Below are 57,671 nucleotides of genomic sequence, written 5' to 3'. Positions count from 1 at the left end.
GCTGCCCCGCGCCGTGGCCGACATCTACGTGGAGGCCATCCGCGGCACCCCGCTCATCGTGCAGGTGATGTTCCTGTATTTCGGCGTGCCGCTGGCCACCGGCATGCGCATCCCGCCGGTGACGGCGGGCATCATCGCCATCGCGGTCAATTCCGGGGCGTACATCGCCGAAATCGTGCGCGGGGCCATCGAATCCATCGACGTGGGCCAGACCGAGGCGGGCCGCTCCATCGGGCTCACCCGCATGCAGGCCCTGCTGTACGTGGTGTGGCCGCAGGCCTTCCGCCGCATGATCCCGCCGCTGGGCAACCAGTTCATCATCTCGCTGAAGGACACCTCGCTGCTGGTGGTCATCGGGGTGGGCGAACTGACCCGGCAGGGGCAGGAGATCATCGCCGTGAACTTCCGCGCCTTCGAGGTGTGGCTGACCGTGGCCGTGATGTATCTGGTGATGACCCTGAGCATCGCCCGCGCGCTGCGGGTGTACGAACGCAGACTGAACGCCCGCTCCGGGCGCTAGGGGTTGCTTCTAAATTGTCCTTTCGCCCGTTGGCTGCGTCAAGCTTCGCCTGCCATGTCAGTCGAATACGATAAGAGTACGCGTTGCGGTCCTCATCCGTAATGCTCGAAGACTCGCATAACGGCTGAGGCACTCCCTCATGGCAGGCTCGTTTTCCTTGCCAACGAACGAAAATCCTACTTTAGAAACAACCCCTAGAAGGGGGACGCCACCATGAAGACCTGCGACTCCCCCATGATCCACATCCGCAACCTGCACAAGAGGTTCGGCCAGAACGAGGTGCTGCGCGGCATCGACCTTACCGTCTGTCCCGGCGAGGTGGTGGTGATCATCGGGCCGTCCGGCTCGGGCAAGTCCACGGCGCTGCGCTGCATCAACCGGCTGGAGGAGATCACCTCCGGCAAGGTCATGGTGGACGGACACGACCTGTACGACCCCGCCACCGACATCAACTACGTGCGCACCGAAGCGGGCATGGTGTTCCAGCAGTTCAACCTGTTCCCGCACATGAGCGTGCTGGACAACGTGACCCTGGGCCCCATCCGCGTGCGCCGCACCCCCCGCGCAGAGGCCGACCGGCTGGGCCTGGCCCTGCTGGAAAAGGTGGGCCTGGCCGACAAGGCCACCGCCTACCCCGACCAGCTTTCCGGCGGGCAGAAGCAGCGCGTGGCCATTGCCCGCTCGCTGGCCATGCAGCCCAAGGTGCTGCTGTTCGACGAGCCCACCAGCGCCCTGGATCCCGAACTGGTGGGCGAAGTGCTGGAAGTCATGCGCGCCCTGGCCCTGGAAGGCATGACCATGGTCATCGTCACCCACGAAATGGGCTTTGCGCGCGAGGTGGCCGACCGGGTGATCTTCATCGACCAGGGCCGGATTCAGGAAGAAGGCCCGCCGGACGAATTCTTCAGCGCACCCAAGAACCCGCGCCTGCGCGAATTCCTGGGCCGCGTGCGCCACGCCTAGGCTGGCCCGCGCTGCCTGACGGGGAGTGCGGGACGGGGCGTGCAGGACGTGCAGCCTGTCGGCAGTGACGGGCGCGCGCCACCAAGGCAGCCGGATGCGCGACCCGCGCCACGCGCCGTGCCCGGCATGATGTCCTGAGAGGGGGGAACCGGAATTGTCCGGCTCCCCTCGCTTGTTGCGGCACGGGCCTTCCGTCAGGGTAATGCCGGGGTGGCATGCGGGTTGCGGCAGGGTAACGCCATGGCCGTACCCCCTCCGGACGGCCGTCCCACCCCGCTACGGCCCCGTTGCGGCCGCGCCGGGCCGAAACCTGCATGCTACGGATGCGGCATTTCCACCATCAACCCATGGAGATGTCATGTCCGCCTCCACTCGCGGGCGCACGTCCCGCCGCGCCCCTGCCCAGCGTTCTCCCCAGGCCATGTCCACCGAAGACTTCCTGCGCAACGTGGTGTTCGCCAAGCGGCCCCGCGACGAACAGCAAGCGACGACGCCCGGCAACACGCAGCCCACCGCGCGCCCCACGGCCAACCCCACCGGGTCCCCGGCCCCTGCGCCCTCCCTGCCCGCCCCCGGAGCAGGCAGCCCCGCCGCCGCGCCGTCCGGCGAACTGCCGCCCGCGCTGGATGTGCACTGCGCCTTCTCTCCCGACGGCAGGCTGCGCGCCAAACAGGAACACTGCGGCGGGCGCGTCACCACCTGCGACTACACCCACGACGCACGCGGCCACCTGACCGAGGTGCGCCGCGACGGCCAGGTGGCGGAACGCTACGCCTACAACGCGGCGGGCCAGCGCACGGAGGCTCGGGTGGCCCCGCTGCCCGGCATGTCGCGCGACGCGCTGCGGACCATGGAGACGGAGCGCGCCTTTGCCTACGACGCTGCGGGCCGCCTCGTGCGTGCCGGGCGGGCGCGCTACATGTACGCCCCGGACGGCAGCCTGCGGTGCACGGAAGAGGGACGCAACAGCACGTGGTTCTATTACGGAAATGGAGGAAACGCCGACGCCGGAGGCGCGCCCCATCACCCCCAAGGCCAGCTTGCCCCGGTGGCCCTCGATTCGGTGGTGCTGCCCGGCGGCGACATCATCCGCTACCGCTTCGGCCGCCACGGCATGCCTTTCATGGTGCTGCGCAACGACGCGCCCAGCGAGGAATACCAATGGCTCGACCCGTTGCGCCTGGCCCGCTTCCGCGACCACCGCACCGGCTCGGACTATACCTTTCATTACGGCGGCGACCGCGTGCCCGAGGCCGTCACCGTGTGCGGCCCCGCGCTGGACAACCTGGACGGCAACCTGCTGGACCTGTCCATCTTCCGCAAGGACGGGGAGGCCGCCCCGCCGCCGCGCTCCGTCACCTTCCGCATCGGGCGCGACCAGGTGGGCACGGTAAAGGTCCTGATGGACCCGGACGGCAAGGTGGTGAAGCGCATGGAATACGACAGCTTCGGCAACCCGCTGCTGGACACCTGCCCGTACTTCTTCCTGCCGCTGGGCTTCGCCGGGGGGCTGGTGGACCGGCACACCGGCCTCGTGCGCTTCGGCTTCCGCGACTACGACCCGCGCGCCGGACGCTTCACCGCGCCCGACCCCTTGGGCGACACCGGCGGCGACCACGACCCCTACGACTATTGCGTGGACGACCCGGTCAGCGCCTTCGACCCGCTGGGGCTTGAAGGGGCAGGAATTGCCCGCGATGTCGCCCCGTTTTGGGCTCCTTATGGCTCCAAAGAAAAGCAACGTGTGCAAGAAATCCTTGGAGACAAGGGACAGGAGCTTCGCAAGGGCATGAAGAGCATCCAGGCACTGGATGAAGCAACATCCCCCATCTCATGGGGATTCGCCGTGCCTGATCTGGTAGACGCGGTTCTGCAAGAAACAAAACGAATATGGAGAGAAATCGATCACCCACGCGACAAGAATACAGGGAAATTTATCGATAAATAACGGAAAAGCGGCGTCACCGAGCGCCGCTTTTTTTTCCACCTTTCAACAATGCTCCATAAACACACAGCGCTAAAAAATAGAAAATGAGCATTACCCCTTTTAATGCCTTGTTTATATCCAAAGGATCATTCCAAAACCATAGTATATTGAAAGGAATCATGTTCAGACCAGGAATCCTTCCGGGGACACCAGAATAGAATGAGATGACAAACAAGGTTGCCGCATAAGAAACAACAATTTTCAACCCCAATGTTCTGAATTTGGTATGCCTCAAGGCGAACGCGGCGAGCCCGAAGACAACTGCCCGTATCAGATGCGCCACAACTACATATACAGTTCTGATGCTATGAGAAGCATTAAACAAATCCCAAACCAAATAATCGACAATCACGAAAACCAACAACAGCACGACAATCGCATTTTTTCTGAACGTGCTCACGCGTCCCCCTGCAAATCTGAATTTCACAGCCATGCATTCCCATTTTGTATATTTGACAATGCGATAACACAAGCCAACAATCCATGCCCTGAGAAACAAAAAGCGCATACCCGCGAATAACCCGTCCCGACCTGCGCCGGTGCTGCCGGTGCTGCCGGTGCTGGAAGTTGCCCTTGGCGTGCGACACTGTCTGGCAACGTTCGACGCCAACAGGCAAGTTCCCATGCGCGCGCTCCGTTGCTTCCTGTTCACAGTCACGCTGGCGTTCTGGCTGGTTCCCGGCGCACTCCACGCCGAAAAGATGCCCCAAGCCAACCCGCCCTATCCCACCATGCCCATGCGGTACGAGGAATGGACGTGGGAGGGCACGGTGGATACCATTCCCGCAACGCTGACCATGCGCGGCTGGACCAACAACGAGGGCAGCTTCGTGGGCAGCGGCGTGTGCATCCCGCAGCAGGGGGTCCCACGTTTCGTCACGGGCGGCATCTTTGCCCTGTGGTGGCCGCTCGCCAAGGGGATGCGCCTGTGGGAGTGCCCGCCCGGCGCGGCGGCCTGCACCCCCTGGTACGGCGACACCTACAGTGAAGACCCCACGGAATTCCGCGCGCGCGAAGGCTACATCGGCGACACGCCCTCAAGGTTCGAACTGCGCCGCACCCGGCGCGCCACCCTCGACGCGCCGCCGCCTCCACCGGTGCGTCCCCTGTCCCTGCCGCCGCAAGCCCTGGCAGGCCCCCGGCGGGGGGACCTGCTGGAGCATCCTGGCCTTGCGCAGCAATTGGCAGGCATGCTGTCTCCCGAACACTACGAGATCGTTCAGGGCATGAGCCAGTGGCAAACAGCCCCCTGCTTCATGGGGTCGCAAGGCAACCTGCTGTGCGCGGGCACGTCGGACGGATGGCCGTGGTACCGCCTCGCCCTGGCCGTAAACCCGCAAGGACGGTTGGACGTGCTGATCCATACTCCGCAGGGCGAGCGGACACCGCGCGCATGGCACTACACCACTGATACCGCGAACGCGGCCACCCTGCCCGAACACCTCGGCCGCACGCTGTATCTCTAGGGCATTCCCCGCGACCGCCACATTCCGTGGATGCATGTATCCGCCGTGCCGCAGGAAACAGCGGGCACAACGGCGCAGTCCGTCGCCCGGTAGCGCCGCGACCACCGGGCCGGAACCTGCCGGAACGCGGACGGAGCCAATCTTCCGCCACATCCGCGCAGGAAATGCCGGGGAACCGGGGGGGAGAGCGGGGGCCGGGCTCGGCAGCCGCGGCAACAGGCCCGAGAGATATCGGACAGGACGCTCCCATGCCGCAGGCGGCGGCCCCGCACGGCACGGGCGCGCGTTTCCGCGCCTTGCCAGCCGCGCCGTGCGTGCGGTACATCCCCGCCCATGCCCGCCCGCGACACCTTCCCCCATTCCGCATGCGCCAGCGCCGCCCCCGGCCTGCCGAACACTCTGCCGGACACTCTGCCGGACGCAGCGCCAGACCGGTCCCCGTCCGACGCCGCACCCTCCCCCACGGCCCGCCGCAACCGCGCCGCCGCCACCGCCGACACCGGCCAGGGCCGCGACCTGCCCACCCCGGCCTTTGCCGAAGCCTTCGCGCAGGCCCTGCTGGACTGGTTCGCCGTGCACAAGCGGCCGCTGCCGTGGCGGTTCGGCTACGAGCCGTATTCGGTGTGGATTTCCGAGGTGATGCTGCAACAGACGCAGATGGAGCGCGGGGTGGGCTACTTCCTGCGCTGGATGACCCAGTTCCCCGACGCGGCCAGCGTGGCCGCCGCCAGCGAGGACGAACTGCTCAAGGCGTGGGAAGGACTGGGCTATTATTCGCGGGTGCGCAACCTGCACAAGGCGGCGAAAGCCCTGGTGGAGCGGCACGGCGGCGAACTGCCCGACGACCCGGAGGCCATCCGCGCGCTGCCGGGCATCGGCCCGTACACGGCCGGGGCCATCGCGGGCATCGCCTTCAACCGCGACGTGACCTGCATCGACGCCAACGTGGAACGGGTGCTCTCGCGGGTGTTCGACATCGACACCCCCGTGCGCGCCCAGCCCGCCGCCGGGCGCATCCGGGCGCTGGCCGCCGCGCTGCTGCCCCCCGGCCGCGCCCGCGACTTCAACCAGGCGCTCATGGAACTGGGCGCGCTGGTCTGCCGCAAGAAGCCGCAATGCGCTTCATGCCCGCTGGCCAGCCTGTGCGAAAGCCTGCGCTTGGGCATACCGCACGAGCGGCCCGTGCCGGGGCGCAAGCAGCCCGTCACCCCGCTGGAGGTGGCCACCGGCGTGCTGGTGCACGGCGGCCGCATCTACATCCAGAAGCGGCCGGACGAGGGCGTGTGGGCGGGATTCTGGGAATTTCCCGGCGGCTGCGTGGAAAAGGACGAGACGCCGGACGCGGCCATCGTGCGCGAATACGCCGAGGAAACCGCCTTCCGCATTGCGGTGCGCGACAAGCTGGCGGTGATCCGCCACGGATACACCACCTACCGGGTCACCCTGCACTGCTACCTGTGCACGCTGGACGGGGAGCCCGGCGGGAGCAACGGTTCCGGGCCTTCACCGGCGTCCGCGCCGCCCGCTCCGCCGGTTCTGGACGCGGCCACCGAGTACCGCTGGGTGGAGTTCGCCGAACTGCCGCGCTTCACCTTTCCGGCCGGGCATCGCAAGCTCATCGACCAGTTGACCACCGACCTGCGTTTCGCGCCGTACCGGTAGCGCATTTCCGCGCGGGGCCGCCTTTCGCCCCTTTGGGCGGCGGCGTCCTACGGGCGGCGGAACACCACGAAGCGTTCGGTCTCGTCCACCGCGCGCCATTCCCGCCGCACCCGCGCGGGCACGGAATAACGGGTGCGCTCGTACCCGTCCGGGGCCACGGTGTCCATCTGGTCGCGCTCCATGAACACCACCACGTCGCGGTCCACCAGAAACCCGTACACCTCGTCCACCCGGCCGTCGATCTCGCCGTCCTGCAACCATTCGGCGGGCAGGGCGGGCCTGTCGCCGGTCAGCAGGTACGCCAGCGGAAAGCCGGGCAGCGTCTTGTAGTTGGCCCCGTACCGCGCGCGCAGCTCGCGCAGGTCGCGCAGGGTGCCCAGCAGGGCGTCGTCCACCTTCACCCCGGACAGGCGCGGGAACACCGTCCCCGCGTCGTGCACCAGCGCGGCGCGGGGAAAGGGACGTTGCGGAAACACGTAGGGATACTGGTACCCAGCCCCGAACATGACCAGCCCGCAGGCCAAGGCCACCCAGGCCAGCGTGACCGCCCGGCCGCCCAGGCGCACGTGCGTCAGCATGGCCGCCAGCCACAGCGGCGCGGCGAAGAAGGCCGGGGTCTTGTAGCCCCAGCTGATGCCCGTGGACCACGCCAGCAGCAGCCCCGCGCCCAGCAGCACGGCGGCCCTCCCCGCCGGGGGGATGGCGGGGGAAGGCGCAGCCGCCGGGGCGGAAGCCGCCTCCGCGCCCACGGCGAAGCGCCCCAACAGGTCGCCGCAACACAGCACGCACGCCGCGCCCACGGTCACCAGGAACAGCGGCCAGTCCGCCCCGTAGCCGATCCACACACGGGTGGCGGCCACCGTGTACAGGTAGTCCGCCGCCAGCAGCAGCACGTACAACACCAGCGGCTGCACGCCGCCGCGCGGCCTGCCGTCCAGCACCGCCCACGCGCCCCACAGCAGCAGGGCCAGCGCGGGCAGGGGCAGACCCTGGGTCAGGTACACCACGACGCCCGCCTGCAACGCCTCGCCCAGCCCGGCCTGGCCAGTGGTCATGACCCGGAAGTCGTCCCATGCCCCCGCCGCGTGCAGCAGTCCCGCGAACACGGCGAAGGACGCGGCCGTCCCCAGCGCCGCCAGCCCGCCGTCGCGCCAGTGCAGGGCACGCAGTCCGCCCGGACGCGCGCGCAGAGGGGCGGAGGCGGCAGTCCCGGCGCGGGCAACGGAATCGGCCAACCCGGAGCCACCCCGCCGACACGCCACTCCTCGCCCGGCCACCAGCGCGGCCACGGCCACGCCCAGCGGCATCAGCGCGTACGACTGCTTGGTCAGCGCGCTGGCCGCCGCCAGCACTCCGGCCAGCAGCGGATGCCCGGCCGTCACGGCGTACAGCGCCCCGGCGCCGAACAGCACCCCCTCCACCGTGTGCCACGGCATGGGCGGAAAGGAATGCACCGACCACACGAAGCCCAGCGTGGCCAGCAGCGGCAGGGGCACGCCCAGGCGGCGCAGGTCCACGGCGCGGGCCAGGTACAGCGCGCCCAGCCACGAGGCGGCCAGCATTTCCGCGTAGAATCCCGCCTTGCCCGCCAGCACGGAGGCCCGTTCCGGCGTCAGCCACAGCCAGAAGGCGTGCCAGTACAGCGACAGCGGCGGCTTGACGTAGAAGAAGTCGCGGTAGGGCACCTCGCCCAGCAGGATGCGCCAGGCATGCCCGTAGAAGAAGCCGAAGTCGGTGGTGTCCATGCCGTAGGGCGCGTAGGCCGCCACGTAGAACACGGGCACGGCCACGGCGAGAAGGGCCGCCAGCCGGGCGGGGGTGACGAACGAGCGCCCGCGCAGCGGACCCCGCTGCGCACCGGACGTGCCCGTCCCGTCCGCCTCATCTGGTCCACCTAGCTCGACAGGCCCGGCCAGCCCGCCTGCCCCATCGGATACATCGCCGCACGCCCCGAGCGCGCCATCCCCGCCGCGCCGCCGGAAGCTGTACAGCTTGTGCCCCGCGAAATTGACCACGAACCCGGCCACGATGCCCGCCGCGTGGCAGCCGCCCTCCAGCGCGCGGCCCATGACCGGGGCGAGCGCCGCGCCCAGCCCTTGCGGCAGCACGGCGCGCCAGGCGGCCGGGTCGTGCAGGGCCGCGCCCATGCCGCCCGCGCTGGCGGCCATGGCCGTTCCCCCGCCTGGGGACACGGGCCAGCCCGACAGCAGCACCACCAGCGATTCCGCCACTCGCAGCGCGGCCACGGACACCACCCACACCACGGCCATGCCCACGTGGGCCACCAGCACAAAGCGCAGGCACATGGCCGCGTCGGGTCGCCGCACGCCGAAGGCCCGGCGGTACGACAGCAGGAACACGATGACCATGCCGGTGTAGGTGGCCAGCAGCACGCCCGCCTCGAAGCCCGCCAGTTCCGACCACGCGAAGCGCGACACGAAGTTGGCCAGCGTGCCGATGACGGATGCCTGAAGGTACAGGAAGGCCTGCCGGGCGGTGGCGGAGCCCGATGAACCGGATGGGCCCGATGGCGAGGAAAGGGGGGGCTGCTCCATGAGGATTTCGGACATCAGGCGTGGTGCGGATCGGAATCGTCGCGGGGGACGCCCGGGGAAGCCGGGGCGGCATGCGGGACGGGCCGCGCCGCGCCACAGGTGGGGCAGTGCCCGACGCCGACGGTTCCCGCGCCAGCGGCATCGCCCATTCCCGCGCCGGCGGCATCACCCATGTCCTCTCCCGCGCAGGGTGCGTCAAACCCCACCCGCCGCCGCACCACGTACTGCGGGCGGCGCTTGACCTCCTCGTACACCCGGCCCAGGTATTCGCCGATGATCCCCAGCGAGACCATGACCAGTCCGCCCAGGGTCAGCACGGTGACCATGAACGAGGCATACCCCGCCACGTCCTTGCCGAACAGCAGCGTGCGCCCGGCGATGACCGCCGCGTAGAAGAATCCGGCCAGGGCCACCACCATGCCCAGGTAGCTCCACACCCGCAGGGGCAGGGTGCTGAACCCGGTGATGCCGTCGATGGCGAAATTCCACAGCTTCCACGGCTTCCACTTGCCCGTGCCCGCCGCGCGCGGGGCGCGGTCGAAGCCCACGGGCACCTGCCGGAAGCCCACCCAGGTATACAGCCCCTTGGTGAAGCGCACCCGCTCGGGCAGCGCGTTCAGCGCGTCCACGGCCGGGCGCGAGAGCAGCCGGTAGTCGCCCGCGTCGGGCACGATGGGGTTGCCGCTCACCCGGTTGAACAGCCGGTAGAACAGCCGCGCGCTGACCCGCTTGCCCACGGTGTCGCTGGCGCGGGCGCGGCGCACGCCCACCACCACCTCGGCCCCGCGCTCCCAGGCACGCAGGAAGTCGGACAGCACTTCCGGCGGGTCTTGCAGGTCCACGTCCACGGGCACCACTGCGTCGCCGCGCGCGGCCTGCAACCCCGCCGCCAGGGCCAGTTCCTTGCCGAAGTTGCGCGAAAGGTCCACCAGCTTCACGCGGGGGTCGCGGGCGTGCTCGGCCAGCAGCACGTCCAGGGTGCGGTCGCCGCTGCCGTCGTTCACGAACACGAACTCGAAGTCGTAGGGCTCGCGGTCCACCACCGCCCGCACCGCGGCGAGAAAGATGGGGACGGCGTCCTCCTCGTTCAGCACGGGCACCACCAGCGAAACGGTTCGGCGGCACGCCGCCGCGCCCGGCGCGCTCACGGACGCGGCGGCAGCGGCGGGACTGTCGGCATGTGTCGTGGACGGCGTTTCGTCCGTAGAGTGAGGCATCATGCATGACACATAGCCCATCGCACGAATTCCGGCAATGCGACGAAAATGTAGCGCGGTCCGCCGGAGCACGACCGGGCCGGAGCCACGCCCCCCGGTGCGCGGGGGGCGTACCGTGGCCGCAGGTCCGTTGCGCCATGGAAAAATACGGCGGGGAGCGGCCCCCCGTCCGGGACAGTGCACACGGCATGGTCCATCCGGACACGGCCGCGCAACAACAATGGACGGAACTGCCTGATGCGGCAGGACGGACACGTTACGTCAGTTCCACGCGCACCCGCGTCCCCTCGGGCATGTCCGCGCGCAGGGTGTGCACCACCAGTTCCGGCGCGCCGGGCCGGGGCCCGCCCGCCATGCGCGCCGGGGCCAGGGTCAGCCGGGTGACCTGCCCGGTGAACACGGCCCGAACGACCACGGCGAAGCCGTCCGGGTCGGGGATGGCCGCCAGCCCTTCCGGGCGCAGGGCCAGCGGGGCGCAGTCGTCGCCGCCCCCGCACAGGCAGCCGCCCGGCAGGGGCAGGCCGAAGGCCGCGCACGCCGGGCCGTCCAGCACGTTGACCGGCCCCAGGAAGCGCGCCACCTCCAGCGAGACGGGCTGCCCGTACAGTTCCGCCGGGGCGCCGAACTGGGCCAGCCGTCCGTGCAGCATCACCCCGATGCGGTCGGACACGGCGAACGCCTCCTCCAGATCATGGGTGACGCTGAGGGTGGTCACCCCGTAGCGGCGCACCGTGTCGCGCACGTAGGCCGCCATCTCCAGGCGCAGGGCGCGGTCCAGGTTGGCGAAGGGCTCGTCCAGCAGCAGGGCCGGGTTGCACACCAGCGCCCGCGCCAGGGCCACCCGCTGGCGCTGCCCGGCGGAAAGATGGGCCGGATAGCGGTGGGCCAGTTCGCCGATGGCGAAGTCGGCCAGCATGTCCCGCGCCCGGTCAAGACGCTGGCGGCGGCCCACGCCGCGCGCGCGCAGGCCGAAGGCCACGTTGTCGAGCACGGTCAGGTGCGGGAACAGCAGATAGTCCTGAAACACCAGGATCACCGCGTCGTCGTGCCCGGCGGGCGGGGTGACGGTGAAGCCGCCCGCGTCGTGCGGATGCAGCCCGGCCAGCACCCGCAGCAGGGTGGTCTTGCCCACGCCGGACGGCCCCACGAGGGTGGCCATTTCGCCCCGGGCCAGACGGAAGGTGACCCCGCTGAACACCGGCCCGCCAGCGAGACGCGCGGGGGCTTCCCCGTGCCCGGCCGCTCCGCATCCTGCGGCCGCGCCCTCTCCGTACGAGGCGCACAACCCCTCTACCGCAAGAACCATGCGATGTTCCCCAGATAGCGTTCGATGGTCCGGAAGGTATCGGCATGGGCCAGCGCGCGCCCGCCGCCCGCGTATTCGTGCCAGGCCATCAGGCACCACGACAGGCCGCGCAGCAGCACGGCGCGCACCATGACGTCGGTCTTTGCCGCGCATTCCCCGGCGCCGGGCGCGGGCTGGCCCGCATCGCCCAGGGCCGCCCGGTAGGCCTCCAGAAAGGCCGCGCGCGAGGCCGCGTCGAAGGTGAAGCCGGTCTTCCACAGGGTGGTGGTGGGCGACAGGAAATGGCCCAGGTCCTGGTAGCGGGTGGTGACCACCGCCTTTTCCCAGTCCACCAGCCACGCGCCGCAGGGGGCGGCGGGCACGCCGGGAACTCCTGCTTCGTCGCCGCCGGGCACGAGGAAGTTGCCGGAATTGACCTCGGTGTTGGCGATGACCGGGGCCTCGTCGGCGAACAGCTGGCGGGTGTCCCCGGCCAGGCGGGCCACCCGGTCGCGGTAGGCCAGCAGCGCATCCCGCGCGTGGGCCATGCGCGGGGCCAGCGGATGACCGGCGTGCCGGGCCAGCAGGACCGAACTTTCGGCGGCGATGGCCCACACCGGATCGGGCTGCGCGGCCAGCACGCCACGGGGCAACACATGGGGCGCCGGGCCGGGCGGGGGCAGTTCCACGGACGGGGGCACCGGGGCCTCGTGCACGGCGGCGAACACCCGCGCGGCATGATGGGCGTCGGTGCGGTAGTCCAGCGGGCGGCCCGGCAGCCACTGCATCAGCAGCGCGCCGCCGGGCAGGGCTCCGGCGGAGGAGGTGCCGTCCGGGGATTGCCTGTCCGGGGATTGCTTGTGGGGGGATTGTTCGTCGGGGGCCTCCACGTCTGGTGCCTCTGTGTCTGGCCGCACCACCGCAGGGGCCAGGGCCAGCGGGCGCGGGGTGGCCCCGCACCGGGCCAGGGCGTGCAGCACCCGGTACTCGTAAGAAATCTGGTCGGCCAGTCCCAGTTGGCTGCCCGCCGCGCCGCCCCGGTTGATGCGCAGCACCACCGGCCCGGCCGGGGCGCGCACCAGCCAGTTCTCATGGTATTCCCCGGCGGCCAGGAAGGAAACGTCCGTTTCGGATATCGGCTCGGCCACGGACCCGGCCACCGGGACGCCCAGCGCGGCGGCCCAGGCGCGGGCGGTGGCGGCCGCCGCCTCGTCGGGGGCGTCCGGGGCGTCCAGGGCGTCCAGGGCGTCCAGGGCAGCCGGGGCAGCCGGGACGGGAACCGGCGCGGGCGAAAATATCACGCCGGGCGCGCCGGGGGCGCATCCATCCCCTTGTCGGGTCATGCGCCCGAGAAATGCCGTCACCATGGCCGCCGTGTGCACATCCGCCTCCCGTGTCGCTGCCCAGCCATAGCAGGAAGCCGCCGCCCGCTCAACGCACGGGAGCCGGGCCGGAACCCGTCATGCGTCAAGGGGTTGGAAAGCGCGGGCAAATGGGGTAGGGCTGGATTCTCGTCCGGGTTCCCATGCGGACGAGGCTCCGGCAACCCATGGCGGCGCCCCCGGCGGCGCACGAACCGTGTCGGCTGATCGGCATGCGCCGTTCCGCCCCACGGCGGTTTCCTGCGGCGTTTCGCCCGGCGCGGCGCGCCAGCGCAACCCGCCGGACCGCCGCGACGGACCCAGCAACCACCGCCCTTCCCGCTCGCCCCGGAAGAGAGCAGCACGATGACCCCCAACGACAGACAGAAACTCCGGGACCGGATCGTCGCCGATCTCGCCCGCATCGCGCAGGACATCGAGGCCCTGAAGGAGCTGACCAAGCCGGTCCCCCCCGGCGCGGACGGCATGGACGAGGTGTCGCGCATGGACGCCATCCAGAACAAGAGCGTCAACGAGGCCGCCCTGGCCCAGTTGCGCAACCGGCAGGTGGGCCTGGAATACGCCCTGAAGCGCATCGACGAGGACGACCCCGACTTCGGCTTCTGCGTGGAATGTGGAGAGCCCATCCCGCTGGCCCGGCTCATGGCCATGCCCGAGGCCAGCCGCTGCGTGAACTGCGCCGACTGATCCCGGCCCGCGCCTTTGTTCCGCCGCGCGCCCCGCACCCCGGCGGGCAGGCCGCGCGGGACGCCCGACAGGTCACCGACAGGGACGACGCCATGCCGCACGCCTCCCTTGCCCTTGCCTGGCAGCGCTTGCCGCTGTGGCTGCGCATCCGCCTCGCGCACGGCAGCGTGGGGTCCGTCCACCGGCTGCGCTGCGCGGCCGACGCCATCGCCCGCTCGCAATCCCCCGCCGCCTCGCCCGACGACCGCGCCGGGCGCGCCGGGCGTGACGCCCTGCTGCGCACCGGCCGCGAACTGCTGCTGGCCGCGTGGGAGGACGACCCGTGCAACGGCCAGTTGGCCGGGCAGGTGCTGCTGCTGGACCAGCGGATGTCATGGCTGCACCCCGCGCTGGCCGCGCTGCTGGCCGCCGTGCACGGGGCGTGGCGGCGGCCCGCCGATCTCGCCCGCTACGAACGGCTGGCCGCCCAGGCCGACTGGGTGCGCCTGCAACGCCACGTGGACGCGGAGCGCGAGCGCGACCCCGCCAACCTGTTCTGGGTGCAGCAGGCCGTGGCCGTGGGCGAACTGTCCGGCGACCTGGACTGGCTGGGGGACCACCTGGGCCGGACCGAGGCCGTTCTCGCCCCGGCCGCCGGGTCTGGCGCAGCCACCGCATCCGCCGCGCCGCCCCTGGCCCCCCTCTTCGCCCATCTTTCCGGCTGCCTCGCGGCCAACCGCGCCTCCGGTGGCGACGAGGCAACCGCCGCCCGCCATCACGGCGAAGCACTGGCCCGCTTCCGCGCCGCCGCGCGGGCCGTGTCCGGCCTGCCGCTATCCGGCCTGCCGGGCAACGGCGCGACGCCGGGCTCCGGTTGCTGGCTGGCCCCGGTGGAGCATGCGGGCCACTGCCTGGCCCGCCTGGGCGACGCCCCCGCCGCCCTGCCCCTGTGGGACGCGGTGCTGGCCGCCCGACCCTGGCATGTCAATCTCGCCCTGCGCGCCCACGACGTCTGGCGCGGCGTGGACGCCCCGGAGGCCGCGCCCGCCGGGTCCACCGCCGTGCTGCTCTATTCGTGGAACAAGGCGGCGGAACTGGACGCCGCCCTCGCCCACCTGGCCTCCGGTCTGCCGGACGTGGCCCGCATCGTCCTGCTGGACAACGGCTCGACCGATGGAACCGGCGGAACCGACGGCACCGGCGGCACCGACGGCACCGGCGGCACCGGCGACGTGGTGCGCGCCTGGGCCGACAGGTTCGGGACGGACCGCTGCACCGCCGTGCGCCTGCCGGTCAACGTGGGGGCCGCCGCCGCGCGCAACTGGCTGATGCGCCTGCCCGAGGTGGCCGCCTGCGACTTCGCCGCCTACCTGGACGACGACGCCGCCGTGCCGCCCGACTGGCTGCGCCGCCTGGCCGGGGCCGTGCGCCGCCAGCCGGACGCCTGTGCCTGGGGCGGCCGCACCCTGGACTGGCACGCCCCGTACATGGTCCAGTCCGCCGACCTGCACCTGACCGCCCACTTCCGCGCGCCGGAAGGGACCCCGCCGGACCTCGCCGCCTTCGCGGACGACACCCCGCCCCCGCCTGACAACCAGAGTGGACCGGCTGGACCGGCTGGCGGGCCGCAACGCGACGCCCTGTCCCCGGAGGTGGCCTTTGCCGCGTCCCGCGCCCACGCCCTGCCCTTCTCGGTCAGCGACCTGCACGCCCAGGTCACGGACATGGGCCGCTTCGACTACCTGCGGCCGTGCATCTCGGTGACCGGATGCTGCCACCTGTTCCGCACCGCCGAACTTCTGGCGGCCGGGGGCTTTTCCCTGTCCCTGTCGCCCTCGCAGTACGACGACCTGGAGCACGACCTGCGCCGGGCGCGCGACGGGCGCATGGCCTGCTACACCGGCTTTCTGCCCGTGCGCCACATGAAGCGCAGCGGCAAGGCCGTGCGCATGGGCGCGGCGCAGTTCGGCAACGGACTTGGCAACCGCTACAAGCTTTCGGGCATGTTCGACGCGGCCGGAATACTGGCCATGCGCCGCCGCGAGTTCGAGGCGCTGGAACGCGATTTGCTGCGCAAGCTGGCGGCCCTGGGCACGCGCACGGGTTCCTGACGGGAGCCGCGACGCCGCGTTTTCCGCACCCTCTCGGACCAGCCCCGGCCATTTCCGGTCCGATCATGTCTGGCCCCCGGCCCCGGTACCGGGGCACCGGGGCACACGGCAACCGCGCGGGCGCACCGCGCGCACCACGCAGGACAGCGCATGCACGTCAAATACCTGATCATCGGCGCGGGCCCCACGGGCCTCGGCGCGGCCTGGCGGCTGGCGGAACTGGGCGAACACTCCGTGCTGGTGCTGGAGCGCAACCCCTACCCCGGCGGACTGGCCGCCAGCTTCCGCGACGAGGCCGGGTTCACCTGGGACATCGGCGGGCACGTGGTGTTCTCGCACTACACCTACTTCGACGACCTGGTGGACGCGCTGCTGGGCGGCGAATACCTGGAGCACATGCGCATCGCGCGGGTGCGCATCGCCGACCGCTGGGTGCCCTATCCCTTCCAGAACAACATCCGCCACCTGCCGGCGGAGATGCAGTGGGAATGCGTGCAGGCCCTGCTGCCCGGCCACCGGCGCGAAGAACTGCCCGCCAACTTCGCGGAATGGTTCGAATACGTCTTCGGCGCGGGCATCGCCAAATATTTCATGCGGCCCTACAACTTCAAGGTGTGGGCCACCCCGGCCGAGATGATGAGCTACCAGTGGATCGGCGAGCGGGTCAGCGTCATCGACCTTGAAATGGTGCTGCGCAACCTGGTGCTGCAACTGGACAACGTCAGCTGGGGCCCCAACAACCTGTTCCGCTTTCCGCTGCGGGGCGGCACCGGCGAAATCTTCACCCGGCTGGCCGCGCGCCTGGGCGACAAGGTGCGCCTGAACACCGCCGTGGCCGCCGTGGACCCGGCCGCCCGCGCCGTGCGCACCCTGCGCAACGGCGACGGCGAAACCATCACCTACGACAGGCTGCTGACCACCGGCCCGCTGGACATCCTGATCCGCGACCAGATCGGCGCGGGGCCGGCCGCAACCTTGGTGGACGACGGCCTGCGCGCCGCCGCCGGGCAACTGGCCCGCAACGGGGTGTACGTGGCCGGAGTGGGCGTGGACGGCACGCGAGAGGACGACACCTGCTGGATGTACTTTCCGGAATCCAACGCGCCCTTCTACCGCCTGACCAACTTCCACAACTACTCGCCCAACAACGCGGCCCGGCCCGGCCGCCAGCGGGCGCTGATGGCCGAGACCTCGTGGTCGGACCACAAGCCGGAACAACTGGACACCCTGATGGACAAGACCGTGCAGGGGCTAGTAAACACCTCCATGCTCCACCCCGACGAGCGGGAGCGCATCGCGTCGCGGTGGTCCATCGCCGTGGACTACGGCTACCCGGTGCCCACCCTGGGGCGCGACGACGCCCTGCGCGCCATCCAGCCGTGGCTGGAAGCGCACGGCATCTATTCGCGCGGGCGCTTCGGCGGATGGAAGTACGAGGCCGCCAACATGGACCATTCGGTCATGCAGGGCGTGGAATGGGCCGGGCGCATGGTGCTCGGCGAAGAGGAAACCACCTACAAGCTGTAATGCGGCCGCCCGCCGGGCGGTCCGATCCGAGACCACCATGAATGCACAACGCTACGAGGCGCGGCGCGAAACCCTGCGCGCCGCCATGCGCGCGCGGGGCCTGTCCGCCCTGCTGGTCAGCCATGCGGCCAACCGCTTCTACCTTTCCGGCTTCGAACTGCACGACGTGCAGTTGAACGAGAGCGCCGGGTACCTCATCGTCACCGCCGACGGCAACGACTGGCTGTGCACCGACCCCCGCTACCTCGACGCGGCCCGCCGCCTGTGGCCCGAGGAGCGCGTGTTCATCTATTCCGGCGACGCGCCGGGCCAGATCAACGGCCTGCTCAGGGACAAGGTGCGCGGCGCCGTGGGCTTCGAGGCGCGCGCCGTGACCCTGGACTTCTTCGACAAGGTCTCGCCCGGCCTGACCATGGAACGGGCCGACGGCATGGTCGAGGAAATGCGGGTGATCAAGGAGCCCGAGGAAATCGAGTTGATGCGCCGCTCGGCCGCGCTGAACCACCGGCTCATGGAATGGGTGCCCGCCATCCTCGCGCCCGGCCGCACCGAAGCGGAGGTGGCCTGGGACATCGAGAAGTTCTTCCGCGAGAACGGGGCCAGCGAACTGGCCTTTTCGAGCATCGTGGGCGTGGGCGCCAACGGCGCGCTGCCCCACTACGCCCCCGGCGACGTGCGGCTGACCGAAAACTGCCCGGTGCTGGTGGACGTGGGCGCGCGGCTGGACCTGTACTGCTCGGACCAGACCCGCACCTTCTGGGTGGGCGACAAGCCCGCCGACCACTTCACCCGCGCCCTGGAGCAGACCAGGGCCGCGCAGGCCAAGGCCATGGAGATCATGCGCCCCGGCCTGCCCGTGGCCGACGCCTACCGCGCCGCGCGCGCCCACTTCGAGGCGGAAGGGGTGGCCGCCCACTTCACCCACGCGCTGGGGCACGGCATCGGCCTGGAAACCCACGAGCCGCCCAGCCTGAACCCGCGCAACGAAATGGTGCTCAAGCCCGGCATGATCGTGACCGTGGAACCCGGCCTGTACTACCCCGAGTGGGGCGGCATCCGCTGGGAATACATGGTGCTGGTCACCGAGGACGGGGTGGACATCCTGTAGCCCCGCCGCCACTGCGCGAAAATTCGGAACGGCCGGCTTCCCTTGCGGAAGCCGGCCGTTCCTTGTTGCATGATCAGCTCCCCGATCCTCCCTCCGGGGGGGGGGTGGGGACGGGCGGGGGGTACCCCCTATGCGGAGGTGGCGCTGACCACCTGGTGCACCAGCAACTGCACGTCCGATTCATAGCCGCCGGAAACCCCGGCGTCGAAAGTGCCCACGGTCATGCCCGCCGGGCCGTGCCAGTCCCCGGACCGGGAACCGGCGGCGGAGAAGAGCATGGCGTCGTCGGCCGACAGGCCGGGCAGGGGAATGTCCCCGGCGTCGCCAAAGTCCAGCAGGTCCGCGGCCGACAGGAGTTCGCCGGAGCCGCCGTGCGGGTCGTCATGCCCGGCGGGGGCCACGGACTGGCCCGGCAGGCCGGCCAGGCGGTCGAAGTCCAGCGTCCCGCCGTCGGCGGCGAAGACCTCGTGCTGCCCGTCGGCCGGGGCGTCGTCGTGCGCTTCCGGCGCCATGAGGGCCCTGGAGGCTCCATGGTGCGAAGCGCCCTGGTCATTGTCGGCATCATATCCGGCATGGCCGGAGGACTCGGCGTCGACGCCGAACAGCGCCGCGAACGCGGCCGCGCCATGCTCCACCACGCCGTCCGCCACCTCGTAGCTGATGGCCGCGCCGTCGAACACGCTGTTGCCGAACAGGGCGTGCAGCGCGTCGATGTCTTCCTGGCTCGCGCCGTGCATCACCACGCGCACCGCCTCGATGCTCATGGAGCCGAACGTGCCCAGCAGCCAGTCGGAGTAGAACTCCTCGAAGGCCGCGTAGCTGTCCGCGTGCAGCACCAGCGTGTCGTGCCCCGCGCCGCCGTGCAGCGTCAGGCTGCCCGACCCCACCGCACCGTTGAGGATGATGGTGTCGTCGCCCGCGCCGCCGTCGATGACGTTGTTCCCGCCGCCCTGCGAGGAAAAGGACCCGGTGACGGAGATGGTGTCGTCGCCGCCGCCGCCGTCGATGCGGTTGCTGCCGCCGTTCACGACATGCATGCCGCCGGTGATGGTCACCACGTCGTCATGCGCGCTGCCGGTGATGGTGTTGGAGGCGCCGCGGCCGTTGGCGAACATGGCGTAGGCGTCCTTGCCTTCGCCGGCGGCCACGTCGATGCGCACCGTGACGCCCTGCTCCGCGCCGGCCCCGGAGATCACGTTGGCGGACCTGGCGGTCCCCCCCGCGGTGCTTTCGTTGACGGCGTACATGCCGTAGGCGGAACCGTCGCTGCTGTGGACGGAGACGTCCGCCGCCGAGGCTATCTCCACGGTGTTGGTCGACTGCGCGGCGGTGGAGGAGGCGTAGTAGACGTAGGAGAGCATGCCGTAGGCGTTGCCGGAATCCACCGTGGCGCCTTCGGCGGTATCGGCCACCGCGCCGATCTTCACCGAGTCCGCCGCCACGTGGTTGGTTCCGCCCATCTCCCCGCTGCCCAGGGCGAACATGGCCACGGCCGAGCCGCCCACGTCGCCCGCGGCGCCCGCTGCGGTGGAGGAACCCGTGGCCGAGGCGTGAATCTCCAGCGAACCCGAGGCCGACAGGTCGTTGGTCCCCGCCGCGTTGGCGTAGAGGGCCGTGGCCGACATCTGGTTCGAAAGGTTCACGTGCGCGCTCGGAGAGTTCAGGGACGCCGCGTTCTTGTTCGCCTGCGAGGCGGCCGCGGAAACCCTCATGTCGCCGTCGGCGGCGACCAGGGTGTTCACGCCCGACAGCGAGGCGTAGAGCCCGGCGGCCCCGGTGACCCCGCGCACGTCCACGGTGACGTCGCCGCGTCCGGCCATCATGGTGGTCGCCGAGTTGTTGAAGCTGGCGTACAGCCCTTCCGCGTTCGCGGTTTCGGACCTGACGTCCAGGCTGATGCCGCCGTCCGCGGAGTACAGCATGTTCTGCCCGCCGTTGTTGGCAGAGATGCCGTAAGCGGTGGTGCGGGCGGCCACGTCGAGGTCGATGGCCCCGCCGGCCGTCAGGGTGTTGGAGGCCCTGCCGCTGGCGCCCAGGCTGTTGTAGCCTTCGGCCACGAGCGCGGAGGCGTAGCCGTTGGCGGCATGCGTATCCACGATGATGTCGCCGCCGGCCGTCAGGATGTTCTCGCCCCGCGCGCTTCCCGCGGCCCCCGACTGCTCGCCGAAGGAGGTGACGCCGTTGGCCGAGGAAACGCCGGACGACCGGACCTCGATGTCGCCCGCCGCGTCAAGGGTGTTGTTCCCCAGGGTGTTGCCCACCCCCTGGGCGTAGACGCCCCAGCTGGTGTCCGCATCCGCAGCCCTGTTCTCGCCGCCGGTATTGATGACGATGTCGCCCTGCGCGCTGCGCAGTTCGTTGTCCGCGCCCCAGGCGGCCACGCCCATGGCGGTGGTGGCCGCCGTGGTGGTGACGGTGATGCCGTCGTCGGCGGAGACCTTGTTCTTGCCGGCCGAGTTGGCGTACAGGCCGTACGACCTCCCGCCCTCGCTGTCCACGGTGATGTTTACCGTGCCGCCGTCCGCGGCCACCTCCGTGTTCCCGGCGCTGGCGCGCACCCCGTAGGCCGTGCCGGACGCCGCGGAGGTGATCGTCACCCGGGCCTCGGTGTCCGAGTGCGCGTGGATGCTGCTCGTGCCGCCGGACAGGGCCGTGACCGAACCATTCACGTCCACGGTGGCGGTCCCGTGGCCGTCGCCGGCCACGATGGTGTTGTGGCCGCCGTCGGCATGGACGCTGCCGTTGATGGTGACGGCGTCGTTGCCGGAACCGGTGTCGATGCCGTTCCTGCCGCCGGACGTGGCGTGCAGGCCGTCCACGGTGACGGTGTCGTCGCCCGCGCCGGTGCGGACGGTGTTGGAGGCGTTGGCCCCCTCGGCCCGCATCTGGCCGGTGATGGTCACGCGGTCGTTGCCGGAACCGGTGTTGATGGTGAGCTGGTTATGCCCGGCCATGTTGCCGTCTATGTAGACGGTATCGTTGCCTTCTCCGGTATTGATGCCTTGCTGGCCGGCCACGTTGCCGTGGATGCTGACGGTATCGTCGCCCTTGCCGGTCTCGATGATGTTGTCGCCCGCCACGATGTTGCCGTGGATGGTCACCGTATCGTTGCCGGCGCCGGTGGCGATCTTGTTGTAGCCGCCTTGGGCGAACAGGTCGCCCGTCAGGGTGACGGCGTCGCCGCGAACGTCGCCGGCCTGGCTGCCGCCCTGGATGATGTTGGCACCGCCCCAGTTGGAGAACATGGCGAAAGCCTTGCCCGCGTCCCCGGCCTTGGCGGTGATGTCCACGGTGAAGGCGCTGTCGCTCTCGATGATGTTCTGGACCGAGGCTCCCCACCCGTCGCGGGTGTACATGCCGTAGGCGTAGCCGTTGGCGCTGCCGGAGGCGTCGGCGGTGATCTGCACGTCCTCGACGTTGGTGATGCGGTTGGTGGCCCCGCCCCAGGCGGCGGCCATGCCGTACGCGCCGTACTTGCCGCCGTCTGCGGCCTGGCCGCCGAACAGGTCCACCTCGCCCTTGGGGCCCTAGCCGGTGAACGTGGCGTCGATGCGCACGGCGTCGTTCCCGGCGCCGCCGTCGATGGTCAGCGTCCCCCCCGCCTGCGCGGCGATGCCGAACGCGCCGCGATTCTCGGCGGTGGCGGAAAAGGTGACCACGTCGTCATGGTCGCCGCCCGTGATGCGCATCCTGGCGTTGTCGTTGGTGCTGATGGCCCCGAAGGCGTAGTCCGGGACTTCCGCCGCGAAGGCCATGCGGTTGGCCTGGTCGGCCTGCCCGGTGATCTCGAGCTTGGCGCCCTGCCATCCGGCGTACAGCGCGGCGGCCGTGCCGGTGCCGTGGTTCTGGGCATCCGTGACCGTGACGCTGACGTCGATGTCGGAACTCGCCACGCTGATGGAGCCGTTGCGCGCGTTCAGGCCCGTGGCCGTGAAGCCGCCGCCCTGGGCCATGTCGTAGGTCCTCTGGGCGGAATGATCCTGCGTGACGTGGACCTGCAACGTGCCGGAGGGCGACGTGGACAGGGACAGCACGGCCCCGCCGGAGGCGGCGAACCCGCTGGCGCTGGTCGCTTCGGCATGCACCGTGGCCGAGATGTCGTCCCCTTCCAGGACCACCTTGCCGTTGGCGCCCGTGGCCGTGGCGGCGGTGGCGGCGTTGGTCTTGCCGTCCCCGCCCGTGGATTCGATGCGGAACTCCAGGTCGTCCTTGGCCGTGACGCGCACATCGGCGTTGGCGGCCGCGTAGATGCCGGACACGTTATTTTGCACGCCCGCCACGTCGAAGGAGATGGAACCGCCCTCGATGGTCGTGACCGTCTTTTCGGGGCCGTTGTTGCCCTGGGTGTTGGCGACCAGGCCGAACGCCCCGGTCGTGCCGGACTCGGCGGAGATGCTGATCGTGCTGTTGTCGCCGCCCTTGATGGAGGAGGCTACGTCCCCGCCGCCCGTGGCGGCGTACGTTCTCATGCCGTAGGCGGAGCCCGCGGCGTTTTCGTTGTGGATGTTGATGACGGCCCGTGCCCCGGCGGTGGTGTCGATGTGCGAATTCCACACGCTGGGCGAAGCCGCGCCGTTCAGCGCCTGCGAGATGTCCACCTGATTGTAGTGGACGCCGCCCAGGATGATGTCCGCCTGGCCGACCTCCGCCCCGTCGGAGGCGTACCATTCCGCCTGCAACGGACCGGGAAGGCCCGCGCCCGCTTCCGTGGGCACGTAGTCGTAGCCGGGCCCGCTGCCGTTGCCCACGAGGTGCATGGGGTAGTCGTTGCCGTCTATGCTCACGGTAAGGATGTCGTCGAACGTCTCGCCCGCCGCCAGGGCGGCCAGGCCGGCCGGCGTCAGGGTAATGACGATCTTGCCGGTGGCGGGATCGATGACGGGCTCGTTGAAATAGCCGGAGGCATTGCCAAGGCTGAGGGACAGCCTGGACGCATCCGTTATGAGGTTGCCGTCGGCGTCCACGGCGGTGAATTCGAACGAGTTGGCGCTGGTGTTGCTTACCACCAGACGGGCGTGGTAGCTGGCGCCGGGTTCCGGACCGGTGCCGCCCCCGCCTCCGCCGCCGCCGTCAGTACCGCCGGAGGCGTCGGCCGCACCGCTCGAAACCGCGTCAAGGCCGGGCAGCGCGGCCACGGCGAACGCGTCGGGCCCCAGCCCGTCCAGGCGGTCCACGCCGCCGATCAGGTTGCCCGCGTCGTCGGCATAGTCGCCCACGCCACTGCCCTGCTGCCCGGCCGCGCCTTCGCCGGCGGCGGGCACCAGGTCGGGAGCCAGCGCGGTCAGAAAGTCCTTGCCCGTGAGCAGGGTTCCGTCCTGCTTCTCGAAGCCGAGGCGCAGGCCCGTCTCGCCTTCGAAGAATCCGGTCAGCACCACGCTGCCGCCGTTCTCAAAGGAAAAGACCAGGTCGTCGCCCTGGCGCGCCAGCGTGGCGGCGTCCATGGAACCATCGAGTTGGAAGGTCATGTCGGCGGCGACTTCCAGCCGCATCTCGCCGCCTGCCCCCGGAGCGACGAGCGCCATCCGGGGGCCGACAGTATTGGGGGGCGTTGTTCCAGTCGTCATGTTCATGTTTGCAGTCATACTCCACTTCTTTATAGTATCACGTGCACATGGCACGTAGGTGGCCTAGCCAGCGCGATGCGCACCGGCGGCGAATTTCCCGTGACGCAACGGTCCGGGATGCTCTGTCGTGGTTGATTTCAGAATGCTATTCCATACGCAAATTCTCTTCAGCGAGTCGTATAGATAAACACACAAAATGCGCTTTTCAACATGTTTTGGACAAATTCATCGAAAAGTAGGGTTTTCAAAAAAGAAGGATTCGAACTTTTATCCATGAATTCACGCCACTCGAAAAAGGCACCAGTGCAACATGCATCGCACTCCCGCATCATTTCGCTGTTTGTGCACATTTTTTCGTGGTTCACCGTGCAAACCCATGGGGCGCTCTCCCCATTGCAAGCACTTACCAACGCAACGACACACTGGCGGCTCCCATCCCAACCATGCCCTGTCCGACAAGGTGTTCCGCCTTGACAGCATTTCCCTGAACGGCGCATCATCGCGCCCGCCCGCTTTACCCCCAAAAACCCTACCCACCACCCTACCTCTCCCCAGGAGACCCCGTGGCCCGCAAACGCCCCCGCAAGCCCGCCCCGCCGCTGCCGCCGCCGCGCGAATCCTCGCGGCTGTACGCGCGCGTCGCGCCCCGGCACATCGCCATGTTCCGCTTCCTGCTGGAGGCGCAGGACAACCTGGGCTACATGACCGTGCTCGACCGTGGTGTTGGGGGAATTGGGGGCGTTGGGGGCGGCGGGACCGTGGGCGCGGCAGGATGCGCGGACGACGAAATCGGCGCGGACACGAACGGCACCGCCCCCGGCACGGGTGCCGACGCGGTGCTGAAGATCGTGTTCTCGCCCCATCAGGAACGGGAGATGCGCGCCTTCCTGGAATCCATGCGCGCCGCCATCCCCTTCGATATCTTCGAATCGCCGTTGCGCGCGCAGGCCGGGTAGCGCCCCCGCCCGCAGCCACCCGGAACACCCGCGCGCACGACGAAACCGCCGGGGGGGGGGCGCCCCTTGGGCCCGCCCCCGGCCGTCTCATGCCTGTCTTTCCCACCTCACCGGGCTTCGGCCGCATGACCGCCCCGGCGTCCCGCTCAGGCCGACGTCCCCTGCTCCCCGGCATCGCCGCGCAGCGCCTGCATGCGCCGGACGTACGCGCCCACGTCGAACTTGGAGCGCGCCCCGTTGCAGGTCATGGAGCGGATGGTGCCCTGCACGGGCCGTTCGCCCCACGGCCTGTCGTGCACCCCTCCCATGGACCAGACAATGCCGGTGTAGCCGTTGCTGTCGCGGCCATCCAGAAAGTAGCGGTCGTTCAGGGCCACGGCCGTGCGCATGGCGTCTTCGGGCGTGGGCGACCACAACAGGATCTGCTTGGCCCAGTACATGCGCAGGTAGCCGTGCATGCGCCCGGTGAGCACCATTTCCGTCTGGGCCGCGTTCCACAGCGGGTCGGCCGTGCGTGCGGCGGCCAGTTGCCCCTCGTCGTACAGGGCCGGGCGCGGGTCGCGGCGGTGCTTGTCCAGGGTGGCCAGCGCCCAGCCGGGGAAGCAGGTGACGGCGTCGTAGTCCTGTGCATGCAGGCAGAAATTGTCGGCCAGTTCGCGCCGCATGATCAGTTCTTCCAGGAAGGAAGCGCGGCAGTCGTCCGGCGCCCCGGCATGGGCCTGTGCCGCCAGCGCGGCCCGCTGGGCGGACAGCATGCCGAAGTGCAGGTACGGCGAAAGGCCGGACACCGCGCCCGCGTTGGGGTCGTTGCGCAGGTGGTAGCGGTGCAGGCGGGTGCGGATGAAGTCGTCCAGCGTGGCGCGGGCCGCGTCCTCGCCGGGCACGATGTCCGGAATGCCGGGCAGCGAGCCCACCTCGCCCACGGAGCGGTCCACGGGCAGGCCGTCGCGCAGGGCCGCCCAGTCCACCTCGGGGACAGGCAGCGTCCATGGCGTTGCGGGCGCGGGCGGCAACGCGGGGATGGAAGTCAGGAATTCCGGCAGCAGGCGATGGATGTTGGGACGCAGGGTGCGGGCCGCGTATTCGCGCTTGGGCGAGGCCACCCGGCAGGGCACCACGTTGCGGCCGTCCACCTCGCGCAGGGGACAGAATCCCGCCAGCCCCCGCGCGGCGGATGCCAGCCACGCCCGTTTCACCCGCAGCACGTCGAAATCGGTGACCACCAGCGAGGCGGCCACAGAACGGGCATAGCGCACCACCTCTTGCGGCGGATTGCCGCGCAGCACGACAAGCGGGATCCCCGCCGCCGCCAGATGGCGCGAGGTCTCGGCCATACCGCGCAGCAGGAAGCCGAACTGGCGGATGGCGGCGCCCAGAAAGCTGTCCGCAAGGCACCACGCCACGGCCAGGGGCACGCCCAGCCGGGCGGCCTCCGCGTGGGCGTGCAGCAACGCCCAGTTGTCGCGGGCGCGGTGCTCGCGGTGCATCCAGTACAGCACCGGGCCACGGGCGGATTTGCCGACGCGGGCGGCGTCGGCGTCGCGGGCGGGGGCGCCGCCGTGCGTGTCCACCACGCGGCGCGGATCCATGCCCGGCGGACGTCCCGGCAGATATCCAGGCGGACATCCCGGCGAGATGTGCGCGTCCCGCGACGCCATGCCTCCTCCCTGTCGCGCCGCGCGCGCCTCAGCGCGTTTCCAACGACTCCATGCACGACTTGAGGTCGCAGATCATGTCCAGCACGTCCATGTTGTGGTTGACGCGCCAGTAGAACTCCTCGACCTCGAAGGGCTTGGTCAGGAAGTCGTTGGCCCCGTTCTTGAGGAACTGCGCGGTGAGCGGGCCGGACCCCACCGAGGACACCCCGATGATGGCCACGCGGTCCATCTTGTGGCGGCCGCGCAGTTCGCGCACCAGTTCGATGCCGTCCATGTTGGGCATCTGGTAGTCGGTGATGACCAGGCGGGTATGGGGATGCTCCTCGAACACGGCCAACGCCTCCACCCCGTCCCCGGCTTCCAGCACGCGGAAGCGCTGCACTTCCAGCAGCTTGCGGATCTGGGCGCGCTGGGTGCGCGAATCGTCCACCACCAGCACGGTAAGGAACTGGTTCTTGAACACCCGCTCCAGGCTGGCCACCATGGGGTCCATGTCCTGGATGGAGCCCTTGAAGAAGTAGTCCACCACGCGCCGCTCGATGAACCGGCGGCGGATTTCGTCGTTGAAGGTGGCGGTGAGCACGATGGACGGCACCTTCCAGGCCAGGCACAGGTCCACGGCCTGGCCGTCGGGGGCGTCCGGCAGGTTCAGGTCGATGACGGCGATGAAGATCCGCTGGCCGTGCTCGCGCAGCAGGGTCTCGGCATCCTGCATGGTGTGGGCGATAAGGGTGTCGAACTGGGTAAGCGCCTGAATCTGCTTGCGGATGATTTTTGACTGCACGTTGCTGTCTTCGATGATCAGCACCGTGCGCGGCACTTCTGCGGTCATGTTCATGCGGCCTCCCCGGCGCGGCATATGTCCGTGTGGATGCCCGGATGCTACACGCTCGGCAGGGGGCGCGCAATGCCGCACGGGCCGGTCCGCGCCGAAAGCCCTCAAAAAAGATGTTATGTTACGGACTGTTGTCCGCATTTCCCGTGGGGATTTTCCCTGCCGCGCGCGGCAGGGCGGGTCACGCCAGGCGAGCGGCGGCGTTCGTTGGGGGCTTGCGGGACGGACGGGATGGGGAAGGCGCGAAGGCGGGGAAGGCGCACGTGACGGCGGGGGAACCGCACGTTCCGGGAGGGAGACGCGCGCGCATGCCCCGGCGGAGGGGACCACGGGGCCGGAATCGCTCAGCGCACCCCCAGAAACAGCCGCGTGGCCAGCCAGTCCATGACCAGGGCCGGGTTCACCGGGCTGGGGCTCAGGGACAGGGCTTCCTGCGCGGCGGCCAGGGCTTCGTCGCAGCGGCGCAGCCGGGCCGGGTCCATGCGCTCGGCCAGCAGGCGGCCCAGGGGATCGGCGGCGCGTCCGGCCAGCACGTCGGCCAGGGCGCGCTGGCAGTGCAGCACCACGGCGGCGGCCAGGGGGGCGTCCAGATCGCCCTTTCTGGACGTCCGTTCCATCCAGCCGCCTCCGGTCTGGATGAACTCCACCAGCGCGTCCAGCCAGTCGCGCACCGCCGGGGACGGCGGGAGGGCATCGGTGGGCCAGGCCAGGGTAAGCACGAAGCTGCGCGACACCAGGGTGGGCAGCAGCCGTTCGCGCTGGGGGGCCAGCAGCACGAAGCAGGTGGTGGGGCGGGGTTCCTCCAGCGATTTCAGCAGGCCGTTGGCCGCCTCCACGCGGGTGTGGGCATCCACCAGCACCACCACGCGCCTGCGGCCCTCGCGCGGGGGCTCGCCCAAAAGGCCGCGCAGCGCGCGCACGTTCTCTATGGAGAAGGAACCTTCCTCGGCGCTGGGCTTGTTGCCGTCCAGCACCACGAGGTCGCGGTGGCCGCCCCCGGCCATGCGCGTGCACGACGGGCAGGCCAGGCAGGGGCGCGCCTCGTCCGGAGCATCGGGGGCATCGGGGGCATCGTCCGGGGCCTCGCAGTTCAGCAGCGCCGCCCAGTACAGGGCCAGGGCCATGCGCTCCGGCCCGGTGCCGCCCTCCGCCAGCACCACCTGCGGCGGCGAGGCGGCCAGCGCGTGCAGGTGGCCCACGGTGCGCCGGTGCCGGGGGTCCAGCAGCGGGGCCACGGCCTGGCGCGGGTCCGGCGGCGCGGGCGGGGCGTCCGTTGCGGCGGCGGCGGCGCGGCCGCGCTTGGGTACGGTGGTGGAGGTGTCGTTGGCCATGCTGATTCCGCTGCGGGGACGAAAGATGTTCCGGAGGCTCCGGGCCATGCTACCCGAAGGCGCGGGGGGCCGTCCATGCTTGTGCGAGGGGCCGTTCCGGAGGCGCTTCGGGGGCGCTTCGGGGCAGGCCATGCAAAAGGGGCGGCACGCGCCGCCCCTTCGGATGGATATTCCGCCGCCGGGACCTACCAGCCCCGGCTGATGGTCTGGTCGCGCTCCGGCCCCACGGACACCAGGCTCACGCGCACGCCGGTCAACGCCTCGATGCGGGCGATGTAGGCGCGGGTGACCTCGGGCAGGCTTTCCCAGGTGGTGCAGCCGGTGATGTCCTCGTCCCAGCCGGGCATGGTCTCGTACACCGGGGTGACGTGGGCCATGCCGTTCTGTTCCTGCGGGGCCACGGTGATGGTGGAGCCCTGGTATTCGTAGGCGGTGCATATCTTCAGTTCCTTGAGGCCCGACAGCACGTCCAGCTTGGTCAGGGCGATGTCGGTGGGGCCGTTCAGGCGCACGGCCTCGCGCAGCACCACCGCGTCCAGCCAGCCGCAGCGGCGCTTGCGGCCGGTGGTGGCGCCGAATTCATGCCCCTTCTGTTGCAGGTAGTCGCCCGCGTCGTTCAATTGTTCGGTGGGGAAGGGCCCGGCGCCCACGCGGGTGGTGTACGCCTTGACGATGGCCACGATGCGGTCGAGCCGGGTGGGCGCGACGCCGCTGCCCGCCGACGCGTTGCCCGACACCGTGTTGGACGAGGTGACGAACGGGTAGGTGCCGTGATCGATGTCCAGGTGGGTGCCCTGGGCGCCCTCGAACATCACGTGCTGCCCCGCCGCCCAGGCGGCCTCGATCTCCGCGGTGACGTCGGCCAGGTGGGGCACCACGCGCGGGGCCACGGCCATGATCTCGTCGAACACCGCGTCCACGGTCATGGGCTCGCCGCCGTACAGACCGGCCAGCAGGGCGTTCTTTTCCAGCAGCGCGGCCTCGATCTTGGCGCGCAGCAATTCGGGCATGGCAAGGTCGGCGGCGCGGATGCCGATGCGCGACATCTTGTCCTCGTAGCAGGGGCCGATGCCCCGGCCGGTGGTGCCGATCTTGGACTCGTTGGACTTGTGGCGCTCGCGGGCCATGTCCAGCGCCTTGTGGTAGGGCATGATCACGTGGGTCTTGCGGCTGATCATCAGCCGCGCCGGGGAAACGTCCACGTCCTGGCCGCGCAGGGTTTCCACCTCGCGGCAGAACACCGCGGGGTCGAGCACCACGCCGTTGCCGATGAGGCATTTCTTGCCCGGATGCAGGATGCCCGAGGGAATGAGGTGCAGGATGTACTGCCTGTCGCCCACCAGCACGGTGTGCCCGGCGTTGTTGCCGCCCTGGAAGCGCACGATCACGTCGCACTTGCGGGTCAGCAGATCGACGATCTTGCCCTTGCCCTCATCGCCCCACTGGGCGCCCATCACGACCACGTTTGACATTTCCCACTCCTTGTGACATTGAGTGCCACCCTGCGGCTCCGGCTCTTGCCGAAGGCGCGCAGAAAAGGCATCATGTCTTATCCCGTGACTTCCCGGAAGTCAACGGAACTGCTGCCGATCCGACCCCGGCGGCAAAAATCGTCCGCACGCGGACGTGCCGGAACCCCTCCGGCGGGCCAAGGCCCCCCGGAAAAACGGCGCCCCCGCGCCGCTCCGCGCCACGCCGCACAACCCACGGCCCGACGGCCACCCCCGCGCACGGAAGCAGGCCCGCCGCAGGCGAACGCCCCTTCCGCCCCCCGACCGCACAGGCCGCCCGCGCACCCGGCCACCCGCTCTCCTCCGCCTCGCCGTTCTCCACCCGTCGGCCCAGCGTACCGCATGCACAATCCTATCTTCACCACCAGGGAACGCTTCGCGCTGTTCGGCCTCGGCATTGCCCAGGCGTTCCTGCTGCTGCTCATCCTGCTGCCCGCGCCGCACGATTCCGACGTGCTGCGCGTGGCCGCCCCCGCCCGCGAACGGGTGCTGACGCGCCTTTCGCCCTACGGCCCCGGCTTCGAACAGGAACTGCTGACCGCCTTCTGCGACCGCTACGGCTACGAGCTGCGCTGGGTGAAGGCCGACGACCGCGACGAGGCCCTGCGCCTGGTGGCCGACGGCTACGCCGACGTGGCCGTGGGCTTCGGCGCCGCGCCAGATGACGGCGACGGCATGAACGGAGGGCTTTCCGGCTTCACCGCGTTCGACGCCCGGCCCGGCGACGGCGATGAGGCATCCGGCGCTGCCGCCACATCTCCGGCCGAAACGGATTCCGCGCCCGGCGTCTCGCTGGCCGCGCTGCTGGCCCGGCTGGCCACCGGCGCGGACCAGACCCCGCTCACCGACCTGGTGGCGGGCCCGGCCTACGACCATGCCCGCCCGGTGCTGGTGCGCTGGTCGGAACCGGACCTGCCCGAACCCGTCAACGCGGTGCTGCGCGATACCGGCTCCGGCGGCGCCACGGCGGACGGCCAGCCCGGCGTCAGCCTGCGCTCGGCCCTGCTGCTGACCGCCTGGGAATCGTCCGCCGGTCCCGCCGTGCCGGGGCTGCTGTCGCCATCCGGCGGCCCGTCCACGCTGTCCGCAGCCGTGGCCGCCGAGGCTTCGGCCACCACCCGGACCGCCACCCAGCCCGCCCCCGACGCCACCCGCCACGCGCTGGTGGACGGCGATTCGTGGCGGCTGTGGCAGCCCTTCATGGCGGAACCCACGGCGGGCCGGGCCACGGGCAAGCCGTTGTCCTACCACTGGTACTGGCGCGGCGACGACGCCCCCCTGGCCACCCGGCTGACCGAATTCTGGCGGATGCGCACCGCCCCGGCGGATACCCTGCTGGACGACCTGACCGAGCGCTACTTCGGCTTTCTGCCCGAATCGCTGGGCGTGCCGGAAGACGGCGAATATGCAGGGCCAGTCGACATCTTCGACCTGATGGACCTGATGACCGTGGTGGCCGAAAAGCTGCCCGCCCACGCCCCCACCATCAGCCGCGCCGCCGCCCAGAGCAACATCGACCCGCTGCTGCTGTCCGCCGTGATCTTCCAGGAATCGCGCTTCGATGCGTCCGCCCGCAGCAAGACCGGGGTGCGCGGCATCATGCAGCTTACCCAGAACACGGCCCTGCTGCTGAAAGTCAACCGCATGAACCCCAGCCAGTCCATCCGGGGCGGGGCGCGCTACCTGCGCATGCTGTGGGACAGCCTGGACGACCTGGACCTGCAACCGTGGGACCGCTGGTTCTTCACCCTGGCCGCCTTCAACCAGGGGCCGGGACACCTGCGCGACGCCATCCGCCTGGACCAGCAACTGGGCGGCTCCGGCCGCACCTGGCGCGAACTGAAGGAAACCTTCCCCAAACTGGCGCGGCCCCGCTACCACGCCCTCACCCGGTACGGGTACTGTCGTGGCTACGAGGCCGTGGCGTTCGTGGAAAGCGTGCGCTACTACTATTACATACTCAACGGGCTAGTCGTCCTCTCGCGGCCGGAAGCTGAGCACCTTGCGCCGCTTCTGGACGCCGTTCCCGTCCGCTGGCCCGCCGTCTAGGGCGGGGCCGTCCTTTTCGGCCACCGGCTCCAGGCTGAAGGCCATGCGGGGCGGAACCCCCACGGGCTCGCCCTCGGGCCGGGCCGCCGCGGCCCAGTGGTGGTTGAACAGCTGGTTCTTCCAGCGCACCGCCTGGATCAGGCTGAGCACCAGCGCGGCCTCTTCCCACCGCTTGGTGGGTTCGAAGCGGTCCACCACGGTGGCGTAGCGGTCCCACAGCGACATCAGCGACGCCTCGTCGTAGGCGTTCAGTTGCTGTGCCAGCTTTTGCAGCATGCGCTCCATGCGGTCGTCGCTCCTTCATGCGGGGTGGGTGCGGGGCGGCCGGAACGCCGACCGGAACGTCGACCGGAACGTCGAAACATCCGCGCCGGTGCGCGGGCCGCGCCGTGCCCCGCAGGCTACGCCAATCCGGATGCCGGTTCAAATGGAAATTGCCCGCCCTTGCGGGCTGTGCTAGCATTCCCGCTGTCGCAGCCCGGAAGGCGACCGCGCCCCGCCCCGTGGCGGGGCGTTGCGCATGCCGCGCCGTTTCCGCCCCCGATAACGCCCTTTCCGCCCGGCCTCGCCGCCGGGCGCAGGCCCGCCGTACCCGGCACGCCGCACCCGGCCGCCCCGCGCGCACCGGATGCGCCCCGCGTGGCCGGGCCGCGCCGCCCTTGCCGGAGCCCGTCATGACTTCGCCGAAGCCCGCCAGCCTCAAGGACATGTACCGCACCCTGCAGGACGATCCGTTTCCGGATTCCCTCACCCTGACGCTGGGCGACACCACCCTGACCTACCGCAAGCGCACCTGGACCATCGACGGTGAACGCAAGGGCCTGCGCTACGGCGAAAACCCCGACCAGCCCGCCGCCCTGTACGAACTGGCCGAAGGCGGCCTGACCCTTGGCGGCGTGGCCTTCCGCGCGGCCGGGCAGGGCCTGGTCTCGGCCATCGCCGAGGAACACATGGTCCAGGCGGGCAAGCACCCCGGCAAGACCAACCTGACCGACGTGGACAACGGGGTGAACATCCTGCAATACCTCGCCGCGCGGCCCGCCGCCGTGATCCTGAAGCACAACAACCCGTGCGGGGCCGCCTGGTCCGATGCTGGCGTGGCCGACGCGCTGGACAAGGCCTACCAGTGCGACAGGATCGCCGCCTTCGGCGGGGCCGTGGTGGTCAACCGACCGCTGGACCGCGCCGCGGGCGAACTCATCGCCGCCAACTACTTCGAGGTGGTGGCCGCGCCCGACTTCGAACCCGGCGTGCTGGAACTGCTGCAGACCCGCAAGAACCTGCGCATATTGCGCATGCCCGGCCTCGCCAAACTCGAACATTTCGCCGACGCGCCGTTCCTGGACATCAAGAGCCTGACCGACGGCGGCATGGTCATCCAGCATTCGTTCCGCAACCGCATCCGCACCGTGGCCGACTTCCTGCCCGCCGAGGCCACCAGCAAGGACGGCGTCACCGTCACCGCCCGCGCCCCCTCGAAGCAGGAGGCCGACGACCTGCTGTTCGCCTGGGCCGTGGAGTCGGGCGTCACGTCCAACTCGGTGATCTTCGCCAAGGGCGGCGCCACCGTGGCCATCGGCACCGGCGAACAGGACCGGGTGGGCTGCGTGGAACTGGCCATCCACAAGGCCTACACCAAGTACGCCGACTCGCTGGCCTTCGCCGCGCACAACTGCTCGCTGTACGAACTGAAGCAGAAGGCCGCGCACGACCCGGCCCTGGCCGACTCGCTGGCCGCCATCGAACGCCGCACCCAGGACGAACGCGGCGGCCTGCCCGGCACCGTGCTGGTCTCCGACGGGTTCTTCCCCTTCCGCGACGGCGTGGACGTGGCCCTGGCCCAGGGCGTCGCCGCCATCGCCCAGCCCGGCGGCTCGATGCGCGACCACGAAGTGATCATGGCCGTGAACGAGGCTTCGCCGCAGGTCGCCATGGTTTTTACGGGGCAGCGGTCGTTCAAGCATTAGGGCGTGCCCGCAACGTGTTCTTTCGCCCTCTGGCGTCGAATACGAAAAGACTTCCTTATACCCCGCAGCGGTCTTCCGCTGCGGGTGGCTGGTGCGGGGGCGATGCAAGGAATTACGAGTTTTGCCCGCCGGACAAGGCGAATCTAGGTTTTTGAGCGCAGATCGGCAGCCGTTAGGCGAGCGCAACGCGCGAACCTTACGGATGGCGAAAGCAGCGCTGTACTCTTGTACGTGAGCATCAAAAATCTTGATTCAACGCAGTCCGGCGCCAAAAGGCGGCAGCCGTTAGGCGAGCTTGCGAGCCTTACGGATGGCGTCCGCAAAGCGCGAATTCCGCCCGCAGCGCCACCGCGCTGACATGGCGCACCGCGCTAAACCACGCGGCACCACCACCCCAACCCTCATCCAGCCCAACGGCAGGCTTCACCCACCAAACCAAGCGGGAAACATGGCGGCACCATCCGGCATCGTGCGCTACCCCGGCCCGGGGTGCATCGTGGAATTCATGCAGGGCAACCGCCCGGTAACGGCCTGGGTGCTCGAAGAACAGGCGGGCAAGCTGCGCCTGCTGCTGGCCAACCGCCGCGAAACCAAGCTCGCCACCAACCGCCTGCTGCCCTGGTCCGGCCCGGTCTACTCCGGCGACTACGGCCGCCAGCAGATCATCGACCTGCTGGAACTGCACCGCCAGCGCCGCGACGACCGCGAAACCACCCTCGACCCGCTGGACCTCTGGACCCTGGCCCAGGGCGAGGTGGACCGCGCCTCGCTGGAATGGTTCGCGGAACTGCTGTGGGAAGCCCCCGAAGTGGACGACCTGGCCGCCCTGGGCCGCGCCATGCTGGCCTGCAAGACCCACTTCAAGTTCCAGCCGCCCGACTTCGAGGTCTACACCGCCGAAAAGGTGGACGCCCGCATGGCCGAGCAGGAGGCCACCCGCCAGCGCGAAGCCCTGGTGGCCGCCGGGCACGAGTTCGTACGCATCCTGTGGGACGTGCACTCGCGCCGCCGCACCCTGCCGCCGGAAACCTCGCCGGAACGCCCCGCCCCGGACATCGCCGAACAACTGGCCGCGCTGGTCATGACCCGCCTGGCCGACCCGGACGACCACGACTCCGAGGCGGTCTGGAAGCAGGTGACCAAGGGCCTGCCCGACGACCCGCACCTGGCCCTGCACCTGGCGAAAACCTGGGGCCTGGTGCCCGAACACCACAATTTCTGGATGGACCGCGCGGGCTACGACCCCGGCAACGGCTGGGCCAGCCGCCACGAGGGCGACATCGCCGCCCTGCGCGCGGCCGTGCAATCCGCCCGGCGCGAACCGCTGGACACCCCGTTCATCTCCATAGACTCGGCCACCACCCGCGACATCGACGACGCCTTCCACATCGAACCGCGCGGCGACGGGGGCTTCCGGCTGTGGCTGGCCCTGGCCTGCCCGGCCCTGGCCTGGCCCTACGGCAGCGAACTGGACAAGGCGGTGCTGCGCCGCGCCACCAGCATCTACCTGCCGGAAGCCACCCACCACATGCTGCCCGAAGAACTGGGCACCGGCTTCTTCAGCCTGCTGGCCGGGCAGGACCGGCCCGCGCTGGTGCTGGCCATGGAAGTCGGCCCGGACGGCGAACTGCAATCCTGCGTGCCCGGCGGCGCATGGGTGAACCTTGCCGCCAACCTGACCTACGAGGATTGCGAAGCCTGCCTGACCGCCATGACTCCCGCCGAATCGGCCCCGCCCCCCGGCGACGACCTGATGGCGGCCATGCTGGCGGGCGACCCCGACGCGCGGGACGCGGCGGACGACGCCACCGCCGCGCCCGCCCCCCTGCCGGACAACGCGGCCGCGCCCCACGCGGACAGGCTGGCCGTGGCCGACAGGCTGGCCCGCGCGCTGCAAGCCCACCGCATCGGGCGCGGGGCGGTGATCATCGAACGCGACGATCCCAAGGTGACCTTGTCCGGCGAGGGCGCGGCCACCATGGTGGACATCGCGGACCAGCCCGCCACGCCGCGCAGCCAGTCCATCGTGGCCGAGATGATGATCCTCGCCAACGCCGGGGTGGCCCGCTGGGCCGGGGAAAACCGCGTGGCCCTGCTGCACCGCACCCAGGACGTGGGCATCCCCCGCGAATACGCCGGGGTGTGGCGCGCCCCGCACGAGGTGGCGCGGGTGGTCAAGGCCCTGGCCTCGTCGCTGCTGGAAACCTCGCCCCGACCCCACGCGGGCATCGGGGTGCCCGCGTACAGCCCGGTCACCTCGCCGCTGCGCCGCTACCCCGACCTGATCAACGAAACCCAGGTGCTGCACGCCCTGGCCACCGGGCAGGGCCGCTGGACCCGCGACGAACTGGACGCCATGCTGCCCCTGCTGAACGCCCGGCTGGACGCGGCCGGGCAGGTGCAGCGCTTCCGCCCGCGCTACTGGAAGCTGCTGCACTTTCGCCAGAAGGGCGACAAGACGTGGTGGCACGCCGTGGTCACGGAAGAGAACGACGCCTTCGTCACCGTCAGCCTGCCGCGCGAACAGCTGTTCCTGCGCGGGCGGCGCGCCACCTTCGGCGACAAGGTGAACCCCGGCCAGCACTTCCGGGTGCGGGTGGGCAAGATCCACCCCCTGAACAACGAAATCCAGATACTGGACGCGGAAGAAGAGTGACGGCATTGTGAGTCCGGCGGACGCAGCCTCCCGGCAGGGACGGCGCGCCCGCGACCACGGTGGCCGCCACCGCGACATTCCACCCACCCAGCCCCCGCAGGAGGCACGATCATGATGGGTAACCTGCTTTGGATCGCCATCGCCTACGTCATGGGCTCCATTCCCTTCGGGCTGGTGTTCGCCCGCACCTTCTGCGGGGTGGACCCGCGCACCGGCGGCAGCCGCAACGTGGGGGCCACCAACGTGGCCCGGCTGTGCGGCGCCAAGTGGGGCGTGGCCACCCTGGTCTGCGACGCGCTGAAGGGTGCGCTGCCCGTGGCCATCGCCCTGTCGTTCAGCGATTCCACGTTTTTCCACAGCCTGACGGCGCTGGCCGCCCTGCTGGGCCACCTGCATTCCTGCTTCCTGGGCTTCAAGGGGGGCAAGGCGGTGGCCACCACGGTGGGCGTGTTCATTCCGCTGGCCTTCTGGCAACTGGTGCTGGCGGGCATCGCCTGCCTGCTGGTCATCTGGCGCTCGGGCTTCGTCTCGCTGGGCTCGCTGACCCTGGTCACGGCCCTGCCCGTGTTCCTGCTGATCTACGGCAAGTGGAAGCTGCTGCCGCTGGCGCTGGTGGTCATGGCCCTGGTGTACTGGAGCCACCGCGAGAACATCGGACGGCTGGCGCGCGGCGAGGAAAAGCCCTGGCAGAAGAAGCACCACGACGCGGCGGGCAGTGGCTGCACGGCTGACGATGCCGCCGCCCCGGCCGCTGAGACAGACGGGCAGGCCCCCTGCGGGTGCGGCTGCGCCGCGCACGGCGAACCCGGCGCCACGCCGGACAAGTAGTTTTCCGGGCGTCCGGTTCCGCACTGCCCGCCGCACGGAGGCCCCGTGACCGGGGCGGGCTGGCCGACGCCACAACGCAATCGCATCACGAGATAGCCAAGGAACCAAGGAGACCGGTCCCATGTCCTGCCCCATGCCCAGCCCCATGCCCTGTCCCGCACCCGGCCACGACTTTCCGTCCGCGCGCACGCGGATGGAGTACGTCTGCCTCGGCTGCGGAGAGCGCCGCGGCATCGACGAACTGCTGTACACCTGCCCCGGTTGCGGCGGGGTGTACCTGCTCGAAGACCTCGATTTCGACAGGCTGGCGGCCCTGCGCACCGGACCTGAATGGCGCGCCCTGTTCGACGCCCGCGCCGCCACCCGCACCACCGCCCTGCGCGGCATCTTCCGCTTCTACGAGTTGATGGCCCCGGTGCTGGAAGAAGAGGACATCGTGTACCTGGGCGAGGGCAACACCCCCATCGTGGAGGCGGCCCCCGCCCTGCGCGACGGAGTGGGCGTCCCCTTCGCCTTCAAGAACGACGGGCAGAACCCCAGCGCATCGTTCAAGGACCGGGGCATGGCCTGCGCGTTCAGCTACCTGAAGGCGCTGGTGCGCAAGCACGGCTGGGACGAGGTGCTCACCGTGTGCGCCTCCACCGGCGACACCTCGGCCGCCGCCGCGCTGTACGCCTCGTACGTGGGCGGGCCGGTGAAGTCGGTGGTGCTGCTGCCCCACGGCAAGGTCACCCCGCAGCAGCTTTCGCAGCCGCTGGGCAGCGGGGCCACGGTGCTGGAGATTCCCGGCGTGTTCGACGACTGCATGAAGGTGGTCGAGCACCTGGCCGAAAACTACCGGGTGGCCCTGCTGAACTCCAAGAACAGCTGGCGCATCCTGGGCCAGGAATCCTACGCCTTCGAGGTGGCCCAGTGGTACGGCTGGGACATGAAGGGCCAGTGCGTGTTCGTGCCCATCGGCAATGCGGGCAACGTCACGGCCATCATGGCGGGCTTCCTGAAACTGCTGCGCCTAGGCGTCATCGACGCCCTGCCCAGGGTCATCGGCGTGCAGTCGCACCATGCCGACCCGGTGTGGCGCTACTACAGCCAGACGGACCCGGCCAAGCGCACCTACACCCCCGTCACCGTGCAGCCCAGCGTGGCCCAGGCCGCCATGATCGGCAACCCGGTGTCCTTCCCGCGCGTGAAGGCGCTGGCGGACAGGTTCATCGCCAAGGGCGGCGAGCGCGCCTTCTGCGTGGTGCAGGTGACCGAGCAGGAGATCATGGACGCCATGATCCGGGGCAACCGCCACGGGCACATCGCCTGCACCCAGGGCGGCGAATGCCTGGCCGGGCTGATCAAGGCCCGGGAACTGGGCCTGGTCTCGCCCGACGAGCACGCCGTGCTCGACGCCACGGCGCACAGCCTGAAGTTCGCGGGCTTTCAGGACATGTACTTCACCAACAGTTTCCCGCCCGAGTACGGCGTGACCCCGGACCCCGCCCTGTCCAACGCGCCCGCGCTGGTGGTCAGCCCCGAGGACAAGGCGCGCCTGTCGCCCGAGGCGTACACCCTGGCCGCCGCCGAGGCCGTGGTGGCCCGGCTGGGCCTGGCAAGGAAGGGCTGACGCAGGCACGCGGGGCTCCGCGCCCCGCAGGTTTCCGACACATCCGCGAATACGGCGCGGCGCACGGAAGAACTCCGTGCGCCGCGTTTTTCATGCATGTCCCCCGCCGTCTCCGGCGGTGTGCCGCCGGGCAAGGCCCGCAGCCGGCGGCGCATTTTTGCGACGCCACCGCCTTGTGTCATTATGCACAATCACATTCATCATCATGAAATACAACGCGAATATTTCCATAAGTCGCATTTCTGCAACGTTCCGTCTGGTGGCCCCGGCTCGCCGCGCGGTCATGAAAAAATTCCAATACGCCGGATTAACTTTCTTTCCACAGGTGGCACGCTCGATGCTTAGGCCATCGCAGTTCATGCATGTGCCGTGCATTCGCAGCCAACCTCACACGGGCCATGCCCCGGGAGACTCCTGATGACCACCTGCTGCCTGTCCCCCCAGGAAGTGCGCCTGCAGAACCCGGAACCGGACAGGACCGGGCGCGAGCGCGTCTACTCCATTCTCGAAACCTTCCAGTACCAGGTTCCGTTCATCGACGTGGAGCGCGCCCGCTACTTCACCGAGTCCATGCGCGCCACCGAGGGCCAGTTGCTGGCCCTGCGCTGGGCCAAGGCCCTGAAGAACTGCGCCGAGAAGATGACCGTGTACATCACTCCCGGCCAACTCATCGCGGGCCGGGCCGGGCAGTTCGGCCGCTACGGCATCCTGTACCCGGAAATCGACGGCGACTTCTACGGCGTGGTCATGCGCGACCTGCCGAACCGCGCCAAGAGCCCGTTCCGCATCTCCGACGCGGACATCGCCATCATCCTCGACGAAATCGCCCCCTACTGGGAAGGCAGGACCTACCACGAGCATCTCAACGGCGCCCTGCCCGAAGAGTTGCGCAACGTCACCTACACCGACGCCTCTGGCCTGAAGTCCAAGTTCGTGGTCAGCGAAACCTCGTCCTACCGTTCCGCCCTGCAATGGGTGCACGACTACGAAAAGGTGCTCTCGCGCGGCATGCTGGACATCAAGGCCGAAATGCTGGCCCGCATGGCGCGGCTGGACCCGGACAGCCCCATCGACAACCGGGAGAGGAAGCCCTTCCTGGAAGCCATGGTCATCGTGTGCGACGCCTTCATGATCTGGGCCGGGCGCCACGCCGGCCTCGCCCGCGCGCAGGCCGCCGCCGAAAGGAACCCCGCGCGCAAGCGGGAACTGCTGCTCCTTGCCGCCATCTGCGAGCACGTGCCCGCCCATCCCGCGCGCACCTTTCACGAGGCCGTGCAATCGCAATGGTTCGTGCAGATGTTCTCGCGCATCGAGCAGAAATCCAGCGCCATCATCTCCAACGGGCGCATGGACCAGTACTTCCACCCCTACTACGCGAAAGACCTTGCCGAGGGCCGCATCACCGAAGAAGACGCCATGGAGCTTCTGGAGTGCATGTGGGTGGAGATGGCCCAGTTCATCGACCTGTACATCAACCCCACCGGCAACGAATTCAACGAAGGCTACGCCCACTGGGAGGCCGTGACCATCGGCGGCCAGACCCCGGACGGCCACGACGCCACCAACGACCTGACCTACCTGTTCCTGCGTTCCAAGCGCGAATTCCCGCTGAACTACCCGGACCTGGCCGCCCGCATCCACTCCCGCTCGCCGGAACGCTTCCTGTACGAGGTGGCCGAAACCATCAAGGACGGCTCCGGCTTCCCCAAGCTGATCAACGACGAGGAAGTGATTCCGCTGTACGTGGCCAAGGGCGCGCCCTTCCGCGACGCCCTAGACTACGCCGTGTCGGGCTGCACCGAGGCGCGCATGCCCAACCGCGACACCTACACCTCCGGCTGCGTGTACATCAACTTCGCCACGGCCATGGAAATGACCATGCACAACGGGCGGATGCTGAAATACGGGCAGGACGACCTGATCGGCCCGGAAACCGGCGACCCCGCCACCTTCGCCACCTGGGAGCAGTTCTGGGAAGCCTACAAGGCCCAGCACATGAACCTGCTGTCCAAGGCCTTCACCCAGCAGTACGTGGTGGACTGCCTGCGGCCGCTGCACTTCGCCTCGCCCTTCGCCTCGGTGCTGCACGACCTGTGCGTGGAGGACTGCAAGGACCTGCAATCGCCGAAGATCGCGGGCGGCGTGGACTTCTCGTACTTCGAATTCCTAGGCTACGGCACGGTGGTGGATTCGCTGGCGGCGGTGAAGAAGCTGGTCTTCGAGGAAAAGAAGGTGGCCATGGCCGACCTGGTGGCCGCGCTGCGGAACGACTTCGAAGGCTACGAACCCCTGCGCGCCCTGATGCAGTCGGCCCCCTGCTACGGCAACAACCTGCCCTACGCCGACGCCATCGCCAGGGACGTGGACCGCATGACCCAGGTCTTCGCGGAAACGTACTCCAAGGTGCGCGGCATCAACTGCGACGTGCGCTACGTGCCCATCACCTCGCACGTGCCCTTCGGCAAGGTGGTCAGCGCCACGCCCAACGGGCGCAAGGCGTGGACGGCCCTGTCCGACGGCTCGTCCGCCTCGCACGGCGCGGACCGCAACGGCCCCACGGCGGTGCTGCTGTCCAACTACAACTCCAAGAACGGAGACCTGAAGAACCGCGCCTCGCGCCTGCTGAACATCAAGCTGTCGCCCCGCTGCGTGGCCGGTGAAACGGGCACCCGCAAGCTCGTGGACATGATCCGCAGTTGGTGCGACCTCAAGCTGTGGCACTTGCAGTTCAACATCATCAACAGGGAAACCCTGCTCAAGGCCAAGGCGAACCCCGACAGGTACCGGGGCCTGCTGGTGCGCATCGCCGGGTACAGTTCGTACTTCTGCGACCTGTCGCCCGACCTTCAGGACGACGTCATCAACCGCACCGAGCACGACGCCATCTAGGGGCTGTTTCCAAATCAGGATTTTCGTTCGCTGGCGAGGAAAACGAGCCTGCCATGAAGGAGTGCGGCAGCCGTTAGGCGAGCTTGCGAGCCTTACGGATGGCGACCGCAGCGCGTACTCTTCTGGTATTTGACTGAAATGGCAGGTGAAGTTTGACGAAGCCAGCGGACGAAAGGACAATTTAGAAACAGCCCCTAGCCATTCGCACGCACGGGCCTTCCCCCCTTTCACGCCGCCGCAGAAAGAGGCACCTCATGCAGGACAAGGAACAGGCAGGCATCGTCTTCAACGTGCAGAAGTATTCCCTGCACGACGGCGCGGGCATCCGCACCATGGTCTTCCTGAAGGGGTGCCCGTTGCGCTGCGCCTGGTGCAGCAACCCGGAGTCGCAGCGGCCGCAGCCGGAACGCGCGTTCAACCGCTACAAGTGCCTTTCCCCGGCCGTGTGCGGCTACTGCATTCCCGCCTGCCCCCGAAGCTGCATCTTCGACATCGAGGGGTTGCTGGCCATCGACCATGCCGGATGTTCGGGGTGCCTGCTCTGCGCGCGGGCCTGCCCCACCGGGGCCATGACCGTCTACGGCGCGACGCGCACGGTGGCCGAGGTGCTGGACCTGGTGGAACAGGACGCGGTGTTCTATGCCCGGTCCGGCGGCGGCATGACCCTGTCCGGCGGCGAGGCCATGCAGCAGCCGGACTTCGCCGTGGCGCTGCTGCGCGAGGCGCGGCGCAGGCACGTCAACACGGTGCTGGAAACCTGCGGCCACTGCGACGGCGACGCGCTGGAGGAAGCCTGCCGCCACCTGGACTCGCTGCTCTTCGACATCAAGCACCTGTCCACGGACACGCACAAGGAGGGCACCGGCGTGGGCAACGAGCGCATCCTGGAAAACTTCCTGCGCGTGTGCGCCGCGTTTCCCAGCCTGCCCATCATCGTCCGCACCCCGGTCATCCCCGGTTTCAACGACACCGAGGCCGACATCCGGGCCATCGCCCGGTTCCTGCCCAAGCGCGCCAACCTGGTGCACGAACTGCTGCCCTACCACCGCATGGGCCAGGCCAAGTACGAATTCCTGGGCCGGGCCTTTCCCATGGGCGGCGCGCAACTGGCGGACGGCACCCTGAACCGGTTGCGGAGCGTGGCCCTGGCCCGCTGAGTCCGGAGCCGCCCGGCCGTTCCCCTCCGCCCTGGCCCGCGCTCCGCCCCCAGTCTTGCAGTCCCGCAATCCAGCCCCCTTCCGTGCCCGCATCCCCTCCGGCATCCCTTTCGGGATGCCTTTTTCCGCGCCGTTCGTACGGAACAGTGCAAATCGGCACAACCGGCCACCCGTGGCGGCGCATTTCTGCAACGCCAATCGCGGCATGGCGCGATATCCTTGCGATATATAATGTCAATTTGTACATTCCAAATGGCGTTGTTTTTTTGCATCATATATAAGACATAAAAATCCCGCTGTGGTTGGCTCTTTTGTGGCATTCTTCTTGTTCTCTTTTTCGCATGGTTAGCACTCTATCAAGAATAGATTTCATTATTGCTTATACCTCGGAATCCGGCCAGGCCCGAACCCGGACCCGAAACTCCACGGCACGGCGCGGGCACCCCGTGCACAGCGGAAAAATAAAACATGTAATTCAAGAATATTATGCCCGCAGGACACTCCAAAAAAGAGTGACCATTCAATCAAATTATTCGTTCGCCCAATCATTCACAAACGGCACCATTCTTGCTCTTTTCTCACTGCGCACTGCCTGTACGTTTTCCATTGCAGCAGTCATGGTATTCCCGACATGCCGAGAACAACTGGTTGGTCATACAAGCCAACATGCATGTAACGGTGCGAGACACGGAGTCTTCATGACGGAAAGTGCCTGCCGTTCCCATTACGCAACATCCATGGTATGTCGCGGCATGCCGCAGGATGCCCGCATGTACGGACATGATGCGGCGTCACGCCATACGGGCGATGCATGTTTCACGGCGCATGCGGATGGCATTGGCGGAAACGGCATGCCCCGCGCCATGCGGCCTCACACCGGCTCCTGCACTCCATGGCGCCTCCCGCCGGGAGGCACACCATGACCCCTCCCGGCCGCCCCCTCGCCCCCGCATCGTCCCCCGTACCTGAAATGTTCGGCCTCACCGGCAGGACCGCGCTGGTCACCGGCGGCAATTCCGGCCTGGGCGAAGCCATGGCCACCGCGCTGGGTCTTGCCGGGGCGCGCGTGCTGCTGCTGGCCCGCCGCCGGCCCGAACTGGAAGAGGCTGCGGCCCGGCTGGCCGCCCTCGGCATCGAAGCCCTGACCCTTTCCGCCGACCTCGCCGACCTCGCCGACCCCGCCGCCATCGCCGCCGCCGCGGCGCAGGCCCGCCACCTGCTGGGCCGGGTGGACATCCTGGTCAACGCGGCGGGCGTCAACCTGCGCCAGCCCTTCGAGGAAATCACCCCCGAAACCTGGCGGCGTCAGATCGACCTGCACCTTTCCGCGCCGTTCTTCCTGGTCCAGGCGCTGGCCCCCGGCATGCGCGAGCGCGGCTGGGGCCGCATCATCAACATAGCGTCCCTGCAATCCTACCGGGCCATGCCCCACAGCGCGCCCTACGGCGCGGCCAAGGGCGGCATCGTGCAGCTTACCCGCGCCATGGCCCAGGCGTGGGGACCGTACGGCATCACCTGCAACGCCATCGGCCCCGGTTTCTTCCCCACCGCGCTCACCGCGCCGGTGTTCGACGACCCGGACGCCGTGGCCCGCCATGCGGCCCAGACCTGCCTTGGCCGCAACGGCCGCATGGAGGACCTGCACGGCCTGGCCATATTCCTCGCAAGCAACGCATCATCGTACGTCACCGGACAAACGATCATGCTCGATGGTGGTTTCACGGCGAAATGACAGCGTTTTCCTGTGTCAAACGGCTCCGTTCCCGGCTTCAGTGACACTTTCACGGAACAGCAACAGCGAGGTCGCACATGAAAAAACGTCCAGCCATTCTCCTTGCCCTTCTTCTTGCCGGCGCATTCATGGTCGCCGCCTTCTCCCCCCTGGCCGCGCACGCGGCCGACAAGCCCGAGATCCGCACCAGCGCGCAGCCCTGCCTGCACGGCATGCCGCTGTGGTACGCGGAAAAGGCCGGCTGGCTCGCCAGCGCCCCGTTCACCAACACCTTCATGCTCTTCGCCTCGGGCGCTCCCCAGGTGGAGGCGCTGGCCGCGGACCAGTGGGACGTGGGAGCCATGGGCGCGCTGCCGACCATGATGGCCAGCATGCGCTACGGCTACAAGTTCATCGGCATTTCCAACGATGAATCGGAAACCAACGACCTGTGGGTGCGCCCCGATTCGCCGCTGCTGAAGAACAAGGGCGCCAACCCCAAGTACCCCGACGTCTACGGCAGCCCCGACGACTGGAAGGGCAAGAAGGTGCTGGCCACCACCGTGTCCACCGGCCACTACGCCCTCACCGCCACCCTCGCCGCGCTGGGCCTGAAGGACACCGACGTCTCGCTGGTGCACATGGAGCAGGGCCAGGCCGTCACCGCGTTCAATGCGGGCGAGGGCGACGTGATCCAGTTGTGGGCTCCGTTCAGCTACATCGCAGAGGCCAAGGGCTGGAAAAAGGTCTCCTCGGGCCAGAAGGCCGGGGTGGTCATCCTGGGCGGCATCGGCGTGCGCAAGGATTTCGCCGAAAAGTTCCCCGACCTCGTGGTGGACTGGCTGGACGTGTACATGCGCGGCATCGAGATGATGAAGAACGAGCCCGGCAAGAGCGTGGACCCGCTGCTGAACTACTTCACCGGGTACTGCGGCCTGGAACTGACCCGCGACCAGGTGGAGAAGGAATTCAAGTACCGCCCCCTGTACGACGTGAACGAACAGGTGCGCCTGCTTGAAGACCCGGCCAAGACCGCCGCGTGGATGGACGGCGTGGCCAAGTTCATGCTCACCCAGGGCCGCATCACCGCCAAGGAATACGACCGCTACGTCAAGAGCAACTACGGGATCGACCCGTCGTTCATGAAGAAGCTGGCCGAACGCCGCGCCGCGGCGAAGTAGCGACGCAACCTCCTCCGTCCTCCGGCGCATGCCGCCGGAGGACGGTTCCGGTTCCGGAGGACGGTTCCGCCGGATAACAGTTTCGGAGGACGACGCGACGCCCCGAGCGACAGGTCCCGCCCGGCATGGAGCCCTGTCGCCCCCCTTCCCGCCGTGTGACAGGAGTCTAGCATGCAGACACGCACAGACGACGCACCGAGCCCCGTATCGCTGGAGGTGGAAAAGACCGGCTACCTGGCCGCCGCCGCCCGTGAACACTGGATATCCGTCGTCAGCCTGATCCTTTTCCTGATCATCTGGGAACTGATCTGCCGGTTCGAGATCGTCGGACCCTACCAGTTGGTTCCCCCGTCCGAGATCCTCGGCGTCTTCGTGGGCAAGCTGTCCGAGCCCAATCCCGACGGCGCGCTGTTGCAGCAGCACGCCTGGGCCAGCCTGTCGCTGGCGCTGGCCGGGTTCGGGGCCGCCGTGTGCATCGGCGTGCCGCTGGGGCTGCTGATGGGCTGGTACAAGCCGGTCAACCTGCTGGTGCGCCCGCTGTTCGACGCGGTGCGCCCCATACCCCCCATCGCCTGGATACCCATCGCCATCCTGTGGCTGGGCATCGGCATCCACGCCAAGGCGTTCATCATCTTTCTGGCGGCGTTCGTGCCCTGCGTCATCAACTCGTACACGGGCATCCGCCTGACCAACCCGGTGCTGATCCGCGTCGCCCGGATCTACGGCGCCTCCAATTTCGAAACCTTCCGCAAGATCGGCGTGCCCTCGGCCATCCCCATGGTGTTCACGGGCATCAAGCTGTCGCTCAACGCCGCGTGGACCACCCTGGTGGCGGCCGAACTGCTGGCCGCCTCGCAGGGGCTTGGCTACATGATCCAGCTCGGCCGCAGGCTGGCCCGCCCGGACATCATCATCGTGGGCATGCTGGCCATCGGCCTGCTGGGCGCGCTGATGTCGTGGGGGCTGACCAGGATCGAGGCCCGCTTCGCATCCTCCCGGAGGCTCTCATGATCGGTCGACTCGGCAAGCGGCTGATGCCCGCCGCGCTCACCACCGGATCGCTGCTGGCCTTCGTGGTGTTCTGGCAGGTGGTCTCGCTGTACACCAACCCCGACTTCCTCCCCTCTCCCGGCCGCGTCTGGGACGAGGCCGTGCGCCTGTTCCACACCCCCGTGGGCGGCAAGGACATCCTGGCCCACGTGGGCTACAGCCTCAGGCGCGTGCTCACCGCCTACCTGTGGGCCATCGTGCTGGGGCTGCCGCTGGGCCTGTGCATGGGCTGGAACCGGACGTGCGAGAAGATCGTCTCGCCCATCTTCGAACTGCTGCGGCCCATCCCGCCCATCGCGTGGATACCCATCGCCATCCTGTGGCTGGGCGTGGCCGAAGGCTCCAAGGTGTTCATCTGTTTCGTGGGTTCCTTCGTCATCCTGGTGCTGAACTCGTACACCGGCATGCGCTACGTGGACCCGCTGCTCATCGACGCGGCCCGCTCGTTCGGGGCCTCGCGCCGGCAGCAGTTCTTCAACGTGGCCGTGCCCGCCTGCCTGCCCTCCATCTTCGCCGGGTTGCAGAACGCGCTGTCCATGGCCTGGATGTGCGTGCTGGCGGCGGAACTGGTGGGCGCGCGCGAGGGCGTGGGGTTCATCATCATCCAGGGCATGGACCTGAACCGGCCGCCCATGATCCTCGTGGGCATGATCCTGATCGGCATCGTGGGGTCGCTGCTGGCGGCCTCGCTGCGCTGGGCGGAACGGGCGCTGTGCCCCTGGCGGAGGGAACTGGTATGACGGAACAGACTGCCAAGATCGAATGCCGCGACCTGTCCAAGGCATTTCACGTGCCGGGGCAGGACCAGCGGCTGCTGGTTCTCGACCGCGTGTCCCTGACGGTGCGCGAGAACGAATTCCTGGTCGTCCTGGGGCCGGGCCAGTGCGGCAAGACCGTGCTGCTCAACTGCATCGCCGGGCTCATCGAGCCCTCCGCCGGGCAGGTGCTGCTGGACGGCACGCCGGTCACCCGGCCGGGACCGGACCGGGCCATGGTCTTCCAGCGCTACGCCCTGATGCCGTGGAAGACCGTGGAGCACAACGTGGCCTTCGGCCTGGCCGTGCGCGGCGTGTCCGCGAAGGAACGGCTGGAGATCGCCCACCGCTACATCGACCTGGTGGGGCTGAAGGGCTTCGAGAAGGCCTACCCGGAACAGCTTTCCGGCGGCATGAAGCAGCGCGTGGGCATCGCCCGCGCCTACGCCAACGCCCCGGACATCCTGCTCATGGACGAGCCCTTCGGCGCGCTGGACGCCCAGACCCGCTACGCCATGGAGCAGGACCTGCGCTCCATCTGGGAAAAGGACAAGCGCACGGTCATCTTCGTCACCAACAACATCGAAGAGGCCATCTACCTGGGGGACAGGATACTGGTCATGTCCGTGCTGCCCGGCAGGGTCAAGGCGGAATACGCCATCGACATCCCCTCGCCGCGCAACTACACCGACCCTGCTTTTCTCACCTACAGAAAGCAGATCTCCAACGCCACGGACCTTTCCCTATAGGAGACATGTCATGGAGACTGCCGCCAACCATCCCTACGCCGAACACCGCAAGATCAAGGTGCAGGTGGAAAACCTCACCAAGTGCTACGGCGACCTGCTGGTGCTCGATAAGATCAACTTCGAGATCTACCAGGGGGAACTGCTGTGCATCGTGGGGCCCACGGGCTGCGGAAAGACCACGTTCCTGAACTGTCTTTCGCAGTTCATTCCCATGACCGAAGGGTCCATCCTGGTGGACGGCGTGCCCGCATCGCCGGAAATCCACAACATCGCCTTCGTGTTCCAGGAGGTTTCCGCCATCCCCTGGCTGACGGTGGAGGACAACATCCGCTTCGGCCTGCGCATCAAGCGCCTGCCGGAAGCCGAAATAGAGCAGCGCACCGAACGCATGCTCGACATCGTGGGCCTGCGCAAATACCGCACCTACTACCCGCAGCAGCTTTCCGCCAGCATGGAGCAGCGCGTGGTCATCGCGCGCAACTTCGCCATCAACCCGGACCTCTTGCTGATGGACGAGCCCTACGGCCAGCTGGACGTGAAGCTGCGCTACTACCTGGAGGACGAGCTGATCCGCATCTGGAAGGAACTGGGCAGCACCGTGGCCTTCATCACCCACAACATCGAAGAGGCCATCTACCTCGCGGAGCGTATCCTGATCCTGTCGCCCAAGCCCTCGACCATCAAGGAAGAGGTCATCGTGGACCTGCCCCGCCCCCGCCAGTACGACGACCCCGAGTTCGTCCGGCTGCGCGAGTACGTGACCGAACGCATCAAGTGGTGGTAGGCCGCCCGTCCGTCCCCCCATCCCTCCATCCGACGGGCGGGTGGACGGCGGCCCGCCATCGTTTCCAGTCCATAGCGGCTCTTTTCGCCCGTGCCGTCCCCCGGCCCCTTTTGGCCCACTTGGCCCCGATCCGGGGAACGCCACGGACGCAACGTCAAACCGGGCCCGCGCACCGCGTGGGCACTACCCGCCAAGGAGAAACGTCATGCATATCGGATTCGTCGGCGCAGGACTCATGGGAGGAGGGCTGGCCCGCAACCTCATCCGGGCCGGAAAGGACGTGCTGGTCTACGACCTGAGCGCCGAAGCCGTGGCCCGTGCCGTCGGCGCCGGCCCCACGGGCCGCGCCGCAACCGACCTGGCCGACCTGGCCGGTTGCGACCTCGTGTTCACCAGCCTGCCCCTGCCCGCCCACGTGGAAGGGGTGATGCTGGGCGAAAACGGCCTGCTGCAACGCCTGAAGCCCGGCGCCATCCACGTGGAACTGAGCACCATCGACCCGCAGACCTCGGCCAGACTGGAGGCCGCCGCCAAGGCCAGGGGCTGCGCCTTCCTGCAATGCACCCTGGGCAAGACGCCCGCCCATGCGGAAAAGGCCGAGGAGCCCATGTTCGTCGGCGGCGACCGGGCCGTGTTCGACAGCCTGGCCGAGATCTGGCCCATCATCGGCAGCCAGGCCTACTACATGGGCGGCGTGGCGGCCTCGTGCGCGGTCAAGCTGATCAGCAACATGGTGGGCATGACCAACCTTGCCGTGCTGGCCGAGGGCCTGCGCATCGGCGAAAAGGCCGGCATCGAGCGCGGCGCGCTCATCGCGCTGTTGCAGGACACCGGGGCGCGCAGCTTCCAGATGGACGTGCGCGGCCCGTGGATCGCCGCCGACGACTACGCCAACCGCTTCGGCCTGGACCTCGCCCTGAAGGACGTGCGGCTGGGTTGCGAGATGGCCGCCGCCTGGGACATGAAGATCCCGGCCATGTCCGCCGCGCTGGAAACCTTCCGGCGCGCCAGCGCCGCCGGGCTCGGCCGCGAGGACTGCAACGCCGTGTACAAGGTGACCGAATAACCACGGACCCCACGGACTGGGGCCGCGACGCCCCCCTTCCGTCCCGCACCGGCCTCCGAAGCATCCGGAACCTGAAAGGAGCGAACATGTTGAGCAATCCCGAATTGATGCGTCAGGCATGCTACATCGACGGCGCGTGGGTCGGGGCCGACAACGGCGCCACCCTTCCCGTGCACAACCCCGCCAACGACGCCCTGCTGGGCGCCGTGCCCGCGTGCGGCAAGGCGGAAACCGCCCGCGCCATCGCCGCCGCCGCCCGCGCCTGGCCCGCATGGCGCGCCATGACCGCGTTGCAGCGCGCGGACATCATGCTGCGCTGGCGCGACCTGATCATGCAGAACCAGGAAGACCTGGCCAAACTGATGACCCTGGAACAGGGCAAGCCCCTGCCCGAGGCGCGCGGCGAAATCGGCTTCGCGTGCAGCTTCCTGCGCTGGTTCGCCGAGGAAGCCCGCCGCATGTACGGCGACGTGGTGCCCGCGCCGTGGCCGGGCAAGCGCATCCTGGTCACCCGCGAGCCGGTGGGGGTGGTGGGCATCATCACCCCGTGGAACTTCCCCACGGCCATGATCGGCCGCAAGGTGGGCGCGGCCTTTGCCGCCGGGTGCCCGGTGATCATCAAGCCCGCCAGCCAGACCCCCTATTCCGCCCTGGCCCTGGCCGGGCTGGCCGAGCAGGCGGGCGTGCCCAAGGGCGTGTTCAACGTGCTGACCGGCTCGGCCCGCGAGATCGGCGGCGAACTGACCTCCAACCCCGCCGTGCGCAAGGTGAGCTTCACCGGCTCCACCGAAGTGGGCAAGGAACTGATCCGCCAGTGCGCCTCCACGGTGAAGAAGGTGTCCATGGAGCTTGGCGGCAACGCGCCGTTCCTCATCTTCGACGACGCGGACATCGACCTCGCCATCACTGGGGCCATGGCCAGCAAGTACCGCAACACCGGCCAGACCTGCATCTGCGCGAACCGCTTCTACGTGCAGGAAGGCGTGTACGACCTGTTCGTGCAGAAGCTGGCCGCGGCCGTTTCCGGCCTGAAGGTGGGCAGCGGCCTGGACGAGGGCGTGACCCAGGGCCCGCTCATCGACGGCAAGGCGCTGGCCAAGGTGGAATCGCAGGTCAAGGACGCCCTGGCCAAGGGCGGCACGCTGGTCTGCGGCGGTCACCGGCACAGCCTGGGCGGCAATTTCTTCGAGCCCACGGTCATCGCCGGGGCCACCCCGGCCATGGCCTTCGCCAAGGAGGAAACCTTCGGCCCGCTGGCCCCGGTGTTCCGCTTCACAACCGAGGCCGAGGCCATCGCCATGGCCAACGACACGGAATTCGGCCTGGCCGCCTACGCCTACACCCGCGACCTGGGCGCCGCCTTCCGCGTGTCCGAGGCGCTGGAATACGGCCTGGTGGGCATCAACGAAAGCCTCATCTCCACCTGCGAGGCCCCCTTCGGCGGCGTGAAGGAAAGCGGCATGGGCCGCGAAGGTTCGCGCCACGGCCTCGATGACTACACGGTGATCAAGTACACTTGCATGGGCGGTCTTGGCGGCTAGACAGCCCCGTGGCGGCGGGGGCCGCAACGCCGGGATGGCGGCCCCGCGCCGAATGGCACCCACGGCCCAGCCGTCATGTGATCCGTCGGCCGGGCATGCGAAGCGACGCGCATGCCCGGCCCCTTTCCGACCCTGTTACGGCCCCTTTACGGCAAAACCCGCAGCCGGAAGGACACCCGTGGGGCGGGCGCGCCCCGCATGTCGGCCCGTGCAGGGCGCGCCCGCCTTTCCTTCACCCCGGCCTTGCCCTATACCAGTCCCATGGCGAAGCGGAACCGCCGTCCCCGGACTCCCGGCCGCGCCCCTTTCGGCCCTCGGGCGGAAGGGCGGCCGATCCCTTCGCCAAGGGAGCGACATGCTTTCGGAATACCTCGACCAGTTGCTGGACACCTTCAAGGACGCCATCTGCATCACCGACCGCGCGGGGACCATCGTGTACCTCAACCGGCGGCACAGCGAACTGACCGGCATCCCCAGGGAAGACCTGCTCGGCAAGTCCGCCATCGAAATGATGCGCCACGGCGTGTTCGACGTGGTGCTCAACCCCGAGATCGTCAAGACCCGCCAGGGCACCACCTCGATCCAGAACATCTCCACCGGCCGCAAGCTGTTCCTCGACGGCAGCCCCATCCTCGACCGTGACGGCGAGGTGGTCTACGTGGTCACCTTCATGCGCGACGTGACCACCCTGATGGAACTGAAGCGCGAACTGGCCTCGCAGAAGGAACTGCTGGACGCCTTCCAGAGCCTGAGCAGCGCAAGCCCCGAACGCACCGAGAACTACCCGGTGATGCTGCACAGCTCGGTCATGCGCAGGATCTGCGAACAGCTGGAAGGCATCGCGGAAACCGACGCCACGGTGCTGCTGCTGGGCGACACGGGCACGGGCAAGGACGTGCTGGCCCGCCGCCTGCACGCCGCCAGCCCGCGCGCGGGCAAGCCGTTCATCAAGGCCGACTGCGCCAGCATTCCCGCCAACCTCATCGAGACGGAACTGTTCGGCTACACGCCGGGCACCTTTTCCGGCGGCAACCGGCACGGCAAGATGGGCCTCGTCGAGGCCGCCGCCGGGGGCACCCTGTTCCTCGACGAGATCGGCGAACTGCCCATGCCCATGCAGTCGCGCCTGCTGCGCCTGTTGCAGGACCGCGAGGTGATGCGCGTGGGCTCCACCACCTCCGCCCGGGTGGACGTGCGCATCGTGGCCGCCACCAACAAGGATCTGGAGAAGGAGGTGCGCGAGGGGCGCTTCCGCAGCGACCTGTACTATCGCCTGAAGGTGGCGGTGATCCGCATTCCCCCGCTGCGCCAGCGCAAGGCCGACATCGTGCCCCTGGCGCAGGGCTTCCTGAAGTTCTACTGCGCCAAGTACCGCCGCCGTCTCACCCTGTCGGCGGAGGCGGAGGACGCCCTGCGCGAGCACCACTGGCCCGGCAACGTGCGCGAACTGGAAAACCTGATCCAGGGCCTTGTGGTCACCTGCCAGCGCACCGCCATCGAACCGCGCGACCTGCCCTTCGTCCGCCCCGCGCCGCCCAAGGCCAGCCCTTGCCCCGACACGGCAACCGGCGTGGACATCGAGGGCCGCAACTTCAAGGACATCATGCGCGAACTGGAAGGCCGCGTGCTGCGCCAGGCCCTGGCCCGCTACGGCACCATCGCCGAGGTGGCCAAGCAGTTCGGCGTGGACCGCAGCACCATTTTCCGCAAGATGAAGGGCGGAGACGAGTAGTCACGCGGGCGGCAAGCCCGGCCCCATCGCCGCACCGGGACAACGGCGCGGCGCGCGCCCGGGTCACGGATGACACGCCCGCCGTTGGCCGCTACCCTGTACCCGTCGCGGCAGCCCTTCCCACGCGCCGGTGCCTCCCGGCCGCATGCCCCAAGGTTTTCCGCATGACCCTCCTTGTCCGGACCCTGCTGTCCATGGTCTTCTTCGCCGCCAATTCGGTGCTCTGCCGCCTTGCCCTGCTGGACGCGCAGATGGCCCCGGCCAGCTACACGGCCATCCGCGTGGGATCGGGCGCCCTGCTGCTGTGGGCGTTGTGCGCCGGACGCCTGGCGCTGGCCGCGTGGCCGAATGGTCCCGGCAGGCCGGGGGAACCGGACGGATCACCGGACGGGCCGGACGCACGGGACAGCCCGCGCACGCGGGAAACGCCGGGCACGCCCGGCAGCCTGCCCGCCCTGTGGCGCGCGGGCGACTGGCCCGCCGCGCTGGCCCTGCTGGCGTACATGGCCTGTTTCTCATGGGCCTACGTGGACCTGCCCGCCGCCGCGGGCACGCTGGTCATCGCCGTGGCCGTGCAGGGGAGTATGTTCGGCCTGGGCCTGCTGGCGGGCGAGCGGCCCGGCAGGCGGCAGGGGCTGGGCCTGGGCCTTGCCCTGGCCGGGCTGGTGGCGCTGGTGCTGCCGGGACTCTCCGCGCCGCCGTTGGGCGGGGCGCTGGTCATCTTCGTGGCGGGCGCGGCGTGGGGCGTCTATTCGGTGCGCGGGCGCACGGCGCGCGATCCCCTTGCCGCCACGGCGGGCAATTTCCTGCGGGCCGCCCCGTGCGCCCTGCTGCTGCCCCTGCTGGCCGGCGACGGGCTCCCTTCCGGGCCGGGCGTCGCGTATGCCGTGGCCGCCGGGGCGCTGGCCTCGGCCGTGGGCTACGTGCTGTGGTACGCGGTGGTGGCGCGCCTGTCCGTGACCACGGCCGCCGTGGTGCAACTGTGCGTGCCGCCCATCACCGCCGCCGGAGGCGCGCTGTTCCTGGGCGAGGCGGTCACCGCCCGGCTGGCCGCCAGTTCCCTGGCCATCCTTGGCGGCGTCTTCCTGTGCATGACCGCACGCCGCGCCCCTGCGGCACTCGTTACGGAGCATCCACGTCAGGCAACGCCAGCGGGAACCCGCACGAAGGCCCCCTAGTCCCGGCGCGCTCCTGGCGCGCGCAACCGCATTGCGGTCCGGCCCGCAACGCGGCGCGGATCGCTCATACCCTTGCACTGACGGGCGTCTTCTGGCACTGGCTAGTGAACAATTACGCGACACAAGGAGTGCGCATGGAGTTCCTGCCCATCAAACGGGCGCTCATGAGCGCCACGGACAAGAGCGGCCTGGCCGACTTCGCGGCCTTCCTGGCGGGCAACGGCGTGGAACTCGTCTCCACCGGCGGCACGCGCCGCATGCTCGAAGGCGCGGGCCTGAAGGTCACCCCCGTAAGCCGCGTGACCGGCTTTCCCGAAATCCTCGGGGGCCGGGTGAAGACGCTGCATCCGCACATCCACGGCGGCGTGCTGGCCGACAAGGACAACCCCGAGCACGTGGCCACGCTGCGCGAACTGGGCATCGCCCCGTTCGACCTGATCTGCGTGAACCTGTACGACTTCGCCACCGCGGCGGCCAAGGGGCTGGACCTCAGGCAGGCCGTGGAGGAAATCGACATCGGCGGCCCCTGTATGCTGCGCGCCGCGGCCAAGAACTACCACTCCATCCTCGTGCTGCCCTCGCCCGCGTACTACGGGCGGGCCATGGACGAGATGCGCGCCAATTCCATGCGCGTGGGGCTGGAGTTCCGGCGCGAGATGTCGGTGCTCACCTTTGCCGCCACGGCGGCCTACGACCGGATGATCGCCGATTACCTGGCCGCAGCCGCCCGCTAGGGGCAGTTTCTGCCGTTTCCACTGCCGACCGGGCGTCCGCAAGGGCGCCCGGTTTTGTCATGTGGCGGCCCGCCGGGGGCTGCCGGGTTGCGGCGGAACAGTCCTCCCGTCCCGCTTCCCCGCGCCGTCCCTTCCGCGTATGATGCCCTCTCGCGCCGGGCGGCCGCCCGCGCGCCCCTGTTTCCATTCCGCCAGCGCAGGAGCACTCCCATCGCCAAGGTTCTCGGCAACATCCAGGGGCTGAAGCCCAGCCACGTCAAGGCCCTGACCCGCCTGTACCAGCGCCGCTTCCCGTCCGTGGGGGGCTATTCGCACGAGCAGGCCCGCGAACTGGCCGCCCTGTCCCGCAGCGTGGGGCGGCAGGTGGCCGTGCTCATCGACCGGCAGGGCCGCGTGGCCATGGTGCTGGTGGGCGACACCGGGGCCATCACCATTCCGGAACTGCCCCGCGCCCGCACCGGCTCCGGCCGCCTGCGCGGCCTGCGCCTGCTGCACACCCACCTCGGGCCGGACCTGCTCTCGCAGGAAGACCTGATGGACCTGCTGTTCCTGCGCCTGGACGGCTTTGGGGTGCTCACCGTCAACGAATGGGGCGAGCCGCTGACCTTCCAGCAGGCCCATCTGTTGCCCCAACCCGTGGACGGCAAGCCCTACCGGGTGCATCCCGCCCAACCCTGGGACCGCGTGGATACCGACGTGGCGGCCCAGGTGGAGGCGCTGGAAGAGGAAATGGCCCGCGCCGCCGGCGACGCCCGCGCGGTGGCCCCCGCCCGTGGCTCCGGCGGTCGAGGCGCCGGCGGAGGGGCATCGGGCAACGCGGCCGGGGCCGTACCGCAGGGCCGCAGCCATGCCGAGCACATGGCCCACACCGCCGCCCTGGCCGCCGAGGCGGAAGGCCCCGCCGCCGTGCTGGTCAGCGTGTCCACCGCGCCCCGCCCGTTGCAGGAACTGAATCTGGCCGAGCTGACCGAACTGGCCCGCACCGCCGGGGTGCGCTGCGCGGGCACCCTGATCCAGCGCGTGCCCTCCCTGAACCCCAAGTTCATCCTGGGCAAGGGCAAGCTGGCCGAACTGGAGGTGCTGGCCCTGCAGGGCAACGCCACCATGATCATCTTCGACGGCGAGCTGTCCCCGGCCCAGTTGCACAACCTGGCCGACGTCACCGAGCGCAAGGTGCTGGACCGCACCCAGCTGATCCTGGACATCTTCGCCCAGCACGCCACCACCCGCGCGGGCAAGTTGCAGGTGGAAATGGCCCAGCTGAAGTACACCCAGCCCCGGCTGGTGGGGAAGAACCGCGCCATGGACCGCCTGATGGGCGGCATCGGCGGGCGCGGCCCCGGCGAAACCAAGCTGGAGACCGACCGCCGCCGCATCCGCGACCGCATCGGGCGCATCAAGGACGAACTGGAAGCGCTGCGCCGCCAGCGCGCCTACGCCCGCGCCCGGCGGGCCAAGCAGCGGGTGCCGCTGGCCTCGCTGGTGGGCTACACCAACGCGGGCAAGTCCACCCTGCTCAACGCCCTGACCAACAGCGAAGTGCTGGCCGAGAACAAGCTGTTCGCCACGCTGGACCCCACCACCCGCCGCCTGCGCTTTCCGCACGAGCGGGAACTGATCCTGGCCGACACCGTGGGCTTCATCCGCAACCTGCCCAAGGAACTGCTGGAAGCCTTCCGCGCCACGCTGGAGGAACTGGAGGCGGCCGACCTGCTGATCCACGTGGCC

Annotated in this window: 41 protein-coding genes (2 of these 41 cut by a window edge); 29 read left to right on the top strand and 12 right to left on the bottom strand. The window is 69.2% G+C overall.

What is annotated here, in order from left to right; genetic code table 11:
- From V6B97_RS03490 to V6B97_RS03480, 3 genes are all read left to right on the top strand, one after another.
- A protein-coding gene (locus tag V6B97_RS03490; RefSeq protein ID WP_333505101.1) for an amino acid ABC transporter permease crosses the window boundary here: on the top strand, positions 1–520 show its 3' portion. 152 nt of this gene lie to the left of the window's left edge; only the last 520 of its 672 coding nucleotides appear in the window; its start codon lies beyond the left edge, outside the window; it ends in the stop codon at positions 518–520.
- Between the two features lie 234 nt (positions 521–754).
- Complete coding sequence (locus tag V6B97_RS03485; protein WP_333505129.1) at positions 755–1,483, top strand: amino acid ABC transporter ATP-binding protein; 729 nt, start codon at positions 755–757, stop codon at positions 1,481–1,483.
- A gap of 358 nt (positions 1,484–1,841) precedes the next feature.
- Positions 1,842–3,431 carry an RHS repeat domain-containing protein gene (locus V6B97_RS03480; protein WP_333505100.1) on the top strand — a complete coding sequence of 530 codons (1,590 nt, stop codon included), beginning with the start codon at positions 1,842–1,844 and terminating at the stop codon, positions 3,429–3,431.
- A 13-nt stretch (positions 3,432–3,444) separates the two neighbouring features.
- Here V6B97_RS03480 and V6B97_RS03475 read toward each other — a convergent pair whose 3' ends face one another.
- A complete protein-coding gene (locus tag V6B97_RS03475) occupies positions 3,445–4,095 on the bottom strand; it encodes a hypothetical protein (protein WP_333505099.1) in 651 nt (216 codons plus the stop codon).
- On the opposite strand from V6B97_RS03475, the gene V6B97_RS03470 reads away from it, so the two are divergent.
- Both V6B97_RS03470 and mutY read left to right on the top strand, forming a co-directional pair.
- Positions 4,094–4,936 (top strand): hypothetical protein, encoded by an 843-nt coding sequence (locus V6B97_RS03470; protein ID WP_333505098.1) that lies wholly within the window; start codon positions 4,094–4,096, stop codon positions 4,934–4,936. The genes V6B97_RS03475 and V6B97_RS03470 overlap by 2 nt on opposite strands.
- 333 nt (positions 4,937–5,269) lie before the next feature.
- Positions 5,270–6,598, top strand: a complete 1,329-nt coding sequence (gene mutY, locus V6B97_RS03465; protein WP_333505097.1) for an A/G-specific adenine glycosylase — start codon at positions 5,270–5,272, stop codon at positions 6,596–6,598.
- Positions 6,599–6,645: 47 nt separating this feature from the next.
- Here the strand turns inward: mutY and V6B97_RS03460 are convergent, their stop codons facing one another.
- From V6B97_RS03460 to V6B97_RS03445, 4 genes are all read right to left on the bottom strand, one after another.
- On the bottom strand, positions 6,646–9,153 hold the full coding sequence (locus tag V6B97_RS03460) for a hypothetical protein (RefSeq protein ID WP_333505096.1): 2,508 nt from the start codon (positions 9,151–9,153) through the stop codon (positions 6,646–6,648).
- Between the two features lie 14 nt (positions 9,154–9,167).
- The gene (locus V6B97_RS03455) at positions 9,168–10,373 is read right to left on the bottom strand and encodes a glycosyltransferase family 2 protein (protein WP_333505095.1); all 1,206 of its coding nucleotides are present in this window, start codon (positions 10,371–10,373) and stop codon (positions 9,168–9,170) included.
- Between the two features lie 253 nt (positions 10,374–10,626).
- Complete coding sequence (locus tag V6B97_RS03450; RefSeq protein WP_333505094.1) at positions 10,627–11,676, bottom strand: ABC transporter ATP-binding protein; 1,050 nt, start codon at positions 11,674–11,676, stop codon at positions 10,627–10,629.
- Positions 11,661–12,998, bottom strand: coding sequence for an aminoglycoside phosphotransferase family protein (locus V6B97_RS03445; protein WP_333505093.1), 1,338 nt, complete (start codon positions 12,996–12,998; stop codon positions 11,661–11,663). The genes V6B97_RS03450 and V6B97_RS03445 overlap by 16 nt, the downstream gene beginning before the upstream one ends.
- 384 nt (positions 12,999–13,382) lie before the next feature.
- Here V6B97_RS03445 and V6B97_RS03440 point away from each other — a divergent pair, with 384 nt between their 5' ends.
- From V6B97_RS03440 to V6B97_RS03425, 4 genes are all read left to right on the top strand, one after another.
- A complete protein-coding gene (locus V6B97_RS03440) occupies positions 13,383–13,724 on the top strand; it encodes a TraR/DksA family transcriptional regulator (RefSeq protein WP_007525016.1) in 342 nt (113 codons plus the stop codon).
- Positions 13,725–13,816: 92 nt separating this feature from the next.
- On the top strand, positions 13,817–15,814 hold the full coding sequence (locus V6B97_RS03435) for a glycosyltransferase family 2 protein (protein ID WP_333505092.1): 1,998 nt from the start codon (positions 13,817–13,819) through the stop codon (positions 15,812–15,814).
- A gap of 150 nt (positions 15,815–15,964) precedes the next feature.
- Positions 15,965–17,341 carry a protoporphyrinogen/coproporphyrinogen oxidase gene (locus tag V6B97_RS03430; RefSeq protein ID WP_333505091.1) on the top strand — a complete coding sequence of 459 codons (1,377 nt, stop codon included), beginning with the start codon at positions 15,965–15,967 and terminating at the stop codon, positions 17,339–17,341.
- 37 nt (positions 17,342–17,378) lie between these two features.
- Positions 17,379–18,449, top strand: coding sequence for a M24 family metallopeptidase (locus V6B97_RS03425; RefSeq protein WP_333505090.1), 1,071 nt, complete (start codon positions 17,379–17,381; stop codon positions 18,447–18,449).
- A gap of 128 nt (positions 18,450–18,577) precedes the next feature.
- On the opposite strand, the gene V6B97_RS03420 is transcribed toward V6B97_RS03425, so the two are convergent.
- Both V6B97_RS03420 and V6B97_RS03415 read right to left on the bottom strand, forming a co-directional pair.
- Positions 18,578–21,961, bottom strand: coding sequence for a beta strand repeat-containing protein (locus V6B97_RS03420; RefSeq protein ID WP_333505089.1), 3,384 nt, complete (start codon positions 21,959–21,961; stop codon positions 18,578–18,580).
- 15 nt (positions 21,962–21,976) lie between these two features.
- Positions 21,977–23,938, bottom strand: a complete 1,962-nt coding sequence (locus tag V6B97_RS03415) for a hypothetical protein (protein WP_333505088.1) — start codon at positions 23,936–23,938, stop codon at positions 21,977–21,979.
- Between the two features lie 638 nt (positions 23,939–24,576).
- On the opposite strand from V6B97_RS03415, the gene V6B97_RS03410 reads away from it, so the two are divergent.
- Complete coding sequence (locus V6B97_RS03410; RefSeq protein WP_333505087.1) at positions 24,577–24,969, top strand: DUF4911 domain-containing protein; 393 nt, start codon at positions 24,577–24,579, stop codon at positions 24,967–24,969.
- Positions 24,970–25,115: 146 nt separating this feature from the next.
- On the opposite strand, the gene V6B97_RS03405 is transcribed toward V6B97_RS03410, so the two are convergent.
- The 4 genes from V6B97_RS03405 to V6B97_RS03390 all read right to left on the bottom strand — a co-directional run bounded on the left by V6B97_RS03405 (position 25,116) and on the right by V6B97_RS03390 (position 30,265).
- Positions 25,116–26,558 carry a deoxyribodipyrimidine photo-lyase gene (locus tag V6B97_RS03405; protein ID WP_442935458.1) on the bottom strand — a complete coding sequence of 481 codons (1,443 nt, stop codon included), beginning with the start codon at positions 26,556–26,558 and terminating at the stop codon, positions 25,116–25,118.
- A 97-nt stretch (positions 26,559–26,655) separates the two neighbouring features.
- The gene (locus V6B97_RS03400) at positions 26,656–27,465 is read right to left on the bottom strand and encodes a response regulator (RefSeq protein ID WP_333505086.1); all 810 of its coding nucleotides are present in this window, start codon (positions 27,463–27,465) and stop codon (positions 26,656–26,658) included.
- A 341-nt stretch (positions 27,466–27,806) separates the two neighbouring features.
- A complete protein-coding gene (locus tag V6B97_RS03395) occupies positions 27,807–28,793 on the bottom strand; it encodes a DNA polymerase III subunit delta' (RefSeq protein ID WP_333505085.1) in 987 nt (328 codons plus the stop codon).
- A 185-nt stretch (positions 28,794–28,978) separates the two neighbouring features.
- On the bottom strand, positions 28,979–30,265 hold the full coding sequence (locus V6B97_RS03390) for an adenylosuccinate synthase (RefSeq protein WP_333505084.1): 1,287 nt from the start codon (positions 30,263–30,265) through the stop codon (positions 28,979–28,981).
- A 381-nt stretch (positions 30,266–30,646) separates the two neighbouring features.
- On the opposite strand from V6B97_RS03390, the gene V6B97_RS03385 reads away from it, so the two are divergent.
- Entirely contained in the window at positions 30,647–32,353 is a 1,707-nt protein-coding gene (locus tag V6B97_RS03385; protein WP_333505083.1) for a transglycosylase SLT domain-containing protein, read from the top strand.
- Here V6B97_RS03385 and V6B97_RS03380 read toward each other — a convergent pair.
- Positions 32,273–32,638 carry a hypothetical protein gene (locus tag V6B97_RS03380; RefSeq protein WP_333505082.1) on the bottom strand — a complete coding sequence of 122 codons (366 nt, stop codon included), beginning with the start codon at positions 32,636–32,638 and terminating at the stop codon, positions 32,273–32,275. The two genes, V6B97_RS03385 and V6B97_RS03380, sit on opposite strands and share 81 nt — an antisense overlap.
- A gap of 389 nt (positions 32,639–33,027) precedes the next feature.
- Between V6B97_RS03380 and V6B97_RS03375 the strand changes: the two genes are divergently transcribed.
- The 18 genes from V6B97_RS03375 to hflX form a co-directional block, all read left to right on the top strand.
- Positions 33,028–34,320 (top strand): IMP cyclohydrolase, encoded by a 1,293-nt coding sequence (locus V6B97_RS03375; RefSeq protein WP_333505081.1) that lies wholly within the window; start codon positions 33,028–33,030, stop codon positions 34,318–34,320.
- A gap of 448 nt (positions 34,321–34,768) precedes the next feature.
- Positions 34,769–36,976, top strand: coding sequence for a ribonuclease catalytic domain-containing protein (locus V6B97_RS03370; RefSeq protein WP_333505080.1), 2,208 nt, complete (start codon positions 34,769–34,771; stop codon positions 36,974–36,976).
- 114 nt (positions 36,977–37,090) lie between these two features.
- Positions 37,091–37,804: a glycerol-3-phosphate 1-O-acyltransferase PlsY gene (gene plsY, locus V6B97_RS03365; protein ID WP_333505079.1), complete on the top strand. Its 714-nt coding sequence runs from the start codon at positions 37,091–37,093 to the stop codon at positions 37,802–37,804.
- Between the two features lie 193 nt (positions 37,805–37,997).
- Positions 37,998–39,416, top strand: coding sequence for a threonine synthase (thrC, locus tag V6B97_RS03360; RefSeq protein ID WP_333505127.1), 1,419 nt, complete (start codon positions 37,998–38,000; stop codon positions 39,414–39,416).
- Between the two features lie 417 nt (positions 39,417–39,833).
- The gene (hpsG, locus tag V6B97_RS03355; protein ID WP_333505078.1) at positions 39,834–42,305 is read left to right on the top strand and encodes a (2S)-3-sulfopropanediol dehydratase; all 2,472 of its coding nucleotides are present in this window, start codon (positions 39,834–39,836) and stop codon (positions 42,303–42,305) included.
- Positions 42,306–42,559: 254 nt separating this feature from the next.
- Positions 42,560–43,462, top strand: coding sequence for a (2S)-3-sulfopropanediol dehydratase activating enzyme (hpsH, locus tag V6B97_RS03350; protein WP_333505077.1), 903 nt, complete (start codon positions 42,560–42,562; stop codon positions 43,460–43,462).
- Positions 43,463–44,381: 919 nt separating this feature from the next.
- A complete protein-coding gene (locus V6B97_RS03345; RefSeq protein ID WP_333505076.1) occupies positions 44,382–45,194 on the top strand; it encodes an SDR family NAD(P)-dependent oxidoreductase in 813 nt (270 codons plus the stop codon).
- Between the two features lie 128 nt (positions 45,195–45,322).
- Positions 45,323–46,354, top strand: coding sequence for an ABC transporter substrate-binding protein (locus V6B97_RS03340; RefSeq protein WP_333505075.1), 1,032 nt, complete (start codon positions 45,323–45,325; stop codon positions 46,352–46,354).
- A gap of 171 nt (positions 46,355–46,525) precedes the next feature.
- On the top strand, positions 46,526–47,365 hold the full coding sequence (locus tag V6B97_RS03335) for an ABC transporter permease (RefSeq protein WP_333505074.1): 840 nt from the start codon (positions 46,526–46,528) through the stop codon (positions 47,363–47,365).
- Positions 47,362–48,144, top strand: a complete 783-nt coding sequence (locus V6B97_RS03330; RefSeq protein WP_333505073.1) for an ABC transporter permease — start codon at positions 47,362–47,364, stop codon at positions 48,142–48,144. Before V6B97_RS03335 ends, V6B97_RS03330 begins: the two co-directional genes overlap by 4 nt.
- On the top strand, positions 48,141–48,908 hold the full coding sequence (locus V6B97_RS03325) for an ABC transporter ATP-binding protein (RefSeq protein ID WP_333505072.1): 768 nt from the start codon (positions 48,141–48,143) through the stop codon (positions 48,906–48,908). Before V6B97_RS03330 ends, V6B97_RS03325 begins: the two co-directional genes overlap by 4 nt.
- 10 nt (positions 48,909–48,918) lie before the next feature.
- The gene (locus tag V6B97_RS03320) at positions 48,919–49,692 is read left to right on the top strand and encodes an ABC transporter ATP-binding protein (protein WP_333505071.1); all 774 of its coding nucleotides are present in this window, start codon (positions 48,919–48,921) and stop codon (positions 49,690–49,692) included.
- A 205-nt stretch (positions 49,693–49,897) separates the two neighbouring features.
- Entirely contained in the window at positions 49,898–50,758 is an 861-nt protein-coding gene (locus tag V6B97_RS03315) for an NAD(P)-dependent oxidoreductase (RefSeq protein ID WP_333505070.1), read from the top strand.
- Between the two features lie 86 nt (positions 50,759–50,844).
- Entirely contained in the window at positions 50,845–52,299 is a 1,455-nt protein-coding gene (locus V6B97_RS03310) for an NAD-dependent succinate-semialdehyde dehydrogenase (RefSeq protein ID WP_333505069.1), read from the top strand.
- 355 nt (positions 52,300–52,654) lie between these two features.
- Positions 52,655–54,031 (top strand): sigma-54 interaction domain-containing protein, encoded by a 1,377-nt coding sequence (locus tag V6B97_RS03305; protein ID WP_333505068.1) that lies wholly within the window; start codon positions 52,655–52,657, stop codon positions 54,029–54,031.
- Between the two features lie 164 nt (positions 54,032–54,195).
- Entirely contained in the window at positions 54,196–55,209 is a 1,014-nt protein-coding gene (locus V6B97_RS03300) for a DMT family transporter (RefSeq protein ID WP_333505067.1), read from the top strand.
- Positions 55,210–55,343: 134 nt separating this feature from the next.
- Positions 55,344–55,943, top strand: a complete 600-nt coding sequence (locus tag V6B97_RS03295) for an IMP cyclohydrolase (protein WP_333505066.1) — start codon at positions 55,344–55,346, stop codon at positions 55,941–55,943.
- 351 nt (positions 55,944–56,294) lie between these two features.
- Positions 56,295–57,671, top strand: the 5' portion of a protein-coding gene (gene hflX / locus V6B97_RS03290; protein ID WP_333505126.1) for a GTPase HflX. 390 nt of this gene lie beyond the right edge of the window; 1,377 of the gene's 1,767 nt are visible here — the first part of the coding sequence; it begins with the start codon at positions 56,295–56,297; its stop codon lies beyond the right edge, outside the window.

It is taken from the genome of Nitratidesulfovibrio sp. 1201_IL3209 (assembly GCF_036763125.1).
In the GTDB taxonomy this organism is placed as follows: Bacteria; Desulfobacterota; Desulfovibrionia; order Desulfovibrionales; family Desulfovibrionaceae; genus Cupidesulfovibrio.
This window is presented reverse-complemented; position numbering and strand designations above follow the sequence as displayed.

What these genes read in the sequence shown, in the direction of transcription:
- V6B97_RS03430 (WP_333505091.1), top strand. Translation starts at nt 15,965, where the DNA reads ATGCACGTCAAATACCTGATCATCGGCGCGGGCCCCACGGGCCTCGGC.
- V6B97_RS03335 (WP_333505074.1), top strand. Translation starts at nt 46,526, where the DNA reads ATGCAGACACGCACAGACGACGCACCGAGCCCCGTATCGCTGGAGGTG.
- V6B97_RS03340 (WP_333505075.1), top strand. Translation starts at nt 45,323, where the DNA reads ATGGTCGCCGCCTTCTCCCCCCTGGCCGCGCACGCGGCCGACAAGCCC.
- V6B97_RS03315 (WP_333505070.1), top strand. Translation starts at nt 49,898, where the DNA reads ATGCATATCGGATTCGTCGGCGCAGGACTCATGGGAGGAGGGCTGGCC.
- V6B97_RS03415 (WP_333505088.1), bottom strand. Translation starts at nt 23,938, where the DNA reads ATGCGGCTGGAAGTCGCCGCCGACATGACCTTCCAACTCGATGGTTCC.
- V6B97_RS03460 (WP_333505096.1), bottom strand. Translation starts at nt 9,153, where the DNA reads ATGGAGCAGCCCCCCCTTTCCTCGCCATCGGGCCCATCCGGTTCATCG.
- V6B97_RS03385 (WP_333505083.1), top strand. Translation starts at nt 30,647, where the DNA reads ATGCACAATCCTATCTTCACCACCAGGGAACGCTTCGCGCTGTTCGGC.
- V6B97_RS03480 (WP_333505100.1), top strand. Translation starts at nt 1,842, where the DNA reads ATGTCCGCCTCCACTCGCGGGCGCACGTCCCGCCGCGCCCCTGCCCAG.
- V6B97_RS03380 (WP_333505082.1), bottom strand. Translation starts at nt 32,638, where the DNA reads ATGGAGCGCATGCTGCAAAAGCTGGCACAGCAACTGAACGCCTACGAC.
- V6B97_RS03295 (WP_333505066.1), top strand. Translation starts at nt 55,344, where the DNA reads ATGGAGTTCCTGCCCATCAAACGGGCGCTCATGAGCGCCACGGACAAG.
- V6B97_RS03305 (WP_333505068.1), top strand. Translation starts at nt 52,655, where the DNA reads ATGCTTTCGGAATACCTCGACCAGTTGCTGGACACCTTCAAGGACGCC.
- V6B97_RS03455 (WP_333505095.1), bottom strand. Translation starts at nt 10,373, where the DNA reads ATGATGCCTCACTCTACGGACGAAACGCCGTCCACGACACATGCCGAC.
- thrC (WP_333505127.1), top strand. Translation starts at nt 37,998, where the DNA reads ATGGAGTACGTCTGCCTCGGCTGCGGAGAGCGCCGCGGCATCGACGAA.
- plsY (WP_333505079.1), top strand. Translation starts at nt 37,091, where the DNA reads ATGGGTAACCTGCTTTGGATCGCCATCGCCTACGTCATGGGCTCCATT.
- V6B97_RS03325 (WP_333505072.1), top strand. Translation starts at nt 48,141, where the DNA reads ATGACGGAACAGACTGCCAAGATCGAATGCCGCGACCTGTCCAAGGCA.
- mutY (WP_333505097.1), top strand. Translation starts at nt 5,270, where the DNA reads ATGCCCGCCCGCGACACCTTCCCCCATTCCGCATGCGCCAGCGCCGCC.
- V6B97_RS03405 (WP_442935458.1), bottom strand. Translation starts at nt 26,558, where the DNA reads ATGGATCCGCGCCGCGTGGTGGACACGCACGGCGGCGCCCCCGCCCGC.
- V6B97_RS03300 (WP_333505067.1), top strand. Translation starts at nt 54,196, where the DNA reads ATGACCCTCCTTGTCCGGACCCTGCTGTCCATGGTCTTCTTCGCCGCC.
- V6B97_RS03470 (WP_333505098.1), top strand. Translation starts at nt 4,094, where the DNA reads ATGCGCGCGCTCCGTTGCTTCCTGTTCACAGTCACGCTGGCGTTCTGG.
- V6B97_RS03375 (WP_333505081.1), top strand. Translation starts at nt 33,028, where the DNA reads ATGACTTCGCCGAAGCCCGCCAGCCTCAAGGACATGTACCGCACCCTG.
- V6B97_RS03390 (WP_333505084.1), bottom strand. Translation starts at nt 30,265, where the DNA reads ATGTCAAACGTGGTCGTGATGGGCGCCCAGTGGGGCGATGAGGGCAAG.
- V6B97_RS03400 (WP_333505086.1), bottom strand. Translation starts at nt 27,465, where the DNA reads ATGAACATGACCGCAGAAGTGCCGCGCACGGTGCTGATCATCGAAGAC.
- V6B97_RS03370 (WP_333505080.1), top strand. Translation starts at nt 34,769, where the DNA reads ATGGCGGCACCATCCGGCATCGTGCGCTACCCCGGCCCGGGGTGCATC.
- V6B97_RS03445 (WP_333505093.1), bottom strand. Translation starts at nt 12,998, where the DNA reads ATGACCCGACAAGGGGATGGATGCGCCCCCGGCGCGCCCGGCGTGATA.
- hpsH (WP_333505077.1), top strand. Translation starts at nt 42,560, where the DNA reads ATGCAGGACAAGGAACAGGCAGGCATCGTCTTCAACGTGCAGAAGTAT.
- V6B97_RS03425 (WP_333505090.1), top strand. Translation starts at nt 17,379, where the DNA reads ATGAATGCACAACGCTACGAGGCGCGGCGCGAAACCCTGCGCGCCGCC.
- V6B97_RS03435 (WP_333505092.1), top strand. Translation starts at nt 13,817, where the DNA reads ATGCCGCACGCCTCCCTTGCCCTTGCCTGGCAGCGCTTGCCGCTGTGG.
- hpsG (WP_333505078.1), top strand. Translation starts at nt 39,834, where the DNA reads ATGACCACCTGCTGCCTGTCCCCCCAGGAAGTGCGCCTGCAGAACCCG.
- V6B97_RS03440 (WP_007525016.1), top strand. Translation starts at nt 13,383, where the DNA reads ATGACCCCCAACGACAGACAGAAACTCCGGGACCGGATCGTCGCCGAT.
- V6B97_RS03345 (WP_333505076.1), top strand. Translation starts at nt 44,382, where the DNA reads ATGACCCCTCCCGGCCGCCCCCTCGCCCCCGCATCGTCCCCCGTACCT.
- V6B97_RS03330 (WP_333505073.1), top strand. Translation starts at nt 47,362, where the DNA reads ATGATCGGTCGACTCGGCAAGCGGCTGATGCCCGCCGCGCTCACCACC.
- V6B97_RS03395 (WP_333505085.1), bottom strand. Translation starts at nt 28,793, where the DNA reads ATGGCCAACGACACCTCCACCACCGTACCCAAGCGCGGCCGCGCCGCC.
- V6B97_RS03475 (WP_333505099.1), bottom strand. Translation starts at nt 4,095, where the DNA reads ATGGGAACTTGCCTGTTGGCGTCGAACGTTGCCAGACAGTGTCGCACG.
- V6B97_RS03485 (WP_333505129.1), top strand. Translation starts at nt 755, where the DNA reads ATGATCCACATCCGCAACCTGCACAAGAGGTTCGGCCAGAACGAGGTG.
- V6B97_RS03450 (WP_333505094.1), bottom strand. Translation starts at nt 11,676, where the DNA reads ATGGTTCTTGCGGTAGAGGGGTTGTGCGCCTCGTACGGAGAGGGCGCG.
- V6B97_RS03320 (WP_333505071.1), top strand. Translation starts at nt 48,919, where the DNA reads ATGGAGACTGCCGCCAACCATCCCTACGCCGAACACCGCAAGATCAAG.
- V6B97_RS03310 (WP_333505069.1), top strand. Translation starts at nt 50,845, where the DNA reads ATGTTGAGCAATCCCGAATTGATGCGTCAGGCATGCTACATCGACGGC.